Genomic DNA, 57,671 nt, shown 5'->3' with positions numbered 1-57,671 from the left:
GTGGACCGTGATCTTCGTATCGTCTGGATGAACGAACGTTATGCGCGGCGCTTTGGCTTACCCAGTGCGGAGTCGGCGATTGGACAGGTATGCGAGCATGTCATACCAGGTAGCCTCTTGCGGGAGGTGGTCAATACAGGCCAGCCCATTCTGCTGGATCTACTTGATACACCCAAAGGCCCGATGGTGGTCATGCGCTTGCCGATCCATGATGACGCCGGTCAGGTGATTGGCGCTATCGGCTTTGCCCTGTTTGATGAATTGCGTACGTTGGCTCCGCTCGTGACCCGCTTCCTGCGGATTCAGGAAGAGCTCGCTTCGACACGTCGCTCGTTACAAAACGCACGACAAGCCAAATACAGTTTTGCCCATTTTGTAGGGAGCGGTCCGGCTAGCCAGGAGGTGAAGCGGCGAGCGCGGCGAGCGGCTACGATGGAAACCTCCGTTTTGCTATTGGGTGAAACCGGTACGGGAAAAGAGCTCTTAGCCCACGCTATTCATGCGGCATCGCCCCGGGCCAACAAACCGTTCGTAAGTGTGAATGCGGCTGCCATTCCGGAAAACCTTTTGGAAGCTGAGTTTTTTGGTACAGCGCCAGGCGCCTTTACAGGAGCGGACCGTAAGGCGCGGCCAGGAAAATTACAGATTGCCCAAGGCGGCACGCTGTTTTTGGACGAAATCGGTGATATGCCGATGAGTCTGCAGGCCAAGCTCTTGAGGGTGTTACAAGAGAGGGAATTCGAACCGCTGGGCTCCAATGAGGTGCTGCGCTGTGACGTGCGCCTGATTGCGGCCACCTCGCGTGATCTGGATGCCTTGGTGATTGAGGGCGCCTTTCGAGCGGATCTGTATTACCGATTGAATGTCTTGCCTATAGCTGTCCCTCCATTGCGCGAGCGTTATGAAGATTTGCCTGCGCTGTGCGAAGCCATTCTGGATAGCTTACTGGCTGAAGGGCATGCGCCTCGGGAACTGGATGAGGACGCGCTGGCCTTGCTGGCTCGCTATGACTGGCCCGGTAACGTACGCGAGCTGCGCAATGTCCTGGAGCGTGCATCGCTGTTAAGTGACGAGACGGTGATGGGGGCAGTAAGCATCGGTTCAGCCTTAGGGAAGACCTTGCCGCCCAAGACCACCGAGCCTGCGCCCAGCGACTTCAATGTAGGCCCCTTCTCAGGTATGAGGTATGAGGAGGCTAAGCGAAAATTTGAGCAGGAGTTCATAGGTCGGACACTGGCGTCCTGCTCAGGCAAGGTTGACGAGGCAGCCCGATGCCTTGGGCTCGGCCGCTCGACGCTTTACAAGAAAATGGCCTCTTTGGGACTCTTGTCTTGAAATAGAGACTATTCTCAAAAGAGAGAAAGGGCATGACGATTTCTTCTCTATTAAGAGAATAAAGCAAGCCGGAATTATTATTTATTCAATAAATACAAGGCATTAGCTTCTGGCATGGATATCGCTACTAGAGCTTTGCTGTCTCCACAGCTACAACAATAACGAGCCGCTGCGTTCGGTGCTGACCGGCCAGTGAGGAGAAAACATGAGCGTATTGATTGCTCTAGCGGCGCTGGGCCTGCTGATGCTGGCTGCGTATCGTGGTTATAGCGTCATCCTGTTCGCACCGATTGCAGCCCTTGGGGCTGTGCTACTGACTGACCCTTCTGCCGTGGCACCTGCGTTTACCGGTGTGTTCATGGATAAGATGGTTGGCTTCATCAAGCTGTACTTTCCGGTCTTTCTGCTGGGCGCAGTGTTTGGCAAGTTGATCGAGCTTTCCGGCTTTTCCCGCTCCATTGTGGCTGCTGCGATTCGTTTGCTAGGTACACGTCAGGCGATGTTGGTGATCGTGCTGGTCTGCGCCTTACTGACTTACGGTGGTGTCTCGCTGTTCGTTGTAGTGTTTGCGGTTTATCCCTTTGCGGCAGAAATGTTTCGCCAGAGCAATATTCCCAAGCGGCTAATTCCTGCAACGATCGCTCTGGGGGCGTTCTCTTTCACCATGGACGCCATGCCAGGCACTCCGCAGATCCAGAACATCATCCCTAGCACGTTTTTCAATACAACAGCCTGGGCTGCACCCTGGCTGGGGTTGATTGGCTCGTTGTTCATTATAGCGGTCGGGTTGGCCTATTTGGGCTGGCAGCGTCGTAAAGCGATGCAGCGGGGAGAGGGTTACGGTACAGAGCTGCGCAATGAGCCGGAGACGCCAGACAACATCCATTTGCCTAACCCGCTTCTGGCGCTGTCACCACTTATCCTTGTTGGCGTAATGAATCTGTTGTTTACCCATTGGATTCCTCAGTGGTATGGCAAGACCCATACCCTGGCACTCCCGGGCATGGCGGCGCCCGTGACCAGTGAAGTCAGCAAGCTGACGGCAATCTGGGCGGTCGAGGCGGCACTGTTGATTGGCATTCTGCTGGTGCTTGTAGCCGCGTTTGGAACAATTCGCACCCGCTTGGCCGAGGGCACTAAGACTGCTGTGAGTGGTGCGTTGCTAGCCGCCATGAATACCGCATCGGAATATGGCTTTGGGGCTGTGATTGCATCGCTGCCAGGCTTTCTGGTGCTGGCAGATGCCCTCAAGACCATTCCTAATCCACTTATCAACGAAGCCATTACCGTAACGCTTCTCGCCGGTATTACCGGCTCAGCTTCCGGCGGTATGAGCATTGCGTTGGCTGCCATGTCGGACAGCTTTATTGCCGCCGCCAATGCCGCACAAATTCCTTTGGAGGTGCTGCATCGGGTTGCTGCCATGGCCAGCGGCGGCATGGATACCTTGCCGCACAACGGTGCAGTGATCACGTTGCTGGCGGTGACCGGGCTGACGCACCGCGAGGCCTATAAAGACGTATTCGGTATCACGCTGATCAAGACGCTGGCGGTGTTCGTGGTCATCGGCGTGTTCTATGCCACCGGCATCGTGTAGAGGAGAACGTTATGGACTTGAAAGGCAAGACGGCCCTGGTAACCGGTTCAACCAGCGGCATCGGTCTGGGTATCGCTACCCGGCTGGCCGAGGCAGGCGCCAATCTGATTCTCAATGGTTTTGGTGATAGCGAGGCGGCTAAAGCCGAAGTAGGCCGTTTTGGTGGGCAGGTGGGCTACCACAGCGCGGACTTGTCCAGGCCCGAAGAGATTGCCGACCTTTTCACCTATGCTGAACGTGACTTTGGGGGCGTGGACATTCTTGTCAACAATGCCGGTATTCAGCATGTTGCACCGGTAGAAGCGTTTCCGGTCGAGAAGTGGGACGCGATTATCGCAATCAATCTGTCCTCGGTATTTCACGCCACCCGCCTGGCGCTGCCTGGTATGAAACAGAGGGGCTGGGGGCGGATCGTCAACATTGCTTCCGTCCATGGGTTGGTGGGTTCGGCGCAGAAATCGGCCTATGTGGCTGCCAAGCATGGCGTCGTCGGGCTGACCAAGGTCGTTGCGTTGGAAACGGCAGATTGCAATGTGACCTGTAATGCGTTGTGCCCAGGTTGGGTACTGACGCCTCTGGTGCAGCAGCAGATTGATGCTCGTGCTGCGGTGGATGGTGATACGGAGCGGGCACGGCGGGAGCTTCTGGAAGAGAAGCAGCCCTCGTTGGAGTTTGTTACGCCTGCTCAGTTGGGGGAGCTGACGCTCTTTCTTTGCAGTGACGCGGCCGCACAGGTGCGTGGCGCAGCGTGGAATGTCGATGGGGGCTGGTTAGCCCGTTAACAACAATAACGACACGAGGTAAACCATGAACAAGCTTTATCCCAGTGCCGCCCATGCCTTGGAAGGGGCGGTGGAAGACGGTATGACCCTGGCAGTCGGCGGTTTTGGCCTATGTGGCATCCCCGAGGCCCTTATCCTGGCGCTGCGCGAGACTGGCAAGCGAGAGCTGACCGTGATCAGCAATAACGCGGGTGTGGACGGCTTTGGCCTCGGTGTCTTGCTCGAAACCCGGCAGATCAAAAAGATGGTCTCTTCCTATGTAGGCGAGAACAAAGAATTTGAGCGGCAATACCTTTCTGGTGAGCTGGAGCTTGAGTTTACGCCTCAAGGCACCCTGGCGGAAAAGCTGCGTGCAGGTGGCTCTGGCATCCCGGCTTTCTTCACGCGTACCGGCTACGGCACATTGGTGGCCGAAGGCAAGGAGACCCGCGAGTTCGATGGCGAACACTACGTGATGGAGCGCTCTCTAGTGGCTGATGTAGCACTGGTCAAGGCAATCAAGGCCGACAGGGCTGGCAATCTGGTCTTTAACAAGACTGCACGTAACTTCAACCCTCTGGCAGCAATGGCGGGCAAGCTGTGTATTGCCGAGGTAGAAGAGCTGGTTGAAACAGGTGAGCTAGACCCTGATGAGGTCCATCTGCCGGGAATCTTTGTACAACGCATTGTTGTGAATGCCAGCCCCGAAAAGCGCATCGAGAAACGCACCCTGTCGGAGGGCAACTAACATGGCCTGGACTCGTGAACAGATGGCACAGCGTGCTGCCAAGGAACTGCAGGACGGCTTCTATGTAAACCTGGGCATCGGCTTGCCAACATTGGTAGCCAATTACATTCCTGAAGGCATGGACGTCTGGCTGCAATCTGAGAACGGCCTCCTGGGGATTGGTCCTTTTCCTACAGAAGCGACCATCGACCCGGACCTGATCAATGCGGGCAAGCAGACTGTAACGGCTTTACCGGGCAGCAGTTACTTCGACAGTGCTTTGAGTTTTGCCATGATCCGGGGAGGGCATATCAACCTTGCCATCTTGGGCGCTATGCAGGTATCGGAAAAGGGTGACCTCGCCAACTGGATGATTCCCGGCAAGATGGTAAAAGGCATGGGCGGGGCGATGGATCTTGTTGCGGGGGTAAAGCGCGTGGTGGTGCTGATGGAGCATACCGCCAAGGGTGCCCACAAGATTCTGCCAGTCTGTGACTTGCCATTGACCGGAGTAGGAGTAGTCAACCGCATCATCACCGATCTGGGTGTGCTCGACGTGACCAATGAGGGCCTTAAGCTGGTCGAGTTGGCCGAAGGGGTTACCTTTGAGGCGCTGCAGCAAGCTACCGGTTGTTCGGTATTGGCATGAGTAAGTTATAGAGGCTTAGCGACTCAAGGCACTGCGCTTTATTGCCCCCCGGGAAGCAGTCAAGCGCAACCCAATGGCATTGCGTCCTTGCTTGGGACATGTCGCACGTTACCTCATTTCAGGAGAATAGTAATGCGAGACGTCGTTATCGTGGCCGCTACGCGGACGGCCATTGGCAGCTTTCAGGGGGCGCTGGCGAATGTGCCAGCAGTGGACCTGGGTGCTGCGGTCATTAAAACGGTACTGGAGAAAACAGGCATAGCCCCCGAGCAAGTTGATGAAGTCATCATGGGTCATGTACTGACGGCAGGGCTTGGTCAGAATACTGCACGGCAAGCCTCTATCAAGGCAGGGCTGCCACCTACAGTACCAGCGATGGCGCTAAACAAGGTGTGTGGTTCAGGCCTCAAGGCGCTTCACCTGGCTACTCAGGCTATTCGCTGCGGTGATGCTGACATCATCGTAGCAGGCGGCATGGAAAGCATGAGCCTTGCCCCTTATATTCTGCCCAAGGCCCGTACTGGCTTGCGGATGGGCAATGCTGAGCTGGTCGACTCGATGATTCAGGACGGCCTATGGGATGCCTTCAACGATTACCACATGGGCATTACTGCTGAGAATCTGGTCGAGAAGTACGGCATTAGCCGCCAGGCCCAGGACGAATACGCCGCCGCATCACAGCAGAAGGCGTTGGCCGCTATTGAAGCAGGCCGTTTCAAGGATCAGATTACGCCCATCATAATCCCCCAGCGCAAGGGTGATCCGGTGGTGTTCGATACCGACGAGCAACCGCGCGCCGGTACAACAGCCGAAGCGCTAGCCAAGCTCAAACCGGCCTTCAAGCCCGATGGCACCGTCACGGCGGGCAATGCCTCCAGCATCAATGATGGAGCCGCTGCGCTCATCCTGATGAGTGCGGAAAAGGCGAGCGAACTAGGTCTGCCGGTGCTTGCCCGAATCAAGGCATATGCCAATGCGGGCGTTGATCCTTCCATTATGGGCATCGGGCCCGTGTCAGCGACGCGCCGCTGTCTGGAGAAGGCGGGATGGGACCTTGGTGAGCTGGACCTGATTGAAGCCAACGAAGCCTTTGCTGCTCAGGCATTGTCGGTGGGGCAGGAGCTAGGTTGGGATTGGGACAGAGTCAACGTTAATGGTGGCGCTATTGCGTTAGGTCACCCCATTGGCGCATCCGGTGGGAGGGTGGTGATCAACCTCCTGTACGAGATGATTCGCCGTGACGTGCACAAGGGGCTGGCTACGCTGTGCATCGGCGGCGGGCAGGGTGTCGCACTGGCAATCGAGCGCTAAGTCTGTGGGCTACACGCCTTGTAATGTTACGGGCGTGTAGTGGGTGAATTTTCTGCACTTATGTGGTCGTTATGAAAAGATCCTCTGCGACAACGGGAGCCATAACGATGCCTGGTTTAACCATGCTGAAAACATGTATTTTGGGTGGGCTGATAGCAACTGCAGCAGGCGTAATGGCTGCTGAGTCAGATAATCCCCTGGCACAGGAGCGTTGGAAAACGCGACCTCTTGTAGTGATAGCTACGTCAGCTGGCGACCCGGTGTTCAAGCAATTAACATCATCTCTTGAAGAACCGCGCAACCGTGAGGCATTTATCGAACGAGATATGGTGCTCTATACCGTAATCGGTGACCGCGGTCAGCGTAACGGGGTGCCGCTCAGCCAGGACCAAACCCAGGCGCTGATCAGTGCCCTTGATGAGCGACCAGATGGTGAGACCACCGTTATTCTGGTCGGTAAAGATGGCGGGAAGAAAATCGTACAGCAAGGCCAGATTGATCCAGCCGCTATTTTTGCCACCATCGACAAGATGCCGATGCGCCAGCGCTAGCCCTGGGCGGCGTAGTCATAAGAGCCGCCTTTTTCCAAGGCGCGCTGATACGCCGGGCGAGCATGGATACGCTCTAGGAAAGCCTTGAGCTTGGGGCGATTCTGCGTCAGTCCGGCACGGCAGGCAGCGGCTTCTAGTGGAAAGCTCATCTGGATGTCGGCAGCCGTAAATGTATCGCCTGCGAACCATTCATGCGTGCTCAGCTCATTTTCCAGATAGTCAAAATGCAGAGTCAGTTGTGGCTGAATGAAAACGCGTGTGACTTGACCACTGATAGCTCGCGCAATAGGGCGGGCAAAAAAAGGCATCGGCCCGGTGCGCACGCGGTCAAACACCAGCTTGAGAAGCAGGGGCGGCATGGCGGAGCCTTCTGCATAATGCAACCAATAGGTATAACGCGCGCGCTCGGCTGAATCGACCGGTGGAATAAGTTGCTGACCATAGCGGCTGGCCAGATAGTCAATGATGGCGCCGGACTCGGCCAGGGTCATCGAGCCTTCAGTAATGATGGGCGATTTACCCAGCGGGTGGACTTCCCGCAACTCCTTGGGAGCCAGCAGCGTTTGTGGGTCTCGTTCGTAATGCTTGATTTCATACTCAAGCCCCAACTCTTCAAGCAGCCAGAGGACACGTTGCGAGCGAGAATTGTTGAGGTGATGAACCGTGATCATGAGTGCTCCCTAGGCTGAGTCTATTCATAGCCTAGCGTAAAGTGCGTCTTGCCAAGTAACAGGTCTGACCAAATAAAAAGGCGCCGTGTAACGGGCGCCTTTTTGAACAGCGAAAACTCAGCGACGCTTCAGCCAGGCCGCATAGGGCGGTGGCAGCAGGTCTTGCGGATTTTCGCGCCCCAGCTCAATGGCGGCATGGTAGGGCCAGAAGGGGTCGCCCAGAACGGCTTTGCCCAGCATGATGAGGTCGGTCTGGCCGCTTTCGATCAGCTCGTTGGCATCCTTGGGTTCGCGAATGGACCAGCTGATGGAGGTAAGCACATCCACCGCGTCAGTGATTTGCTTTGCCTTTTCGCCCATAAAGCCAGGCTGGCCCCATGGGACATTGGAGACATCAGGGGTGTTGAAGCCCATGCTGACGTCGATCAGGTCCATACCGCCTTCCTTGAAGCGGCGAACCAGTTCGATGGACTCTTCCATACCTTGATCGCCCTCGACAAAGTCGGTCACGCCCAGGCGTACGATCAACGGCAGGTTCTGTGGCCATACCTCGCGAACGGCATGGAAGGTTTCCAGCAGGAAGCGTGCACGGCCTTCAAAATCGCCGCCGTATTCATCGGTACGCTTGTTGGCCAGCGGCGAGAAGAAGCTCTGCGCCAGGTAACCATGGGCAAAGTGCAGCTCAAGCAGCTCAAAGCCAGCAGCCAGGGCACGTTTGGCGGCCGCTACGAAATCAGCTGTAACGCGATGGATGTCAGCGACAGTCATCTGCTTGGGTGCGCGGGGCAGGTGAGCGCCAAAGGCATTGTCGGACGGGCCAATTGTTTCCCACGCCATAGGGTGATCCTCAGGCAGATGGTCGTCACCTTCCCAAGGGCGATTGGCACTGGCTTTACGGCCAGCGTGGGCGATTTGGATACCAGCTACGGAGCCGGTGGATTTGATGAAGTTGACGATAGGCTTGTAGGCTTCGGCCTGTTCGTCATTCCAGATACCAAGGTCAGCAGGAGTAATGCGACCTTCAGGGGAGACCGCACTGGCTTCTACCACGATCAGGCCTGCACCACCTGCAGCCCGTGAGGCATAGTTCTGGAAGTGCCATTCATTAGGCATGCCGTCCTTTGCCATGTACTGGCACATGGGGGAAACGGCAATACGGTTGCGCAGGGTAACGTCTTTGATTTTCAGTTCACTAAACAGATCAGCCATTGGGCATGTTCTCCAAGAGTAGGTAGCATCTGGTAGTTAGAGGCTTACCGATATATTGTGTTCAATATAATTGTGTGAAATGTAATTAAGCAAGAGGCTCAGCGTCGCAGGATGTTCGCTTTGGTCTCGACGAGGTCGCCATGTCTGATTCGATAAAAGAGACGCCAAATCGCTCCGTGTGCGAGCTTTCACTCGACGAACAGCTGTGTTTTCCGCTCTATGCAGCGGCTAACGCCACCATTCGTGCCTATCGGCCGTTGCTTGAGCCGTTGGGGCTTACCTATCCACAGTATTTGGTCATGCTTGTGCTCTGGGAACGTGACGGGCTCAAGGTCACTGAAATCGGCAGACGCCTGCATCTGGATACCGGAACCCTCACACCGTTGGTCAAGCGCCTTGAGGCAGCGGGTCTCGTTCAGCGCTCCCGGCTGGCTGAGGATGAACGCTGTGTTGCCGTCACGTTGACGCCGGAAGGACGAGCCCTACAGGAAGCAGCACGCGGCATTCCAGGCACCATGAAGCAGGCGCTTCCCCTTGAGGGCGATACGGTGGCTGCACTGAAGGCCGGTCTTTCCCGCCTGATCGAAGTCAGCGAGGCATTGAACGGGCGTGACTAGATATCGGTTGAATCTATGGGGCGCCATGCTTTCTTAGTGTTTTGAATGGAACATTCAATAACGTACGGGCGATGGCAATGGTAAACACCTGGCTCAAGCGTGGCCGGTTCTGATTATTCCATTCACACTTGGAAGACCACTGTAGAAATAGCAGGTTAAGGATTTTTGAATGCGCGTGTTCAGGACGCTGGGGTTGCTGGGTCTGATGTCATTGCTGGCTGCCTGTGCGACCCCTTTCGGACCACCGACGACGCTGGATGGCAAGCTCAGGCGACTTGGTTATAGCCAGGGCGAGCCCATTCGCACGATTTTAGGGTTCGACTTGTCTGGCTGGAATTATCTGGACCGCAGCCACATTGCGCTGGGCACAGGATTGGGCCGTGCCTATCTTGTTGAATTCGCGCAACCTTGCCGTAACTTGCAGGAAGGTAACCGTATCGGCTACAGCTCAAGAGCAGCTGGTCTTCGATCGGGTGATCTGATCATCTCCAATGCACCGGCTGGGGACGCGGAACGATGCACGATCGGGGAACTGTACAAACTAACCCCTCTGGACCGCTAAATGACGGGCTCCAGGGAGCACTATTCTGAATATCCGCTCTGCCTATTTTTCTTTTGAGGAGTTCCCGCGTGAAGCGCCTGATTCCGCTTGCTGCCTTTTTGCTGTTCCCCTTGCTGGCACACGCCGAGACTGTCAATTGCCGTGTCGTAGGCGTTCATGATGGCGATACGCTGACCTGCCTGACGTCTCAGAAAAAACAACTCAAGGTTCGTCTTGCGGAAATTGATACTCCTGAGTCCAAGCAGCCTTATGGCACTCGGGCTCAACAGGCTCTCTCCGGTATGGTCTTTGGCAAGGATGTACGACTTGAGGTGCAGGATACCGACCGCTACGGCCGTAAGGTGGCTCGGGTTTACCAGGATAAAACGGATGTGAACGCCGAACAGGTCAAGTCCGGCTCGGCCTGGGTATATCGGCAGTATCTGAAGGACAAGTCACTTCTGGCTCTTGAGGCTGACGCCAAGGCTGCCAAGCGTGGCCTCTGGGCGCTGCCGGAGTCGGAGCGCATGCCGCCGTGGGAGTGGCGTAAGGCAGACCGCGACAAGCGGCAGGATAAGCGAGAAGCGTCAGCTACCTACACACCGCCTGCTAAATCGAAGGAGGAGGGTAGCGAGTTCAACTGCTCTACGCTCAAGCGGTGCAATGCCATGTCCAGTTGCGCCGAGGCGAAATACCAACTGCAACAGTGCGGAAATACCAAGATCGATGGTAATCGCGACGGTATCCCCTGTGAGGCGCTCTGCAAGCAGTAGAGCTGTTTTGCCCGTAAGCCATTCATCGGCTTACGGATCTTTTACGCGCCTCAGTCAAGGCGTGTAGGCGTTGATAAAAATGGCAGGGTCAACTCGGGCATCATTCAGGCTGACATTCCAATGCATGTGCGGTCCAGTCGCCCGCCCCGTCGAACCCACAAAACCTACTACGCCGCCACGCGGTACATCCTGCCCCAGCTTTACGTTCACTTTGGACATATGGCAGAACATGCTGATAAAGCCCTGGCCGTGGTCCACAAACACCGTGCGACCATTAAAGAAGTAGTCTCCGATCAGGATGACCTTGCCTGCCGCTGGCGCCTTGATGGGTGTGCCCGCCGGAACGGCAAAATCCAAGCCTGAATGTGGGTTGCGCTCTTGTCCGTTGAAAAATCGGCGAAGCCCGAAGGGGCTGGAAAGGCGGCCATCAACAGGACGATCCAGCAGCAGATTACTTGGTGTGCCTGGGGAAAAGACCCGGTAGGCCTTGGTCTGCTCGGCCAGTTCCTGTTCTATGCGCTTAAGATCCGCCGGATTGGGATTCACCTGTCGGTCATTCTTCAATGTAATGTGCTGCTCTTTATAATGGCGACTCTGTACGGTAAAGGCCTCCGTGCGGCTACCGTTGACCATTAGTGTCTGCTGACCTGGCTTGGCAGTGAGTGGAATACCAACAATGGCGATCCAACGCTGGCCCTCTTCATGAATAACCATGACCGGCTTGCCCTGGTAAGTCGCTTTGGGAGCAGTCGGACCGTTGCCTAATGAAACAACGGCCACACCGCCTGGGACGGGTTTATCCAGCAGGCGAGTGATGAAACCTTCGGCGTGGGCGGATAGGGTAAAGCACAGGGACGCGAGCAGAAGCAGAAAACGAGGCATAGGAAAACAATCAAGGCGATGTGATTCAGTCATCCTCGTTCATGTCTTGGCTTCTGGCAAATCTCTCGTGGCTGAACCCCGGCAAGTTCACATAGGTCCTTGCATGAGGACATCAAGGAGAATGCCATGAAGCTCTATTATTATGAACACTGCCCTTTCAGCACCAAGGTCCGTATGGCGCTGGGCCTGAAGCATATCGATGCGGAGCTTCAGGTGCTGCTGTATGACGATGTAGCGACACCTGAGCAATTGGTAGGCAAAAAGACCGTTCCGATTCTGGTCAAGGACGACGGGACTGCCATGACGGAAAGCCTGAAGATCGTCCATTACCTTGATCATCTCGATGGGATGCCACTGATCGAGGAGGTTCACTCGCACGCTGTTACAGCCTGGATCGAGTCCGCATTGCCATCGTTTCAGCAACTGGGTTACCCACGCTGGGCACAGATCGGCCTCAAGGAAATGGCTTCACGTGAGGCACATGCCTTATTTGTCCAGAAGAAAAGCCAGATCATTGGCAACTTCGATACAGCATTGTCAAACGCCCAGCAGGCTATTGAGGACACTAACCATCGCCTGACGCTACTGGTTGAGATGTATGGTCTTGATCCGGCCCGCCCGCAACTCCTGCTGGATGACATCAACCTGTTTCCAATCCTGCGGGGCTTAAGCGCCACGGCCGGATTGGAATGGCCCGCCTCCGTGCGGCGCTATGTCGACGAGCTGAGTGAGCGGGTTCAGGTACAAACCTTTTTCAGTCGTGCCTGCTGAGATCAGTCCAGCAGGGAGAGGGTGGTCGGTTCCAGGTGATTGTCTTCCACCCTGACATCCAGCTCACCCTCAGCCAGGCGGGCTTTCAGGCGCTGGCCGTTACGCGTTTGCGTGGCGGACCGGATAGCGTGACCATGCTCGTCAAGCAGGATGCTGTAGCCGCGGCCTAGTGTGGCAAGAGGGCTGACAATGTGGAGCGTCTGGACCTGAGAGGCCAGACGCTGGCGGCGCTCCTTGAGCTGACGCTCCATGGTGCGCGGAAGCTGTTGTGCCAGTTGATCCAGCCGCTGACGCAGCAGTGCCAGTTGACGGCCCGGATGCTGGCCTGCCAGTCGGGTTTCGACATGGGCAAGGCGATCCCGGCGTCGGTTCATATCAATCACAAACGCACGGCGCAGGCGCATATCCAGGTCATCGATACGTTGCGCCTGTTGGCGCAGCCGCTCGCCAGGGTGCTTGAGCCGACGAGTAAAGTTTTCAAGGCGTAGCTGTTCACGACTGAGCCGTTCGCCCATACGGACGACCAGTCGTCGATAGAGAGCGTCCAGGCGATTTTTTAGGTCCCCGGTGTGAGGAGCCAGAAGTTCGGCTGCAGCTGAAGGGGTAGGGGCTCGTACATCGGCCACAAAATCTGCAATCGACACATCCGTCTCATGCCCGACGGCACTCACGATAGGCGTTTGAACGGCTGCAACGGCGCGGGCAACCAGCTCTTCGTTAAAGCACCATAGATCCTCAAGGGAGCCACCGCCTCGGGCCAGGATGATCGCATCGAAACCCTGCGTGTCTGCCGTTTGCAACGCTCGAACGATCTGTCCGGTGGCCTCACGCCCTTGTACTGCCGTAGGTATCAGGACCAGCTCGACCTGTGGCGCACGGCGCTTGAATACGCTGACGATATCGCGGATGACCGCTCCAGTCGGAGAGGTCACGATCCCGATACGGCACGGATGGCCCGGTAAGGATTTTTTTCGCTCTTGCGCGAATAAGCCTTCATCCAGCAGTTTCTGCTTCAATGCTTCAAAGGCTTGTCTCAGCAGACCATCACCCGCCGGTTCCAAGGTTTCCAGAATCAGCTGATAGTCACCGCGGCCCTCGAACAAGGAGACCTTGCCGCGGACTTTCACGGCCATGCCATCCTTGAGCAGATTTCTAACGCGCACGGCATTTTGCCGGAAGAGGGCGCAACGTACCTGGGCGTCCTTATCCTTGAGCGTAAAGTAGATATGACCGGACGCAGGGCGGGCGAGGTTGGAGATTTCCCCCTCCACCCATACCTGCGAAAAGACGTCTTCCAGCAGGACGCGGGCTCGCCCGTTGAGCTGGCTGACGGTTAGGACCTCACGATCAAGGCCAAGACGTTGAAAAGGATCATTAAGCATGGCGGGCATCATAAGCCCGCCGTCGACCGGATGCTAGCGACCCAGTACGTCAGGGTTTGCCAGATTTTCCGGCTCGCCCGCAAAGAAGGTGATCAGATTGGCAAACGCCTCGCCAAAGTAGAGCTCGTAGCTGTGCTTCTCCACATAGCCCAAGTGAGGGGTGCACAGGATGTTGGGGTGGGCGAGTAGGGGATGACCCGCCGGCAAGGGTTCCTCTTCATATACGTCTACTGCCGCATACCCAGGTCGGCCGGCTTCAACGGCCTCAAGCAGTGCACCAGGTTCGATCAGGCCGGCCCGTGCGGCATTTACCAGCAGCGCTGACTTCTTCATTCGTGCTAAATCTTCGCGGCGAACGATGTGGCGGGTCTTGTCTGAAAATCGTAAGTTCAGGCTCAGTACATCTGACTCAGCAAAGAAGGCTTCCTGGCTGTCTGCCGTACGATGGCCGTCAGCCAGCGCCGCCTGTCGTGATGCTTCGCTGCCCCAGACCAGTACAGGCATGCCAAAAGCCTGACCATACCGGGCGAGTAACTTGCCAATTTTTCCATAGCCCCAAATACCAAGAATCTGGCCATTCAGGCGCTCGCCCAGGTTGACCTGCCAGTCGCCTGCATAAAAGGCATCCATCGCAGGCTTGAGCTTACGGCGCGCCATAAGAATGAGCGCCCAGGTCAATTCCGCAGCAGCAATGGGCGAGCCTGTACCTTCCACTACGGCAATTCCCCGATGGGTGCAGGCAGCAACATCCAGGTGGCTGGTCGCTTTACCCGTCTGGCTGATCAATTTGAGGCGGGGAAGGTGGGACAGAAGCGCATCGTCGATACGTGTTCGCTCACGGGTCAGCACCAGTGCATCGGCTTCCCGAAAGCGCTCTACCAAGACAGCAGGGTCTCGCTCGGCATCGTGATAGACCGTAACGGTGTGGCCGGCGCGTTCGAGAAGGGCATAGCAGTCCAGCGTTTCAACAACGTGTTGATAGTCGTCCGGGATGACGATGTGCATGGCGGCGCTCCGTTGTGTTCTTGTGCGGACAGTTGAGCATAAGAACACGGAGCCGCCTAGATGGGGCGGCCCAGGCAGGCGGATGGCCCTGGGTCGTCAAAAGGTCACGCTGGCACTCAGGCGTGCTGTGCGGGGCTCACCAACATTAACCTGTAGCGCACTGCCTGTGCTGGAAGGGTAGTAATGTTTATCGAACAGGTTATCCACATTGAGCTGCAACTTGGCTTTATAGCCATGTACGGGCAGATCCCAGCGAAGGAAAGCATCGGCTACGGTATAACTGCTCATGTAAAAGCTGTTCTCGTCATCGCCTGCACGTTTACCCACATAGCGTGCACCTGCACCGGTATGCCAGTCACCCAGGTCAGGCTGCACCTGCAAATGATGGGTGAGATACAGGCTGGCCGTATGTTCAGGTGCTTGATTAAGGCGGTTGCCTTCCCAGGCAGGATTACTGTTGTTTTCCAGAATGCGGGTGCGGGTATAGGCATAGGTGCCGATGATGTTCCAGCGCTCGGACAGGCGTCCGGTTAGATCCAATTCAAGCCCGCGGGCGCTTACTTTGCCCGCGCTACCTATCGATTGACCATTGACCGTGCGGGTACTGACCACATTGTCTTTTTCAATGTCGAAAACGGCTGCATTCAGGTTCAGACCCGGCGCCAGAGTGTACTTGGCGCCCAGTTCGTAGCTGCGTCCTTTTTCCGGGTCGAATGTCTGATTGAGATCGTCTACCGTAGTATTGGGGGCAAAGGAACGGCTGTAGTTTCCGTAAAGCGACAGGGCATCTGTTGCCTGAAAAACCAAGCCAATAAACGGGATAACTACCTGATCGTCCCGGTCCAGGCTGGTTTTTCGGTTTGCTCCCAAGCCTTGGGCGGCATATTGCTCAAATTGCTGATAGCGACCGCCCAGAACCAGAATCCAGCGATCATCCAGATGCCAGTTATCCTTGAAATAAAGTGAGGTGGACTCAAGTTCATTGCGGGCATTGCTTTGTGTAGGGCTGACCTGGCTAGGCTCGGCAAGCGTGCCGTAGGCAGGCGAGTAGATATTGATGTCACGGCGGGAGCCAGTGCTATTGCGGTAGGTCTTGCCCCTGTACTGATCATTCATTTCATGATCGATACCGATCAATAAATCATGTCGCTGGCCCAGGAAGTCCTGCTTTCCAATAAAGTCCCAGCTGGTGTAGGTGGTCTCGTAATCATAATGACCGCCATTGGCTGTTCGCAGAAGTTCGCCACTGGGCGTAACTGAGACTGGCTGAGCGATGGCGAGGCTATAGCGGTCGTTATTCCAACCGTAGGTCAGACGCGTCTTCCACTCGTCGCTAAGCTGATACTCGAATCGAGACGTTGCAGTCTCACTGATACCGGTCGTGTTGGCCCATTTCTCGTCCAGACGCTTGTCGTAGCTGATACTGGCCGGATGGCCATCAACAAACACCGTGCCGCGGTCAAGCGGGCTCGTATAGTCGTTGTATTCATAGGCCAGCGTCACGCTGGCGCGTTCACCAGTCCAGCGCAGCGAGGGCGCGATAAGAGTGTGCTGATCAACGCCATAGTTACGCCAGTAGTCCTCACTCTGACGCTCGGCGATCAGACGATACGCAAAGCCGGTGTCGCCCAGCGGGCCGGTAGTATCAACACCCAGGCTACCACCGCCCTCACTATAGGCCGAGCCGCTAAGGGTAGTGCTTTGGATATACTGAGGCTGCTTGCTCATTACATTAATAAGCCCGCCGGGCTCCAGTGCCCCGTAAAGCAGAGATGCTGGGCCCTTTAGAACCTCTACCCGCTCACTGGTAGGGCCAAAGTTGCGAGAAAGATTTGAGCGTACGCCGTCACGCAAGATAGAGCCGTCAGCATTCGTTCCAAAGCCTCGCTTGACCAGTGAGTCCTTAGTGTTGCCTAGAGTATTGCCCTGGCTTACGCCACTCACGAACTTCATCGCCTCTTCAAGGGAATGAACATCATAATCCTGAATAACTTCAGGCGTTACGACTGCAACTGACTGCGCCTCCTCCTTGACCGGAACATCGGTTTTGCTGGCCGTGCCTGCTCGTAAAGCCGTATAGCCGTCGTCTGCCTCAGGCGCATCAGCCTGAATTTCCATTGTAGACAGGTCGACTCGCGCTTCTGCCAGGGCGGGTAACGTATTCGTGGTGATACAGCCAGCCAGTAGAGACAACAAGAAAGGCTTTTGTCGGGCAAGGCCGAGCGCGCGTGGATAGGGTTTCAAAATGGATGCTCGTAATTCGTTAATGATAATTATTCTAATTTGATATTATTTCTCATGTAAACGAAGCGGCAATTTTTATGCCTACGTTGAGGCTTTCCCTTGGGACAGGTATAATGTCGCGCTTCTTATTTTTCCCGCCCGGGAGCCCCTGCCATGCTGCGCATCAGCCAAGAAGCCCTGACGTTCGACGACGTTCTCCTGATTCCCGGTTATTCCGATGTCTTGCCAAAAGACGTCAGTCTGAAGACGCGCCTTACGCGCGGTATCGAGTTGAACATTCCATTGGTATCCGCTGCGATGGATACCGTGACCGAGTCCCGCCTTGCCATTGCCATGGCTCAAGAAGGCGGTATCGGGATCATTCACAAGAACATGACGATCGAGCAGCAAGCTGCTGAAGTCCGCAAGGTCAAGCGCTTTGAAGCCGGTGTTGTAAAGGACCCGATCACGATCGATGCCAGCGCAACGGTCCGTGACCTGTTTGACCTGACGCGTCAGCACAACATTTCAGGTGTGCCGGTCCTGGCCAACGGTGATCTGGTTGGTATCGTGACTTCTCGTGATGTACGTTTTGAAAACCGCCTCGACATTCCGGTGCGCGATGTGATGACGCCTAAAGAGCGTCTCGTTACCGTTCGCGAAGGTGCTGACAAGCAGGAAGTGCGCGAGCTCTTGCACAAGCACCGCTTGGAGAAGGTCCTGATTGTTGATGAGGCTTTCAACCTGAAGGGCATGATGACCGTTAAGGACATCGAAAAGGCTAAGGCCTACCCGAGCGCCAGCAAGGACGAAGCAGGCAGCCTTCGTGTAGGCGCCGCCGTAGGTACCGGTGCCGAGACCCCTGAGCGCGTTGCAGCGCTGGTGGCTGCAGGCGTTGACGTTATTGTTGTCGACACCGCTCACGGTCACTCCAAGGGTGTGATCGAGCGCGTACGCTGGGTCAAGGAAACCTACCCGCAGGTTCAGGTCATCGGTGGCAACATCGCCACGGGTGAAGCCGCCAAGGCACTGGCCGATGCGGGCGCCGATGCCGTCAAGGTCGGTATTGGCCCGGGCTCTATCTGCACAACGCGTATCGTTGCTGGTGTAGGTGTTCCCCAAATCTCCGCCATTGCCAACGTTGCCGCCGCCCTGGAAGGGACGGGTGTTCCGCTGATCGCTGACGGTGGTATCCGTTTCTCCGGTGACCTGTCCAAGGCCATCGTGGCAGGTGGTTACTGTGTCATGATGGGCTCGATGTTTGCCGGTACTGAAGAAGCACCGGGCGAGGTCGAGTTGTTCCAGGGCCGTTCCTACAAGTCCTACCGCGGTATGGGATCGCTGGGCGCAATGTCACAGAGCCAAGGCTCTAGCGACCGCTACTTCCAGGATTCTGCTTCCGGTGCTGAAAAGCTGGTGCCGGAAGGTATCGAAGGTCGTGTACCGTACAAGGGTCCATTAACCGCTATCATTCATCAATTGATGGGTGGCCTGCGCGCCTCCATGGGTTACACCGGCTGTGCCACGATCGAAGAGATGCGCACCAAGCCTCAATTCGTTCGCATTACTGGCGCCGGCATGGCGGAATCCCATGTGCACGATGTGCAAATTACGAAAGAAGCGCCCAACTACCGCGTAGGCTGATTGCTACGACGATAGGTTCGCTGGTGTTTTATGTTGAGATTCGGGGCTGTCATGGACGGCCCCGAATCGTCTGTTCTTACCGCTCATGAGAAATGGCCATGTCCCAAGACATCCACGCTCACCGTATTCTGATTCTCGATTTCGGTTCCCAATACACCCAGTTGATCGCACGCCGTGTGCGTGAGTTGGGCGTTTATTGCGAACTCCATCCCTTCGACATGGATGACGCCGACATCCGTGCCTTCGCCCCTCGCGGCATCATCCTGGCTGGTGGACCAGAATCGGTACACGAAGCCAATAGCCCCCGTGCACCCAAGGCCGTTTTTGAGCTGGGCGTTCCGCTGCTGGGCATTTGTTATGGCATGCAGACCATGGCCGAACAGCTGGGCGGCAGGGTCGAAGGCTCCAACGTGCGCGAGTTTGGCTATGCCAAGGTTGATGTCGTTGGCAAGAGCCGCTTGCTCGACGGTATCGAAGACCATATCGATGACGACGGTGTCCTCGGTCTGGATGTCTGGATGAGCCACGGCGATAAGGTTTCCAACCTGCCGGAAGGCTTCCATATTGTTGCCAGCACCCCAAGCTGCGCCATTGCGGCTATGGGTGATGAAAAGCGCGGCTGGTACGGCGTGCAGTTCCACCCGGAGGTTACTCATACCAAGCAGGGTGGCCGTATCCTGTCGCGTTTCCTGTTGGATATCTGTCAGTGCAAGGCACTGTGGACGCCCTCCAATATCGTTGAAGATGCTATCGCACAGGTACGTGCACAGGTGGGTAGCGCCAACGTGCTACTGGGCCTGTCCGGTGGTGTGGATTCTTCCGTTGTCGCGGCGCTGCTGCACAAGGCTATCGGCGATCAGCTGACCTGCGTATTCGTTGATAACGGTCTGCTGCGCCTGCACGAAGGGGATCAGGTCATGGCCATGTTTGCTGAGAACATGGGTGTGAAGGTCATTCGTGCCGACGCCGAAAATCGCTTCCTGACCAATCTGGAAGGCGAAGCCGACCCGGAGAAGAAGCGCAAGATCATTGGCCGCACCTTTATCGACATATTCGATGCCGAAGCCAGCAAGCTGCCAAACATCAAGTTTCTGGCACAAGGCACTATCTACCCGGATGTGATTGAGTCTGCTGGAGCCAAGACAGGCAAGGCGCATGTGATCAAGTCGCACCACAACGTAGGCGGTCTGCCTGAGGAAATGAACCTCAAGCTGATTGAGCCGCTGCGTGAGCTGTTCAAGGACGAGGTCCGCAAGATTGGTCTGGAGCTGGGCCTGCCCTATGACATGGTGTACCGCCATCCTTTCCCGGGCCCGGGTCTGGGCGTACGTATCCTGGGTGAAGTGAAAAAAGAATACGCCGACCTGCTGCGTCGTGCAGATGACATTTTCATCACCGAACTGCGCAAGGCCGACTGGTACCACAAAGTCAGCCAGGCATTCGTAGTGTTCCAGCCGGTCAAGTCGGTGGGTGTAGTAGGCGATGGCCGCCGTTACGCCTGGGTCGTAGCCTTGCGTGCTGTGGAAACGGTCGACTTCATGACGGCGCGTTGGGCACACTTGCCTTATGAGCTCTTGGAAAAGGTCTCCAACCGCATCATCAACGAGATCGATGGCATTTCTCGTGTGACCTACGACGTGTCGAGCAAGCCGCCGGCAACGATCGAGTGGGAATGATCTGATGCGTTAAGCACAAAGGCCGCCTTTATGGGCGGCCTTTGTGTTTTTAGGCTAACTACTTCAGTCCTGCCGCTGATCACTAGGGAGGACCCACCAAAATGCTTGGGCATTCTTCTAGTAACGTGTACTCACTCTGACTCCAGGGCCGGAAGAACACGACGACGGGCTATCCATTACGCTGTTTGGGCAGTAGGTGGGAAGGGCCGTTAGATGTCGCTGCTCATCATGGCGTCGGTGGTCAGTTCAGAGGTAGTGCATTTAACGGCAGGCCACGGCGCTGAAGATTGTCCATCAGCGAACGAATGCCAAATGTCCATGGAGCAGCCAGGTCGCTGGTGGTAACCCGGTTACTCAGCGTACCCAGGCGTGACGTGCTGATCGTGACCACATCGCCCAGCTTGTGAGTAAAGCCACCGCCGGGTTGATCACGGTCCTGACGTGGGGCGAATAGGGTACCGAGAAACAGGACAAACCCATCAGGATACTGGTGGTTGGCATTGAGCGTCTGCGCGACCAGATCGAGTGGGTCTCGGCTGATCTGGCGCATGGAGCTGTGGCCTTCCAGTAGATAGCCGTCTTCGCCGTGGATATGCAGGTCGACCTCTGCCGAGCGCACATCGTCGATGCCATAACTTTCATCGAAAAGACGAATGAAGGGTCCGATAGCCGTTGAGGCATTATTGTCCTTGGCTTTGGACAGGAGTAGGGCGCTGCGACCTTCGAAATCCCTGAGGTTTACATCATTCCCCAGTGTTGCACCCTGGACTTTGCCCGTGCTGGAAACCACCAGCACAATTTCCGGCTCTGGGTTATTCCATGTGGACTTGGGATGAATGCCAATCGCTGAGCCGTAGCCTACCGCTGAAAGAGGTTGCGCTTTGGTGAATACTTCAGCGTCAGGCCCTATGCCAACCTCCAGATACTGAGACCATAAGCCCTGTTCGATGAGTACCTGACGCAGGGACTCCGCCTGATCCGATCCTGGCACGATATCAGAAAGGTCAACGCCGATGCGCTCAGTCAATGAGGCGCGGATGTCAGCCGCCTTGCCTGGGTCGCCCTTGGCCTGTTCTTCGACCACGCGCTCCAGCAGGCTGGCTGCAAAGGTGACACCGGCGGCCTTGATGGCTTGTAGATCGATTGGAGCAAGCAGCCACGGCTTGTTCTCGTCTCGCTGTGAGCAATCGCTATTGTTGAGCAGACCGTGAAGGTCTATCAGTGGCGCTGGCAATGGCAGCTGGTGAATATAGTCAGCGGGGTCCTCTAGCTCCATCAGTGCGGATACGGTTGAAACAGAGGTGCTGATGTCATATACCGCCTGACCTTTGACCAATACCACAGCGGGACCGGCGACAGGGGCGGGTAGCCAGACGCGACCAATCCAAGTGCCATCTGCCATGTCCTCAGGCGTTTGATAGGCCGCCGTCAGAGCTTGTGAGGGCGCGTAGGATGACATGTAATTCTCCTTCTCAGTGAGAGTGGCGAGGGGGACCATTTTCGGTGATCACCCGCATATACAAGGTGGCCGGTTCCAGGCAGCCGCCAGTCGATAACTGTCCTACCAACTTGCGGTAGAGTTCTTGCCAGGGTGTCTGGGAGGGTGGAATGCTGGGCAAGGCTTCACTACGCCGACGCTCCAGCTCATCCTCGTCAATCAGCAACTCGACCCGTCGTGCATTGAGATCGACCCTCATGCGATCTCCTGTCCTGAGCAGGGCAAGTCCGCCGCCTATGGCTGCTTCAGGAGACATATTGAGAATAGACGGGCTGGCTGAGGTGCCGCTCTGGCGCCCATCACCCATGCAGGGCAGTGAGTCGATGCCGCGGCGGATCAGCTCGGAGGGTGGTGCCATGTTGACCACCTCGGCGCTGCCGGGGTATCCCACCGTGCCGCAACCGCGAATAACCAGAATGCAGTGCTCATCGATTTCCAGGCTGGGATCGTTGATACGGGCGTGATAATCCTCGGGGCCTTCAAAGACGATCGCGCGCGTTTCGAAGGTGTTCTCCTTCCCTGGCTCTGCCAGATAGGTCTGACGAAACGCTTCTCCGATGACCGAGACCTTCATGATGGCGCTGTCGAAGAAGTTGCCGCTCAGTACGATAAATCCCGCGCGGTGCTTGAGGGGCGATTCACAGGGGCGGATTACGTCGTTGTCCAACGTCTGATGCTGAGTGATGATCTCGCCAATGGTTTGGCCGGAGACGGTGCTGCAGTGCCGATGGATCAGACCGGCCTTATCCAATTCGTGAAGCACAGCCGGTACGCCGCCGGCGCGGTGGAAGCTTTCCCCCAGGTATTCACCTGCCGGCATGCAATTGACTAGCAGCGGGACGTCTTCACCCAGGCGCTGCCAATCTTCCAGGCTCAGATCGATGCCCATGTGGCGGGCAATGGCGATCAGATGAGGAGGGCAGTTACTGGAAGCGCCTAGCGCTGAGGCCAGCACAATGGCGTTTTCAAAGGCCTCATGCGTCATGATCTGTGACGGACGAATGTCTTCTTTCACCATGTCGACAATGCGCTTGCCGGTGACATAGGCCATCTGGCCACGCTCGCGGTAAGCAGCCGGAATACTGGCGCATCCGGGCAGTGACATACCGAGCGCCTCGGCTAGCGAGTTCATGGAAAGGGCTGTTCCCATGGTGTTGCAATGACCAATCGAAGGCGAGGCCGCCGTAGTCATTTCCATGAAGCCTTCGTAATCGATTGCCCCGGCAGACAGCAGATTGCGCGCATGCCAAAGCACCGTCCCGGAGCCGATACGCTTGCCTTTGTGCCAGCCGTCTAGCATGGGGCCACCAGACAGGACGATGGCAGGAAGATCTGTAGTAGCCGCTGCCATCAGGCAGGCTGGTGTGGTTTTGTCGCAGCCTGTAGTCAGCACTACGCCGTCAAGCGGGTAGCCATGCAGGATTTCTACGAGCCCAAGATAGGCCAGGTTGCGGTCCAGCGCAGCAGTGGGCCGCCGGCTCTGCTCGGCGAGCGGGTGCACTGGAAACTCCATCGGGATTCCACCAGCATCGCGAATACCGGCTTTGACTCGCTGAGCCAACTCCAGGTGGTGTCGATTGCAGGGAGCCAAATCGCTACCGGTCTGGGCAATGCCAATGATAGGCCGTCCCGACTGTAACTCGTCGCGGGTTAACCCGTAATTCATATAGCGCTCGACATAGAGCGCTGTCATGTCGGCATGGGCAGGGTCATCGAACCATTGCTGGCTACGTAGTCGGCGTTGCGTGGGATCACTCATGCTTTTTGTTCTTTAAGTTGTGGTGGAAGGGCATTGAGCGTTCTGGCGACAAGGCCAGTAATTGGCGCGAAAAAAGGGGGGTAATGCTTGAGGGTAAGGGCATGACTTGTTCACCGCTATTGTTTTTATCAAGCGAATGTTAGCGCCTACATTTCGATGTTAGCGCCTACATTTTGTTTGTAAAGACCTCTTTTGACGTTAAAATCAGCTGTGCTTATAACGGTATGGATGATGAGAAACCGTAAACCGGCTCGCAGGCGAGTCACGATGCAGGACATAGCAGACCACGTCGGCGTCAGTTCGATTACCGTTTCCCGGGCGCTTAAAACGCCAGAAAAAGTAGCTGTATCGGTTCGTGACAGAATCCTTGAAGCCTGTGGCCAGCTGGGTTACGTACCTAATCAGGCTGCGATGGCACTGGCTTCAGCGCGCTCCCAGAACATTGTTGTACTTATTCCTTCACTCACCAACAGTGTGTTCGTTGATATTCTGGTTGGTATCAAGGAGCGGCTCGATCGGCATGGCTACAACCTGCTTATTGGCATAACCGGCTATTCGCTTGAGCAGGAAGAACATCTGCTACGGACCTATCTGCAGCATTCTCCGGATGGCGTCATCCTGACAGGAATCGACCATACGCCCGGTCTTTGGGCGCTACTGGAGCAGCAGCAGATTCCCACGGTTCATACCATCGAGACCCTGGAAAGGAGTGATTGCTGGAGCGTAGGGTTTTCCCAATTTGCTGCAGGTTATAGTGCAGCTCAGCATTTGATTGAATGTGGTTATCGGTGTATCGGCATTATTGGCGCGCAGGGTGACCCACGTACGCTACGGCGCCGGGATGGGTGCCGGCAGGCGCTCAAGGAGGCGGGACTTTACGATCCGCAGCGGGAGTTATTTGTTACCAGCAACTCATCCCTGGCCTTGGGGGCAGAGCTGTTCGAGCAGATTTATCATGACCAGCCCGACTGTGAGGCATTGTTCTTTTGCAACGATGACCTGGCACAGGGCGCCGTTTTCAAATGCGGCCGCCTGGGTATTGCCGTTCCTGAGCGCATGGCCATCATGGGTTTTCATGATCTGAACGGCTCTGCCTGGACCTCCCCGCCGCTCACGACCGTTGCAACACCGCGCTATCGAATCGGTTGTGAAGCGGCAGAGCTACTTGTCGCCCATCTCGCTGGGCAGGACAAGCCGGAACGTCATGTAGATCTAGGGTTTGAGATTGTGCTGCGCGAGACCACGCGCCTTGACCCTATCGAGCCGTAAGCATGCCTTCCGTAAGTCTGAAAGGGCGCTTTGCTACATGCTTAATTGAGAGTGCTTCTTATCTTTAGGTGAAATCGGGTGTATCGTGCGCACCTTCATTTTCCCCGAGGGACTGCACTTCATGTCTTTCACGCGACGCCAGGTACTCGGCGGTCTGACCGGTCTGGCTGTGGTAGGGGTAGGCGCTGGTGGCGCCCGCTGGTGGTTAGGACGGCCACAGATTGCCAAAGAATATGACTACGAGCTGATAGCTGCGCCGCTGGATGTTGAGCTGGTGCCGGGCCATGTTACGCCAGCCCTGGCCTATGGCGGTCAGTTTCCGGGCAGAGAGATCCGGGCGCGGCAGGGGGAATGGCTGCGTGTCCGGTTTACCAATCACCTTGATCAGCCCACCACGATTCATTGGCATGGCATCCGTTTACCCATCGAGATGGATGGCGTGCCCTATATCTCGCAGGCACCCGTGTTGCCAGGTGAGAGCTTTATTTATCAGTTCAAGACGCCTGATGCTGGCACCTACTGGTATCACCCGCATATCGCCAGTAGTGAACAATTAGGAAAAGGCCTGGAAGGACCGCTTATTGTCGAAGAGCGTGAGCCGACCGGCTTTGAACATGACCTGACGCTGTGCCTCAAGAACTGGCATATAGATAGTCAGGGTGCCTTTACGGCGTTCAGCATTCCCCGGGAGGCGGCCCGTGTAGGTACACTCGGGCGGCTGACGACGGTAAACGGCAAGCATGCTCCTACAATCGATCTGCCTGCAGGTGCAGTGGTGCGTTTGCGGATTCTGAACGTGGATAACACAGCGACCTACCGGTTAAACCTGTCAGGGGGCGAAGCGCGTATTTATGCGCTAGATGGGCATCCCATCGAGCCTCGTGTATTTGGCGATGAGTATCTGCTTGGCCCTGGTATGCGTATCGATCTGGCCTACAAGGTACCTGCTGTAGGAACCCAGGTTTCTCTGCGTAATGGTCCGCTGCGGTTGGCTACGCTAGGGGCCACCGATCAAGGCGCTCAGTCTGGAACGTGGCCGCAGCCGTTACCGCCCAACCCGGTCAGCGAGCCGGATGTTGAACATGCAGAGACCGTAAGCTTTCGCTTTGAGTGGGTGGCTACCTTGGCCAGCGATCCAGCGTACTGCGGCAAGGCCATGTACTGGCAAATCAATGGTCAGGCAGGGGGTGAGCACAAAGAGGGTGATCAGCATCCTGCTTTGGCCAGGCTCAAGCTGGGGCAAAGTTACATCCTTGAGTTCCGCAACATGGCCCAGTATCTCCATCCGGTGCATCTGCATGGGCTGACCTTCAAAGTCTTAAGCTCGGACCGGCATCCCGTGACGCCGTATTACACTGATACGTATCTGCTCGGCAAGAACGAAACGGCGCGGGTGGCGCTGGTGGCTGATAATCCGGGACAATGGATGCTTCACTGCCATGTGATCGATCACATGGAAACCGGCCTCATGGGTACCATTGAGGTCAGCTGACGTTTGAGCCTGTTATGAACCGTATACGCCGCTTTCCTCCCATTATCGATCGTAGCCAGGACGAGCTGTTCATGCGGGAGGCTCTGGCGTTGGCTGCCGAAGGGGCCTTGCTGGGCGAGGTCCCTGTTGGGGCGGTATTGGTTCATGAGGGCAGGGTCATTGGGCGAGGCTTCAATCAGCCCATTACAGGGCATGACCCTAGCGCTCATGCAGAGATGCAGGCCATTCGTGCCGCCGCCCTGGCACTGGGGAATTACCGCCTTCCGGAAACAACGCTCTATGTCACTCTGGAGCCATGCAGCATGTGCTCAGGGCTTCTGGTACATGCCCGTGTCCAGCGGCTGGTTTATGGTGCACGTGAGCCACGGGCGGGTGTAGTAGAAAGCCGAGGGCAGTTTTTCAAGCAGGAATTTCTGAACCATCGCGTTACGGTCGAGGGTGGTCTTCTGGCCGAAGAGTGTGGCGCTTTGTTGACTGAGTTCTTCAGGGCACGTCGGAGCAAATCCTAAGGCGCACTGGCCTTTTTCTTTCTGGCCGGCTTTGCTTCCTCGCCAATCAAGCTCAGATCCCACTTGCCCAGGCTTTCCTTCAAACCGAGTGCTACCGTAAGCCGGTCAGCATCGAATGGTGCATGAACATTGGCATCGTTATCGAAGTAGCAATACACATCTCTGGCTCCCTGCGGCGGTAACCTGTGTGCCTCATCGATCAGTTGTGCATCTTCCGGCTCCCGGCCCTGTGCCCATGCTTGAATGCGAGACGTCCAGTGGTGCAGGATTTCATCCGAGTAACGGCTGGAATAGAGCTGCTCGTGACCATGTAGCCGAATGTAGAGAAAGTCTGCCGTGACATCCTCACGGTACAACCACTTACCGGCCGTATCAGCAACCACCAGTGCTACGTTGTAGCGGCGGAGCAGCTCGATAAAGACGGGATCGATAAAACTTTCATGTCTGATCTCCACCGCATGGCGCAAAGGGCGATTAGCGTCGATGGTCAGGCTGCATCGTCCCTCCATACGCTCCTCGCACTGCAAGGCCTGTGCCTGTGCTGTTTGCGTATCTTGAGGTAGAAGCTTTAGAAACGCCTCGAAGGGCTCAGGCTCGAACTTCAAATTAGCTGGAAACTGCCAGAGGATCGGGCCCAGCTTTTCCTTGAGTTCAAAGATGCCAGAGGCCAGAAAGTTGGCCATTGCCTTCTCAATCCCCTTCAGCCGCAAGATATGGGTGATATAGCGCGGGCCTTTAACGCTGAAAAGAAAGTCTTCCCCAGTCTCGGCATACCAGTTGGCGTAACTCTGTGGACGCTGAAGCGAATAAAAAGAGCCGTTGATTTCGATCGTGGACAGGGCACGCGAGGCGAAGCGCAGCTCTTTATTTTGCGTCAGTCCCTGCGGGTAGAACACACCACGCCAAGGCACGTAGCGCCAGCCGGAAATACCGATACGGATTTGCGCAGCCATAGAGAACTCCTCAACTCATCTCTTCTTCGGACTACGCGTAGGGGGAAGGGGTTCGGCTAGGATTCGGCAAGTGCCCGCATGCGCTCGACTACGGCGCGTAGGCCGTTGCCGCGAGAGGCAGAGAGTTGTCGTTCCAGCCCTAGTTGGCCCAGCCAGTCATGAATATCCAGCACGGCCAATTCCTCTCGGGCCAGGCCATTGGCTCGGGCCAAGAGTACAGCCAGCAGGCCGCGTAGAATGCGAGAGTCGCTGCCCGCCCGAAAGAAATGCCGTTCTCCCTCCTGCTTGTGAGTTACCCAGACTTGGCTTTCACATCCATGAACTCGATCTTCGTCCCGGCGGGTTTCCACATCAGGCAAACGAGTTGCCCACTGTAATAAGAGACGTGAACGGGCTTCCCATCCATTGGCGGAAGAAAAGGCATCCAGCGCAGTCTGCGCCTCAGCCGTCAAAACGGTCATCGTAGTAACTCCAGCGCATTGTCCAGCGCCATGAAGAAGCGCTCCAGATCTGTCGAGTCACTATACAGACCAAGCGAAATACGCAGCGAGCCTGCCTCGCCCAAGCGCTTGAACAGCGGCATGGCGCAATGATTGCCCGCCCGCACGGCAATACCTTGCTCGCCTAGCATATGAGAAAGATCAGCTACGTGTATGCCATCAACTACTACGCTAGCCAACGCAATCTGAGGTTCACCCAGTACACGTACGCCATCACGCGCTGCAAGGCCCGCCTGTAGCTTCACGCAGAGTGCTTGCTCATGGCCAAAAATGGATGACTCGTCCTGCGCGCTCAACCAGTCCAAGGCAGCGCCTAAGCCAATGGCTGCACCGACAGGAGGGGTGCCTGCCTCAAAGCCCATTGGGGCGGCATGAAATTCAGCCTGCTGGTAGTCAGCATTACGTACCATCTCGCCACCAAACTGCCAGGGTGCAAGGGCTGCCAATGCATCGGCATGTCCCCAGAGTATGCCTATAGCCTCCGGCGCGTAGAGCTTATGACCGGAAAAGACATAGAAATCTGCACCTAGGTCCTTGGGGTTGTGACGGCCATGCACCACGCCTTGAGCACCATCCACCACAAACCAGGCGTCCTGATCGTGTGCAAGACGAGACAGTTCAGCCAGCGGCTGCCAGGTTCCCAATACGTTCGATAGCTGACTGATAGCAACCAGACGAGTACATGGGCCTATCAGTTCGCTGGCGCTGTTAAGGTCGACTTGGCCTGAAGGTGTGAGCGGTAATACAACCAGCTTCAAGTCTCGGCGCTTGGCCAGCTGCTGCCAGGGCAAGAGGTTGGCATGGTGCTCCAGCGCACTGATCGCAATCTCATCGCCCGGCTTGAAGTGATGTTCAAGCCCATAGGCCAGTAGGTTGAGCCCCTCTGTTGTGCCACGGGTAAAGACGATCTCTTTTGAGCTAGAGGCGCCCAGCCAGTGGCCGACTTTATCCCGGACCGCCTCGTATGCCTGGGTCGCTCGCTCACCAGGGCGGTGCTGGGCGCGATGAACGTTCGCGGCGCCGCGCGCATAGTACGCAGTGATTGCGTCCAGCACAGCCTTGGGCTTCTGGGCCGTGGCAGCGGTATCCAGATAAGTGATGCCGTCTTCATCGAAAGCTGAAAAGGCCGGAAAATCGGCGCGCCAGGGAGAGGGCAATGTCATGGCTTCGTCTATTGGGAGTAGATGAAAAAAAGCCGCCCGGCCGTAAGCCGGCGGACGGCCTCCTTACTGGTCTGGACCCGGTACAGAGGCACCGGGTTCCATAACTCAGTTATGCGCGTGCAGGGCTTCGTTCAGCTCGATCGCGCTCTTGTTGGTTTTGCATTCAACCGCTCCTGTCTGGGAGTTGCGGCGGAACAGCAGATCATTCTGGCCTGCCAGATCGCGTGCCTTGACCACTTTTACCTGCTGGTTCTGATCATCTAGCACAACAACTTTTGTGCCTGCGGTTACGTATAGGCCAGATTCCACCGTGCAGCGATCGCCCAGTGGAATACCGATGCCAGCATTCGCACCAAGCAGGCAACCTTCGCCAACACTGATCACAATGTTACCGCCGCCTGAAAGCGTGCCCATGGTGGAGCAGCCGCCGCCCAAGTCAGAGCCTTTGCCTACAAACACGCCTGCCGAGACGCGGCCTTCGATCATGTTCGGGCCCGCTGTGCCTGCATTGAAGTTTACAAAGCCTTCATGCATGACCGTCGTACCTTCACCAATATAAGCACCCAGACGAACACGGGCGGTATCGGCAATGCGCACGCCGCTTGGCACGACGTAATCAGTCATCTTCGGGAATTTATCGACGGAGAAGACTTCCAGCAGTTTGCCTCGCAGGCGGGCCTCCAGCTGCTCGGAGGGCAGCTCTGCCAAGTCGATGGCGCCTTGGTTAGTCCAGGCGACGTTTGGCAGCAGGGCAAAGATACCGCTCAGGTTGACCCCGTGCGGCTTGACCAGGCGATGCGACAACAGATGCAGCTTCAGGTACGCCTCGGGTGTTGAGGAAGGCGCAGCGTCTTCTGCCAGAACAGTGGCTACCAGAGGCTTGGCGCTTTCGGCCAAACGAGTCAGCAGTGCAATCTGAACCTGGGCGTTTTCTATGCCGCGCAGAGCATCGGCCAGTGAGCGTGCCTGGGAGGGCGTAAACGCAATGGCCTGGTTGCCGCCTGCGTAATTGAGAACCGGTGTGATGGCAGCGATCAGCTCCGCCGAGGGGTTCAGCAAGGGCTGTGCATAGAAGACTTCCAGCCAGGCGCCATCGCGGTTTTGCGTGCCGACGCCAAAGGCCAGGCTGAACACATTCTGAGACATGAATCTTTCCTTCTAAACAAATAAGGTCAGGCCGGACGCCGGCTGAGAAGCAATCCCACGCCGGCAGTGCCCAAGAGGGCGGCACAACCACGGTTGAACAGACGCTTGGCGCGCTCACCAGCCAATAGACGGCCGAGACGCACGCCGGCGAAGGCATAAATCGCAATGGCAAAGCATTCCATGATCAGAAACGCTGCGCCAAGTTGAGTAAATTGTGGCCCAAGCGGCTCACCCGGGGCTACAAACTGAGGAAGAAATGCTGTGAATAACAAAATAGCCTTGGGGTTGCCTGCGGCTACCAGAAACTCCTGGCGCATCAGCTTCCAGAGGCTGGTCTTGGTGACCTCGCCTGCGGGTAGATTCTCTGCTATGGGGGTGGCCGTCCATAGGCGAATGGCAATCCATATCAAGTAGGCCGCGCCCATAAGCTTGATCGCGGTAAACAGCCAGACCGAGGTCAATAGCACGAGTGCCAAGCCTGAACCCGCCAATGCAATCATTACGGCAAAGGCAACAAGGCGTCCCACTGTGCCCAGGCAGGCGGCTGTGAAGCCGAAGCGGACAGCATTATTGACGGACAGCAGATTATTCGGCCCAGGCGCCATATTCAGTGCAAAACAGGAAGGTATGAATAATGCCCAGGCAATCGACATGTCAGCGCTCCAGCTCAGCCGAGTACAGTTCCGGCTTGAAGCCTAGTACGCGATGCTTGCCCAGGTCCAGTACAGGACGCTTGATCATGGAGGGCTGCGCCAGCATAAGTTCAATAGCACGTGCTTCATCGAGGTCTGTCTTTTGCTCGTCAGACAGTTTCCTGAATGTGGTGCCCGCGCGGTTAAGCACCTTTTCCCAGCCAAGTTCCTGACACCAGGCAGTAAGGGTGTCCCGGTCAATGCCACTGACTTTGTAATCGTGAAAGTGATAAGCCACGCCATGGTCGTCTAGCCATGTGCGTGCTTTTTTCATGGTGTCGCAGGCCTTTATGCCATACAGACTTAACGCGCCGTTCGTGTCGGGCATTCTTGGCCTCCCAACCCTGTAAAGTAATCGCCAAATAGGAATGTCAGAGTATGCCATGTAGAGGTGGACTGTGCGCTTTATCGAGGCTATCGATGCCTCAGAACGCCAAGGTATTGCCTAAGCTCTATATCGCACTCTATACGACAGGAATATGAAGAAATGGCGATCGACCTGAACCACAGACCAAGACTGAGTGATATGCGCCGACTCGCTCCTCAGGAGGCAGCGCCTGCCCTAGATTTCGAAGCCCGCCAGCAGGGTCCCCGTATCACGGATGCCGAGTCTCTGGCTGGACGGCCAGGGTATGCTGCTGATTTTCTCGGGGAACTCAACGTCCCCTGGCCTACGTTGATCGGTGAGCGCGCAAAAGATGTCTTGCCTGTTTCAGGCTCCGCTGAAAACCGACTCGATTACATGCATTTCTCCATCACCATGTCCGTCTCGCGTCGCCTTGCGCTTTGCGTAGGTGTAAATATCGATGGCGCCAGATCCGTTTCGGTCGAGCGGGGCAAGGATCGCTGGTCCTACGATGGACGCATCCCGCTAGAGGCTCAGATTGGCGAGGACTTGTATGCCGATAATCCGCTCGACCGTGGACATCTGGTCCGCCGCGAGGATCCAAACTGGGGCGACGAGGCCGAAATAGCCAACCGTGATACGTTCCACTTCACCAATTGCTCGCCACAGATGGCAGGCTTCAATCAGAAAAACTGGCTGGACTTGGAAAACTATCTCTTGGACAACACACGTCGTTGGAAGGAGCGGGCTACGGTATTTACCGGACCAGTCTTCCGGGACGATGATCGTCTCTATCGAGGTGTGCTGATTCCGTCGGCCTTTTGGAAAGTGGTTGCGTTTCTGTCTGATGACGGTAAGCCCTCTGCGACGGCTTACATGATTGACCAGTCTAGCGAGCTAGGCCGACTGGAAGCTGCCTTCGGACGCTTCCGTACCTATCAGCGCAGTGTTCGGCGTATTGAGGAGCTAACAGGTATCCGCTTTGGTGATCTGTCCCACTACGACGGCTTTTCCAATGAGGAGGCATTGACGGGTACACGGATCGAGGCCGAGCTTCATACGCTAGCCGACATACGGATTTGATGGCACAGGGCCTTGCTGGACAAGGCCTTTACCCTGTGAAGCATGATTGTTTTCGGGCAAGCGGACACAAGGTAAGGAACTCACCCGCCATGCAGGGGCCAAATTGTACAACCTGTACAACTATTAACTGCCAGATGTGCTGACGTATGCAGACAACTACACGAGCCACGACGAGCCGACAGGCTGTGTTAACGCCGTACGCCCTTGAGCCATCCCGTCACCTTTATTTCTCCCTGCTTGAACAAAAGCCTACTGCAGAAGCGCTCGAAAAGGCGCGGCAATACCTTGATGAGCAGCTAAGCGCTACTGCACACATGCAATCCGACCTGCCGGAGGATCCGCAGGAGCTGGAGCGCTGGGTACTACACAGTACGGAGCGGGTAGGACAGGAGTACCGTGCGTATCTCAAGGCACGCAAGGCCGGCGCCCCTCGTCGCTATTTCACAAGCAAGTCCCATGCGTTGTACTTTCTCAGGGGCGTTGCTCCAACCAAACTGGTAGATGGTGCCTGGCTGTATGGCATTCTGCAGCGTTGGAATGACGCCCGTTTCACTGCGCCTATTCAGATCTATCTGGAAGAGTTGGGCGAGGGACTGCCGGATAAGAACCATGTGGTTCTGTACAAAAAACTCTTGGCCAGCAATGGGTGTGAGGACTGGGATCGCTTAAGCGACGATCATTATGTACAGGGTGCAATCCAGCTGGCGCTGGCCTATGAGGCCGAACATTTCCTGCCAGAGATTATTGGATTCAACCTGGGTTATGAGCAGCTTCCTCTCCATTTGCTCATTACCTCTTATGAGCTGAATGAACTCGGAATTGATCCCTACTATTTTACATTGCACGTCACGGTCGATAACGCCGGCACGGGCCATGCCAAAAAAGCGTTGCAGGCGGTTCATGACGCCATGCCAGTAGAAGACCGCGAGACGTTTTACCGACGCGTTATTCAAGGTTATTTGCTCAATAACCTGGGTGCAGGGACAACATCGGTGATTGGCTCGTTCGACCTTGAGCAGGAAGTCATCTCACTGTTGGCTGAAAAAAGCACCGTCGGCAAGTACGTGCATTCCGATTATTGCCGGATTGGTGGTCGTAATGTCAGTGAGTGGCTGGCAGATCCCGAGCAGATACCTGCTTTTCTCGAAGCCATGGAGGCCCAGGGTTGGATCAGGCGCCATGAGGATCCGCAAAACAGCCGTTTCTGGAAGCTTATACAAGGTGAGCGCGCTGAAATGTTCGGCGTATTTACAGCCTATGAACAACAGCTCATCCACGATTGGATTGCAGGCGACCTAGTGCATACCGGCGCCAAGGTTGCGGCTACTAAGGATCAAGCAGGGCAGGATCGTGTGGCTATTCTGCCCAAGCGTGAACTGAGCTTTCGGGCCAAGCAGCGTCAACAGGAGGCCCTGTGCCAGGGTCCGGCTGATGATCCTCAGGCCGTTGCATTAAATGCTTCGACTGCAGAGGTAAGCGACTTTGACAGCGAAACCGCTGCACTTGAACAGCGGCTGGCTTGTCAGCCTACACGTGAGGCAGGCATGGCGCTTCTTATCGAGATGATGTCACCCGCCAATCACCACACGGCCTCTGGCCTATTGGCTACCCGACTCTTCAACAAGCTTTTCAATTGACCATACAAGGACAGGGCCCTATGGGCCCTGTCCTGTTTCTAAAGGATCAAATTGCGTGACGGATACACAGATGCACGAACAGCCTGCAACGTCCAAACACTCCATGGAACCCTTCCGCCTGTTGATCGAAGCGCTACGCAATGCGGATTACCACTTTATTACGGTAACGCCAGCCTCACATGCCCGTGTTAATAGCCGGCCAGGCAACGAGTGGGCTCAGGATCTGCAAGGCATTTTTGGCTGGAGTCGGCCCTTCAAAAGGAATGTCATCTCATCCGAGCTTTTTGAAGCCATGCAGGCAGCTGATATTTTAGAGTCCTATCAAGACGGCTGGCGTAGTCGGATTCGTGTATCAACATTGGGCGACCAGTTGTTCATTCACTCCGCTTATCCTACGGACGAGGCGGATGCTGTTTTCTTTGGTCCAGACACTTACCGCTACGCCAACGCTATCGAAGCTCAGTTGCGTTTCGAGACCGGGCAACTCCGCCGGGCTGTCGACATCGGCAGTGGCGCAGGCCCTGGGGCGATACTTGTGGCACTGGCAAGACCGGATGCTGAGGTCTTGGCTGTTGATATCAATAATCGTGCGCTTCGCTTTACCCAGATTAATGCAGAAATGGCCGAGGCGACCAATGTAGTCACTCAGCACAGCAACCTGTTGAACGAGGTTGAAGGGGAGTTCGATCTCATTGTTTCCAACCCACCCTATCTCGTAGACCCTACAGAGCGTGCTTATCGCCACGGTGGTGGGCCGCTCGGGGCTGGACTCTCCTTATCCATCCTGGATGCTGCGCTAGAACGGCTGGCGCCTGCAGGTACCTTGCTGCTGTATACCGGAGTAGCCATGGTGGATAGCAGGGACCCATTTCTAGAGGCTGTCCAGGCCCGGTTAGCTGGGACTGATATGATCTGGCGTTACCGCGAAATGGATCCGGATGTCTTTGGTGAAGAGCTTGAGTCTGGTGTTTACGCCCAGACCGACCGAATCGCTGCCGTGACGCTTACGGTTACACGGCCTGCTTGAGAATGGCTTTCAGCGTGACGCCTTACCTGTTAAAGGCGTCCAGTTGGCGCTAGTACGACGTACTCGCAAGTCTTGGATGAGGATACAGTGATACCTCATGCTTACCGTCTGGATGCGGCTTAGCCGAACGCGTCTTTATGGGGCTTGTCGATAAGGGTCGTATGGTTCAGGCCGGGTGGACCGGCTCGATAGCCAGCGGAGAAAAGCGTTGACACTCGTTTATACCATTCTGATCATGCTGCTTGTAGTAGGCGCGACACGTCTCACTGCGCAGTTTCTTCCTGTGCCGCTTCCGTTGATACAGGTATTTGTTGGCGCGCTACTGGCTCTACCATCCCTGGGTTTGCATGTCGCGCTCGACCCTGAGCTGTTTATGCTGTTGTTTATTCCGCCGCTTTTATTCTCTGATGGCTGGCGGATGCCGAAGCGTGAACTCTGGCGGCTTCGGGCGCCTATTCTGACACTGGCCTTTGGTCTGGTATTTATTACTGTCCTTGCCGCTGGCGCCTTTATCCACTGGTTAGTGCCCGGTCTTTCCTGGCCAGTAGCCTTTGCCCTGGCGGCTGTACTGTCGCCAACCGATGCCGTTGCAGTGTCTGGAATTGCACGTGGCAAGTTGCCCAAGCGGCTGATGCATATCCTTCAGGGCGAGGCGCTTTTCAATGACGCGTCAGGCCTTGTCACCTTCCGTTTTGCTGTAGCCGCCGCCATGACAGGTGTGTTCTCTCTGGCAGATGCGAGCCTGACTTTTCTTATGGTCGCCATTGGTGGCCTTTTTACAGGCGCCGCTCTGAGTTGGCTGACAGGGCAAGCCCGTAACTGGCTGGTCGAGCACGGCTGGACGGACCCGGCGCCCTATGTCGTTTTCCTGCTTTTGCTCCCGTTTGCCGCTTACGTCATCGCTGAGCACTTGGGGTTTTCCGGTATCCTCTCCGCGGTCGCAGCCGGGCTTGTGCAAAGCCGTATCGACATGCTGCCTCGCCAGTCTCGCACCCGCTTGCTCAACCATAGTATCTGGTCAATGTTGGAGTTTACCTTCAATGGACTGGTCTTCCTGCTTCTAGGGCTACAACTGCCTGACATCATCGCTGCGGTGCTCAAACCGTCTGAACATGTTTATAAAACGCTAGGCTGGTTGATGGGGGAGGTGACCCTGATCTTCCTCGTGCTGATTGTGCTGCGCTATCTGGTTATGAATCTGTATTGGCGTATCTCGCGGCACCATGAGGCTATGCCTGGCAATGACTTTCAGCGTACAGCGATTATCGCGTCGATTGCGGGGGTGCGTGGCGCTGTGACATTGGCTGGTGTGTTGTCGCTTCCTATCGTTCTAGCCAATGGACAGCCCTTTCCTCAGAGGGACGTACTAATTTTCATTGCGGCGGGCGTTATCTTGCTTTCCCTGCTGGCCGCCAGCATAGGATTACCGCTTTTATTGCGTGGCCTAAGCGTAGGGACCAACGAGGCAGCAGACCGCGAGCGTAGGGAGATCCGACGTAATACTGCTGAAGCAGCCCTTCGAGCCCTGGAGACCGAGAGCATCGACGATGAAGACCCCCTGCGGGCTGGATTAAAGGCAGAAATCAAGACGCAACTCATGGCCGAGTTTCGCGAGCAGCTGGATATCTATCAGGACACGGAAGAGGTTCAGGCGCGTGCTCGAACCAGTCTTTTCATCGAAACACAGTTGAGGCTACTGGCTATTCGAGCCCAGCGTCGTGAGCTCTATCGTATGCGGTTATCAGGTGTGATCGATGATGAGATCGTCGCCGAAGTCCTGAGCGACTTGGACTTCAGCGAGGCGACATTGATGCGCAGTATTCCTGCGTCAACAACAGGATAAAAGCCGTTAACGGGTGCAGAATGCTCGAATACGCTCAGCTGCTTCAATGCACTTGTCCAGAGGGGCTACCAGTGCCATACGAACTCGATTGGCGCCAGGGTTAGCGCCGTCTACCGTACGGGAGAGGTAGGAGCCAGGCACAACGGTAACGTGTTCATTCGCATATAGTTCACGGGCAAAGGCCTGGTCATCTATGGGTGTTTTGGCCCATAGGTAAAAGCCACCATCTGGGCGCTCAACATCCAGCACGCCTTTCAATATCTCTAATACGGCATCAAATTTTTCCCGGTAAAGCACCCGGTTTTCACGTACGTGTGCTTCATCGCTCCAGGCTGCAATGCTGGCGCGCTGCACATGGATCGGCATGGCGCAGCCATGGTAAGTGCGATATAGCAGGAAGCGTTTGAGTATCTCGGCATCGCCTGCAACGAACCCTGAGCGTAGGCCCGGCAGATTCGAACGCTTGGACAGGCTATGGAACACTACACAACGGCTGAAATCACGGCGGCCTAATTCGGCACAGGCAGTCAAAAGTCCGGCCGGTGGATTTTCTTCATCAAAATACAGTTCGCTGTAGCATTCATCCGCTGCAATCACAAAATCATGGCGGTCGGCCAGCTCAATCAGGCGCTTCAGTGTCTCGATCGGCAGTAATGCCCCGGTTGGATTGCCGGGAGAGCACAGAAACAATAGCTGGCAGCGATCCCATATCTCAGCCGGAACGGCGTCAAAGTCAGGGTTGAAGCCTTTTTCCGGCAGGCAGGGTAGGTAATGAGGCTCTGCGCCAGCTAGCAGTGTTGCGCCTTCATAAATCTGATAAAAAGGATTTGGACTGACTACCAGCGCGCCTTCCTGACGGTTCACTACCGTCTGCGTAAAAGAGAAAAGCGCCTCGCGAGTGCCTGTGACCGGTAATGCATGGTGGGCAGCGTCCATCCAGCCTGACGGTACCCGAAAACGCTGCTCGCACCACGTCACAATCGCTTCGCGCAAGGCTGGCAGTCCGGCTGTCGTTGGGTAAACGGCCAATTGATCCAAATGCTCGGTTAGCACTTTTGCAACGAATGCTGGCGATGGATGCTTGGGCTCACCAATAGATAGCGCGATGGCTTTCTTGTCCGGGGGTGTCTGGACGCCTGCCAGCAGCGCGCGCAGTTTTTCGAAAGGGTAGGGCTGGAGCAGGTTCAAGGCATCATTCATATCAGGTCTCGCGAGTACAGCCTGGCCTTAGGCTGGGTTGTCCATTAGATGCTGATGCGTAGCAACGGCGTTTCGGAGCCATTGGCCTCGCTTAGGTTTTTAATCAGCGCTTGTTGAAGTTGCTCGCACAGCTTCGGATCCGACAAGGGCTGCCCGTACGCATCCGTAACATAGAATACGTCTTCGACACGCTCGCCCAATGTGGCAATTTTGGCATTCTGAACCGACAGGTCGAAGTCCAGGAATATGCCTCCCACGCGTGCCAGTAAGCCCGGGCGGTCAGGCGCAGTTAACTCAATCAGGCTCACAGCCCGCTGAGCATCTGTATAGATATTCACCTGAGGGGCGAAGGCAAAGTGCTTGAGCTGACGCGGTACACGTCGGTTGATGATGTTTGGATATTCCTCCGGCGTTTTCAGTGCCTGGATCAAGTCACTACGGATCTGCTGAATACGGGCTGGATTGTTGCCAATAGAACCGCCATCAGCATCAAGCACAACATAAGTATCCAGGGTGAACTGGCTGGTAGATGTAATAATGCGTGCATCCTGAATGCTCAGGTTAAGCTGGTCCATGGCGGCTACGGTCACCGCAAAGAAGTCGTGCTGGTCTTGCGCATAAATAAAGATCTGGGTTCCACCCTCGAATTCACGTTGGGTGGTCTCCTTGATCAAGATCAGCGGATTACCGTTATTGGGATGGCTTAGAATAGCTTCAGTATGCCAAGCCACATCACTAGCGGTATGGCGCAGGAAATAATCATCGCCCAGTTGCCCCCACAAGTGCTCAGCATCATCTTGGTCGATACCGTTACGCACCAGGATATCAATAGCTGAACTCTGGGTCTGACGAATTTGCTCTTCGCGCTCTACCGGGTTTTCAAGGCCTCGGCGCAAGGCACGCTTGGTTTCTGTATAGAGCTGGCGCAAAAGGCTGGCTCGCCACGAATTCCAGAGGTTGGGATTGGTTGCGTTGATATCTGCAACGGTCAGTGCATAGAGATAATCCAGATGAACCTGATCGCCTACGGTCTGGGCGAAGTCATGAATTACCAGTGGGTCGGATAAGTCCTTGCGCTGCGCCGTGGTTGACATGGCCAAGTGATTGCGCACTAGCCAGCAGATCAGGTTGCTGTCCCATTCAGGCAATTGGTGGCGACGGCAGAACGCTTCAGCGTCCACAGCGCCCAGTTCCGAATGATCACCGCCACGACCTTTGCCGATGTCATGGTATAGACCGGCAAGATAAATCAGCTCAGGCTTGGGCAGCTTGTTCATGACCCGGGTGGCTAGAGGGTATTTCTCTGTCATCTCGGGCCGGTTCAGCTTGCGCAAATGCTTAATCAGGTTGAGCGTATGTGCATCGACCGTATAGATGTGGAATAGGTCGTGCTGCATCTGGCCAATGATTTGTCCGAACTCCGGCAAGTACAGGCCAAGAATGCCATAACGGTTCATGCGACGAAGGTTGCGATGAATGCCTTCGCGGCCTTTGAACAGCTCGATAAACAAGCTTGTGTTGCGGATATCATGGCGGAATTCGTCGTTGATCAAATGGCGATGATCGCGAAGTAACCGAATTGTGCCAGCGCAAACCCCTTTAATCTCGGGGTGCTGTGCCATCAGCACAAAGATTTCCAGCAGCGCAAACGGGGTGCGCTTAAATACTTCCGGATGGCTAACCTCGATATAACCGTCCCGTAGCTGAAAGCGGCTATTGAGCGGCTGAGTAGGTTCGCTTTCATCGTCTCGCAGGATCGCCTCTTCAAAATGCTGCATGACCACATCATTAAGCTGGGCAATATCCATCACAACGCGGTAGTACTTCTGCATAAAGCGCTCAACCGCCAACTTCGCATCACTATCTTCATACCCCAGGAGGCCAGCGATACGGCGCTGATGGTCAAACAAGAGGCGGTCCTCAGGTCTGCCTGCCAGCATATGCAGAGCGTAGCGCACCTTCCATAGGAACTCCTGACTGGAGGCCAGCAGCGAGCATTCGCTTTCGGTCAGAAAGCCCTGGCCAACCAGTGCGTGTAAATTCAGCGTCCCGAAATGTCGACGTGCGACCCACAGCAAGGCTTGTATGTCGCGCAAGCCGCCCGGTGAGCCTTTTACGTTGGGCTCAAGGTTGTATTCTGTATCGTTATATTTGGCATGCCGTGCTTTCTGTTCGTCCCGCTTTGCCAGGAAGAAATCCCGGCTGGGCCACATCCGTTTGGGGCTGGTTACATCGAGCATTCTCAGGCGAAGGCCTTCAGGGCCTGCAACCGTACGGCACTCCATCAGGTTAGTAATAACGGTCAGGTCTGCTCTGGCTTCATCTGCACACTCCTGAACCGAGCGCACGCTTTGGCCTACGGCAAGACCAATATCCCAAAGCAGTGTCAAAAAGCCCTCAATGGATTCTCGGTGCGCTTCCTGATCTTCCGAGCCCAATAGAATGAGCAGATCAATGTCTGATTGAGGATGCAGCTCGCCGCGGCCATAACCACCCACGGCGAGTAAGGCAATTTCTGCATTGCCCCAGTTCAATCGTTGCCAGGCTTCACACAATATCTGGTCAACAAACCAGGCTCGATCCTCGACCAGGCGCCGCGTACTGCGTCCGGCTGAAAATCGCTCGTCCAATACCTCATTTGCCTTGCGGATCGCCTTTTTAAATGCAGCGATTGGGCTGGTCTTTAACGCGAGTTCAGCCTGGAACTGTCCACGGTCGAACAGTTCGGGATCTACCTGGGGCATGCCCGTATTACCTCATGCGGGGGTGCGGGGAATGGTTTCGTCTTTACGCAGCGTCAGAATTTCATACCCATCAGCAGTAACCAGTACAGTGTGTTCCCACTGAGCAGAAAGCTTGCGGTCCTTGGTAATGGCCGTCCAGCCGTCGCCAAGTACCTTTGTTTCGGGGCGACCCTGATTGATCATCGGCTCAATGGTGAAAATCATGCCTTCCTTGATCTCAAGGCCTGTTCCGGCGCGACCGTAGTGAACAACCTGTGGTTCTTCATGGAAGCCCTTGCCGATGCCATGTCCGCAGAAGTCACGAACTACGGAAAAACCTTGTTTTTCAGCATACTTTTGAATGATTTCCCCAATATCGCCCAAGTGAGCGCCAGGGCGAACAACAGAAATACCTTTATACAGGCATTCCTGCGTTACCTCGCAAAGCCTCTTTGCCCATTCGGCCACTTCACCCACGCAGTACATCTTGCTGGTGTCGCCATGGTAGCCATCCTTGATGATCGTGATATCCACATTAAGGATGTCACCTTTTTTTAACGGTTTGTCGTTAGGTATGCCGTGGCAGACGACATGATTGATCGAGGTGCAAATGGACTTGGGGTAACCCTTGTAGTTGAGCGGAGCTGGAATGGCCTGTTGCACATTAACAATATAATCGTGGCAGAGCTGATTTAGCTCTTCTGTCGTAATACCCGGCTTGACATGCTCATCCAGCATTTCAAGTACGTCCGCCGCCAGTTGGCCGGCAATACGCATTTTTTCGATGTCTTCGGCAGTCTTGATGATAACGGTCATTAGAATCTCTAGCGCTGCGCAGGCAGCATGTATATGGACTAAAGTAAAAGGGTTGGACGGGATTCTAACAAACCTGTTCTTCGCTACCATCCTCACTGCAGTAGTCTGTCATGGTTTAAATCGGCTAGCTTCTGTGGTATAAAGCGCGGCGCTTTTCGGGCAATGCCCTAAAACGCCTAAACCCCACACACGTATCGGCACGATGGCCTGGGTGCTCCGCAAGGAGTTGGTCATTGGGATGCGTGGAGGCCCAACCCGACTTATTGAGGAAATATCAATGTCCCAAGTCAACATGCGCGACATGCTGAAGGCCGGTGTGCACTTCGGCCACCAGACCCGTTACTGGAACCCGAAAATGGGTAAGTACATTTTCGGCGCGCGTAACAAGATTCACATTATCAACCTCGAAAAAACACTGCCGATGTTCAATGAAGCGCTGAGCTTTGTTGAGCGCCTGGCTTCTGGCAAGAACAAGATCCTGTTCGTAGGCACCAAGCGTTCCGCTGGCAAGATCGTTCGTGAAGAAGCCGCTCGTTGCAATATGCCTTTCGTAGACCACCGCTGGTTAGGCGGTATGCTGACGAACTATAAAACAATTCGTCAGTCCATCAAGCGTCTGCGTGAGCTTGAAATTCAGGCTGAAGACGGTACCTTCACCAAGCTGACCAAGAAAGAAGCGCTGATGCGTACTCGCGATCTCGAGAAGCTCGAGCGCAGCCTGGGCGGTATCAAGGAGATGGGCGGTCTGCCGGACGCTTTGTTCGTAGTTGACGTTGATCACGAGCGTATCGCGATCACTGAAGCGAACAAGCTAGGTATCCCGGTTATCGGTATTGTTGATACCAACAGCAGCCCTGAAGGTGTTGATTACATCATTCCAGGTAACGACGACGCCTTCCGCGCTGTTCAGCTGTACCTGAGTGCCGCGGCTGATGCCGTACTGCGCGGTAAGCAGAGCACAGGTGCAACACCTGAAGAGTTCGTTGAAGAAGCAGCGAGCGAAGCTGCTGAAGGCTGATTGGCCCTGTCGTAAAGACTTGGACATTCAGTGAGCAGGAAGGGGGCTAGGCCCCCTTTTTGCCACTCAGAGAATTACTGCCCTAGGGCATTGGTTTAGACACTGATTCAAGAGGATTCGAGCATGGCAGAGATTACTGCGGCCCTGGTCAAAGAACTGCGTGAGCGTACCGGCCTTGGCATGATGGATTGCAAGAAGGCGTTGACCGCTGCTGGCGGCGACATCGAGAAAGCCATCGACGATATGCGTGCAGCTGGCGCCATCAAAGCGGCCAAGAAAGCTGGCAACATCGCTGCTGAAGGTGCGATTGCTGTCAAGGTTTCCGACGATAACAAGGCTGCTCTGATCATCGAGGTCAACTCTCAGACTGACTTCCTGGCTCTGCAGGATGACTTCAAGGCTTTTGTTGCTGATAGCCTTAACAAAGCTTTCGATCAGAAGCTGACTGATGCTGCCCCGCTGGTGGAGTCCCAGGAAGAAGCGCGTCTGGCGCTGGTTTCCAAGACGGGTGAAAATGTCACTATCCGTCGCTTGACTCGTGTGGAAGGTGACGTGATAAGCGCCTACTTGCACGGTCATCGTATCGGTGTTGTCGTTGCTCTGAACGGTGGCACACCTGATCTGGCCCGCGACATCGCGATGCATATTGCTGCAAGCAATCCGCAGTTCCTGAATCCTTCCCAGGTTTCCGAAGAAGCGATTGCTAAGGAAAAAGAAATCTTCCTGGCCCTGAATGCCGAAAAGATTGCTGGTAAGCCGGAAAATATTGTTGAAAACATGGTCAAAGGCCGTATCAACAAGTTCCTGGCTGAGGCAAGCCTGGTTGAGCAGCCCTTCGTGAAGGATCCTGAAGTCAAGGTCGGCGATCTGGCTAAAAAGGCTGGCGCTGAAATCGTTTCCTTCGTCCGCTACGAAGTGGGTGAGGGTATCGAGAAGGCTGAAGTGGACTTCGCAGCTGAGGTGGCCGCTCAGGTCGCAGCTAGCAAGTAATAAGACGCTATCGATGCTGAAGAAGAGGCTGCCCGCCAACGCGTGCGGCCTCTTTTTTCAAGCAGCAAGGGCGTGAGTTTTCTTTTTATTTGGTAACGATCCCACTATCGATGCGTCAACGCTGACGTTCCGGCTCAGTAATGGGAAAATGATTTGTTTTTTCTTATTTCAAATCGTCGCAGGAGAGATTGAATGGCTCAGCAGATGAGTGGTCGCCAACCTCGTTATAAACGTATTCTGCTTAAACTCAGCGGCGAAGCCCTTATGGGGTCCGAAGATTTCGGCATTGATCCAAAAGTGCTTGATCGTATGTCCTTGGAAATCGGTCAGCTTGTTGGTATTGGTGTTCAGGTCGGTTTGGTTATTGGCGGTGGCAACCTGTTCCGCGGAGCTGCGCTGTCAGCTGCCGGTATGGATCGTGTAACCGGTGACCATATGGGTATGTTGGCTACCGTCATGAATGCACTGGCTATGCGCGACTCCCTGGAGCGTTCCAATATTCCGGCAACTGTCATGTCGGCCATATCTATGGTAGGTGTGACCGACCAGTATGATCGCCGTAAGGCAATGCGTCAGTTGCAGAACGGTGAGGTTGTTATCTTCTCGGCAGGTACAGGCAACCCCTTCTTTACTACGGACTCAGCTGCTTGCCTGCGTGCTATCGAGGTTGAGGCTGACTTGGTGCTTAAGGCAACCAAAGTTGATGGTGTGTACACTGCAGATCCTTTCAAGGATCCGAATGCGGAAAGGTTCGACCGCTTAACGTATGACGAAGTGCTCGACCGTAAACTAGGTGTGATGGACCTGACAGCAATCTGTCTGTGTCGTGATCATAAGATGCCGCTTCGGGTATTCAATATGAATAAATCCGGCGCTCTACTAAATATTGTAGTGGGCGGCGTAGAAGGTACTTTGATCGAAGAGGGCACAGTATGATCAATGAAATCAAGCAAGAAGCTCAAGGCCGTATGACCAAGACAATCGAAGCGCTTGGTCACGCTTTCGCCAAGATCCGTACTGGACGCGCCCATCCAAGCATTCTAGATGGAGTCATGGTGTCCTATTACGGTAGCGATACCCCTTTGCGGCAGGTGGCTAACGTTACGGTAGAGGATTCCCGTACTTTGGCGCTAACGGTGTTTGACAGAAGCATGATCCAGGCCGTCGAGAAAGCCATCATGACGTCTGATCTGGGTTTGAATCCTGCTACAGCTGGAACCACTATCCGAGTTCCAATGCCTGCGCTTACCGAGGAAACCCGCAAGGGGTTTACCAAGCAGGCTCGCCAGGAGGCTGAGCAGGCTCGTGTCTCCGTACGTAACATACGTCGTGATGCACTGGCTCAGCTCAAGGATCTGCTTAAGGAGAAGGAAATCAGCGAAGACGAAGAGCGTCGTGCGCAGGATGAGATCCAGAAGTTGACCGATAAATATGTCGCTGAGGTCGATAAGGCCTTGGAGGCTAAGGAAACTGATTTGATGGCCGTTTGACGGCAGGGATGCAAGATGGGCAATAGCGACCCTGGTTCTGTAGTACCGCGTCATGTCGCCATTATCATGGATGGTAATAACCGCTGGGCTCGCCGGCGGTTACTGCCTGGAGTGGCAGGACATAGAGCTGGTGTCGACGCTGTTCGTGCAGCTATAGAAGTCTGTGCGGACGCTGGTGTCGAAGTACTTACCCTATTTGCGTTTTCCAGTGAAAACTGGCGACGTCCGACTGATGAAGTCAGTGCACTGATGGAGCTGTTTCTATCGGCGCTTCGACGTGAGGCTAAAAAGCTCGATCAAAATGGAATACGCCTTCGTATTATTGGGGATCGTTCCAAGTTTCATCCTGAATTACAGCGTGAAATGGAGCAGGCTGAAGCATTGACTGTTGGTCATAATCGGTTAGTGCTCCAGGTAGCAGCCAATTATGGTGGTCAATGGGATATCACCCAAGCTGCCCAGCGGCTGGCGCAGGCAGTGAAGGATGGGGCGCTTGAGCCTGAGCGAATTACGCCTGAATTACTTCAAAACTGCCTGACAACAGCAGGCATGCCTTTACCTGATCTATGTATTCGTACAGGTGGAGAACACCGTATTAGCAACTTCCTACTGTGGCAGTTAGCGTATGCGGAGCTATATTTTTCCGATTTGTTTTGGCCGGACTTCAAGCATGAGGCTATGCGTAAGGCCTTGGCTGACTATGCAACACGCCAGCGACGTTTTGGAAAAACCAGTGAACAGATTGAAGCAGAAGTGAGAGCATCATGCTAAAGCAAAGAGTCCTGACCGCTCTGGTGTTGCTACCCATAGCGATTGGGGGCTTCTTTTTGCTGGAAGGTGCGGCTTTCGCCACCTTTATTGGGGTGGTGGTGTCGCTAGGCGCCTGGGAATGGGCTCGGCTCTCTGGGCTCGTCTCTCAAGCGTCTCGCATAGGCTATGCTGCTGTTATCGCTCTCATGCTGCTCATCTGTTGGCAGCTGCCTCAATTAGCCTTTGCCATTCTCCCAGTTGCAGTGGCGTGGTGGATTTTTGCTGCTGTGCTTGTCATGACGTATCCAGAAAGTGCTAATTACTGGAGAGCTAACTGGCGACGTCTTTTAATAGGTATAGCTATCTTGGTTCCTGCTTGGCAGGGATTGATGCTCCTAAAGCAGTGGCCACTTAACAACTGGCTTATCCTTGCTGTCATGCTACTGGTATGGGTCGCTGACATCGGCGCTTATTTTTCTGGCAAGGCATTTGGTAAGCGCAAGCTTGCCCCCAAAGTAAGTCCAGGAAAAAGCTGGGAAGGCATGATTGGCGGCATGATAGCTAGTCTTGTGCTGACGCTGGGTGTAGGTCTCTATCGGGGTTGGGATGCCAATACACTGATCAAAGCTTTGATCGGTGCCTCACTGGTTGTCCTTATTTCGGTTGTAGGTGATCTTACGGAAAGCATGTTCAAGCGACAGGTAGGACTTAAAGACAGCAGTCAGCTTCTGCCTGGACACGGTGGTATCATGGATCGTATTGATAGTCTGACTGCAGCAGTGCCGCTTTACGCAGCGCTTCTCTGGTGGTCGGGCTGGGGTGTTATGTGACTAGTCCTCAAACCATCACTGTACTAGGTGCTACCGGTTCGATAGGCCTTAGTACCCTGGATGTCATTGCGCGTCACTCTGACCGTTATAAAGTGTTCGCCCTGACTGGCTATACCAGGCTCAATGAGCTTGAGGCACTTTGTATTATCCATAAGCCTCGTTTTGCTGTTGTGCCAACAGAAGCGAACGCTGAGGCTTTGGATCATAAGCTTAAGGCTGCTGGACTCTCGACGCAGATACTGGTTGGTGAGGCGGGTTTGGACGAGGTATCTGCTCATCCTGATGTTGATGCTGTCATGGCTGCGATTGTCGGTGCGGCCGGGCTTAAGCCTACCCTTGCAGCAGTTAGAGCCGGAAAGAAAGTTCTCCTTGCAAATAAGGAAGCGCTTGTTATGAGCGGCTCCTTATTTATGCAGGCTGTGATTAAGTATGGCGCGAAGCTGCTCCCAATCGATAGCGAGCATAATGCTATTTTTCAATGCCTGCCTACAGGATATGAGGAAGGCTTGAGCTCAAAGGGTGTACGGCGAGTCTTGCTAACGGCCTCAGGAGGCCCTTTTCGCGAAACGCCTTTAGACGCTCTGCGAGACGTTACGCCGGATCAGGCATGTGCTCATCCTAATTGGTCAATGGGGCGTAAGATTTCAGTAGATTCCGCTACCATGATGAACAAAGGGTTAGAGTTCATCGAAGCATGCTGGTTATTTAATGCAAAACCAGAGCAGGTTGAGATTGTTGTCCATCCTCAAAGTGTCATTCATTCGCTAGTGGATTATGTTGACGGTTCGGTCCTTGCGCAATTGGGTAACCCTGATATGCGTACTCCAATTGCCCATGCCCTGGCGTGGCCTGAGCGAATAGAATCTGGGGTTAACCCTTTGGATTTATTTGCAGTGGCGCGTCTTGATTTTCAAAAGCCTGATGAGCAGCGCTTCCCCTGTCTGAGACTTGCGCGAGAGGCGATTAGCGTGGGAGGCACAGCGCCTGCTGTCTTAAATGCTGCAAACGAAGTAGCCGTAGAGGCTTTTCTAGGTGGCAGAGCACGTTTCGATGAAATACCTCAAATTATTGAGGCTGTGCTACAGCAGGAAACGGTATCTGCCGTAACTGATCTCGAATGTGTGATGCAAGCGGATCGCCACGCCAGGGGCTTAGCCAGTGCCTGGCTTGAGCGCCACGGTCGCTAAGCGCGGAGGAACGCCATGAGTGCACTGTATATGATTCTTGGAACCCTGGTTGCACTAGGGGTGCTGGTCACTTTCCATGAGTTTGGGCACTTTTGGGTCGCTCGTCGATGTGGCGTCAAAGTACTGCGTTTTTCGGTTGGCTTCGGCAAAGCTCTATTTCGCTGGCATGACAGGCATGGAACGGAATTTGTCGTGGCGGCAATACCGCTTGGCGGTTATGTGAAAATGTTGGATGAGCGAGAAGGGGAGGTCCCTGCTGAGCAGCTCAATCAGACGTTCAATCGAAAATCCGTTTATCAGCGCATTGCTATCGTAGCAGCAGGGCCGATAGCAAATTTCTTGCTGGCTATTGCATTCTTCTGGGCCCTGGCCATGCTTGGGACTCAGCAGGTTAAGCCTGTTGTCGGAAAGGTTGATGAGGGAAGCCTCGCTGCGCAGGCAGGACTGCAATCGAATGATGAGATCATCTCGATTGACGGGAAAGCCGTATCAGGCTGGGGCGAGGTAAATCTCAAGTTAGTCCGTCGCCTCGGTGAGACAGGCACCCTGATCGTTGAAACACGTAAGCCTGATAATAGTCTGCCAGAGGCTCATTCTATTCGGCTTGAAGGGTGGCTCAAGGATTCCGATAGTCCAGATCCCATCGGATCTTTAGGGATTCACCCATGGCGTCCTTCACTAGCGCCTGTTGTGGCTGAACTGGACCCTGAAGGGCCGGCATCCAAGGCGGGTCTTGAGTCAGGTGATCGTATTGTATCGGTTGATGGTTCGTCTGTTAGCGACTGGCAACAGGTTGTTGACTATGTACGCGCCCATCCGAATCAAACAGTAAATCTTGTATTCAATCGTTCCGGAATTGAGCGCTCCGTCCCAGTTATGCTTTCTAGTCGGGGCGATACGAAGAACACATCTGGCTACTTGGGTGCTGGAGTCAAGGGCGTAGAGTGGCCTTCTGAAATGCTTCGGGAAGTTAGCTATGGCCCAGTTGCAGCAGTAGGTCAAGGGCTTGTACGCACTTGGACCATGAGTTTGCTTACCTTGGATTCGCTCAAGAAAATGTTGCTTGGGGAACTCTCGGTAAAAAACTTGAGTGGGCCGATAACCATTGCTAAAGTGGCGGGCGCTTCTGCCCAGTCAGGTATCAGTGACTTTTTAAACTTCCTGGCCTATCTGAGCATAAGCCTTGGGGTTTTAAACCTACTTCCTGTTCCGGTGCTTGATGGTGGGCATTTGTTGTTCTACTTCGTCGAGTGGGCAAGAGGGAAACCTGTATCCGAGCGCATTCAGGCGTGGGGCATGCAGATTGGTATAAGCCTTATTGTTGGTGTCATGTTACTGGCGCTGGTCAACGACCTGGGACGCTTGTAACTCGCCGCTGAACGCTTAGTCTGCTGTATATAAGCAGCAGATTATTTATTTGTCAGTTGGAATAAAAAAGGGACTCATGAAACGCTTGCTGCTACCTGCGGTAATAGCCGCGCTGATGATCGGCGAGGTTCACGCCGAGTCCTTCACCATCTCCGATATTCGTGTAAACGGCTTGCAGAGAGTTTCTGCTGGAAGCGTTTTCGGTGCTTTGCCTCTTAATGTGGGCGATGCGGTAGATGATCGTCGCCTTTCTGATGCGACTCGCTCCTTGTTCCGTACGGGTTTTTTCCAGGATATTCAGCTAGGGCGTGAAGGTAACGTTCTGGTGGTGAGCGTGGTTGAGCGCCCCTCGATTTCAAGCATCACTATTGAGGGCAATAAGGCGATCTCAGAAGATGACCTTAAAAAAGGTCTTCAGCAGTCGGGCCTGGCTGAAGGTGAAATTTTCCAGCAAGCAACGCTGGAAGGTGTGCGTAATGAGCTGCTTCGTCAGTATGTTGCTCAGGGTCGTTATTCTGCCAACATTGAAACCGAGGTTATTCCTCAGCCACGCAACCGTGTTCAGTTGAAGATCAAAATCAACGAAGGTGAAGTGGCAACGATTTCTCAGGTCAATATCGTCGGAAATCACGTGTTTCCAGAGCAGGATCTGATTGATCTGTTTGAGTTGAAGAAGAGCCATTTGCTTTCCTTCTTCAAAAATGACGACAAATATTCTCGTGAAAAGCTATCTGGTGATCTTGAGCGTTTGCGCTCTTATTACCTTGATCGCGGTTATATCAACATGGATATCACCTCGACCCAGGTATCGATTACACCGGATAAAAAACACGTCTATATTACGGTTAACGTTAACGAAGGTGAGAAGTACACCGTTCGTGACGTAAAGCTTTCAGGTGACCTGAAGGTGCCGGAAGACGAAATCCGGAAGCTGATGTTGGTACAATCAGGCCAAGTGTTTTCGCGGAAGGTAATGACCGGTACATCAGACCTGATCACCCGTCGTTTGGGTAATGAAGGTTACACATTCGCTAATGTGAATGGTGTGCCAGAGCCTCATGAAGACGATCACACGGTTTCCCTGACCTTTGTGATTGATCCCGGCAAGCGTGCCTATGTGAATCGCATTAATTTCCGTGGCAACACCAAAACTGAAGACGAAGTTCTTCGTCGGGAAATGCGCCAGATGGAAGGCGGCTGGGCATCTACTTATTTGATTGATCAGTCCAAAACTCGCTTGGAGCGTTTGGGCTATTTCAAAGAGGTCAATGTCGAGACTCCGCAGGTTCCTGGTACTGATGATCAGGTCGACGTAAATTATTCTGTAGAAGAACAACCGTCCGGCTCGATTACAGCCAGTGTCGGTTTTGCGCAAAGTGCAGGCTTGATCCTGGGCGGCTCTATTAGCCAGAGCAACTTTTTGGGTACCGGTAACCGGGTAAGCGTAGGGTTAACGCGAAGCCAGTACCAGACTCGCTATAACTTCAGCTTTACTGATCCTTACTGGACCGATGATGGCGTAAGTCTGGGCTACAACGCGTTTTATCGTTCAACCAACTACGATGATTTGGATGTTGATGTTTCCAGCTACTCCATCAATAGCCTTGGCTTTGGGGTAAATTTTGGTTATCCGATTAGTGAAACTTCCCGTTTGAATTTTGGGCTCGGTGTCCAGCGTGATGAGCTTGATCCGAACAAGTACACCGTAGATGAGGTGTACAAGTTCATCCAGCAGGAAGGCGATACCTTTACTAACTTCAAGGCATCTATTGGCTGGTCGGAGTCGACTCTCAACAAAGGCGTCATGGCGACTCGTGGTCATTCCCAGAGCCTGTCTGCAGAAGTCACTATTCCTGGTAGTGATCTGAGTTATTACAAGATCGACTATCGTGGACAGATTTTTGCTGGGCTTACCCAAAATACTGCTCTTCGTTTCCATACCGAGCTCGGTTACGGTGATGGCTATGGTTCAACCAGTGGCTTACCATTCTATGAAAACTATTATGCTGGCGGGTTTAACTCTGTTCGTGGCTTTGAAGATAGTAGTCTAGGGCCTAGAAGTACTCCTGCCGGTGCTGGCGTCCAGAAGGCAAGATATGCGGCTTTAGGACAAGAAGTTGACCCAGACCAAGACGCTGAGCCTTTTGGTGGTAATGTTCTGATTACTGGTGGCGCTGAATATTTGTTTCCCTTGCCCTTCGTTAAGGATCAACGTCAGCTGCGAACAGTGCTGTTCTGGGATGTGGGTAGTGTCTTTGACACCAAGTGTCGTTTGGTTGATAAGGACAGCGCCAGTTGCAATAAGGTCAGCTTCTCCAATATGGCAAGCTCTGTTGGCGTTGGCTTGACTTGGGTAACTGCATTAGGTCCGTTAAGCTTCAGCCTGGGCATGCCAGTCAAGAAGCCAAATAACGCCGATACTCAAGTGTTCCAGTTCTCGCTGGGCCAGACGTTCTAATTGATCCAACTCTATATAGCGTTTAAACGCAGGAGTGCATTGTGCGTAAGTTCTTCCGTTTCGCCTTGATCGCCGCCGCTGTTGTTGCTACCCCGGCTTTTGCCGAGATGAAAATTGCGGTGCTCAATTACCAGATGGCACTCCTGGAGTCGGATGCAGCAAAAAAATATGCTGTAGACGCTGAAAAGAAGTTTGGTCCTCAGCTTAACAAGCTTAAATCCCTGGAAAGCGATGCGAAGAATATTCAAAGTCGTCTTGCTGCTGGTGGTGACAAGCTAAAGGACTCCGAGCGTGATCGTCTTGAGTCGGACTTCAAGCAGAAGGCTCGTGACTTCCAGTTTCAGTCAAAAGAGCTGAACGAGTCCAAAGCAGCTGCTGATCGAGATATGTTGAAGCAGCTCAAGCCAAAACTTGATAAGGCTGTCGAAGAAGTCTTGAAAAAGGGCAACTATGACATCGTTATTGAGCGTGGCGCTGTAGTCGATGCCAAACCTCAGTACGACATTACACGTGACGTGATCGAGCGGATGAATCAGAACCGCTAATGATAACCTCTACAACGTTTACTCTAAGGCAGCTGGCAGAGCGCCTTGGAGCCGAGCTCCGGGGAAACCCGGAGCTTCTTATTTCTGGTCTTGCTACATTGCAGGATGCTGAGCCTGAGCAATTAAGTTTTCTTGCTAATGCTCAGTACAGGAAATACCTGGCTGATACCAAAGCAGGCGCGGTGATCTTGCATCCGACTGAGGCTGAAGGGTTCGCGGGCAATTGTTTGATAATTGCTAATCCCTATCTGGCCTATGCTCAGCTCTCCCATTTATTCGATCGTAAGCCTCTGCCTAAGCCAGGTATTCATCCCTCTGCTTTGGTTGCAGAAGATGCCTTTGTTGACCCTACAGCAAGTATCGGCGCGTATGCTGTTATTGAGTCAGGTGCATCAATAGGCGCAGGTACTGCCATTGGAGCGTACTGCTTTATCGGTGCTCGTAGCCAGATCGGTGAGGATGGATGGCTTGCTCCCCGAGTTACGCTGTATCACGACGTGCGTATTGGGAGGCGAGTGGTTATCCAGTCTGGTGCCGTTATTGGTGGGGAAGGGTTCGGTTTCGCGAACCATCAGGGGCAATGGAAAAAAATTGCTCAGCTGGGTGGTGTCAGTATTGGCGATGATGTTGAGATTGGTGCCAATACCACCATTGATCGAGGCGCGTTAGCGGACACCGTTATCAGTAATGGCGTCAAACTCGATAACCAGATAATGATTGCTCACAATGTACACATTGGAGAGCACACGGCCATGGCGGCCTGTGTGGGGATCTCGGGTAGTACCAAGATCGGGCGCCATTGCACGATTGCCGGCGGTGTCGGCATGGTTGGACATATTGAGGTCTGCGATAACGTTTTCGTTACTGGCATGACCATGGTTACCCGCTCGATTACTGAGCCAGGCGCTTATTCCTCCGGTACGGCAATGCAACCTGCAGCTGAATGGAGAAAGAGTGCGGCTCGTATCCGTCACCTGGATGATATGGCTCGGCGTCTGCAGCTTCTCGAAAAAACAGTGGCTGCCGTGACCTTACAGGATGACGCTGCTTCTGATGCAGAGTAACGCATCAGGCGTTTCCTTTTTTTTGAACAGGCCTCTCCAGATATGATGGACATTAACGAGATTCGCGAATACTTGCCTCACCGCTACCCGTTCCTACTAGTGGACCGGGTGGTGGAATTGGATATTGAAGGCAAGCGTATTCGTGCCTATAAGAATGTCAGCATCAACGAACCCTTTTTTAACGGCCATTTCCCTCAGCATCCTATTATGCCGGGCGTTTTGATCATTGAAGCAATGGCGCAGGCCGCAGGCATTCTTGGTTTTAAGATGATGAATTCCTCTCCTGCAGAGGGAACCCTATATTATTTTGTTGGCTCCGATAATATGCGATTCCGTCAGCCTGTTCTGCCGGGGGATCAATTGCAGCTGGAAGCTAGGTTCATCAGTTGCAAGCGGGGCATTTGGAAGTTCGAATGCCAGGCAACGGTTGACGAGAAAGCGGTATGCTCTGCTGAAATCATCTGTGCGGAACGCAAATTATGAGTTTGATCGACCCTAGGGCGATCATTGAGCCAGGTGCCAAACTGGCTGACGACGTCAAGGTTGGACCTTGGTCCATCGTAGGCGCCGATGTTGAAATTGGTGAAGGTACGGTCATTGGGCCGCACGTTGTGCTGCATGGGCCAACGGTCATCGGTAAACATAATCGTATTTACCAGTTTTCCACGATTGGTGAGGATACGCCTGACCTCAAATACAAGGGCGAACCTACGCGCCTTGTTATTGGTGATCATAACGTCATTCGTGAGGGTGTTACGATCCACCGAGGTACCGTTCAGGATCGTAGCGAAACGACTATTGGCGACCATAATTTGCTAATGGCCTATGTCCATATTGGACATGACAGCATAATTGGCAACAATTGTATCCTGGTCAACAACACGGCGTTGGCAGGGCATGTTCATGTCGATGACTGGGCTATTTTGTCCGGTTATACCTTAGTACATCAGTTCTGCCGTATCGGTGCACATAGCTTTTCCGGCATGGGTACTGCTATTGGTAAAGATGTACCGGCTTACGTGACCGTCTTTGGCAATCCGGCTGAAGCACGTAGCATGAACTTTGAGGGCTTGCGTCGCCGTGGCTTCTCCAGCGAAGCGATTCATGCGCTTCGCCGCGCCTATAAGGTTGTTTATCGTCAAGGGTTGACGGTTGACGAGGCGTTAAAGGAACTGGAGCAGGTTGCTCTCGAATTTCCTGAGGTTGCGGTCTTTCGAGACTCCATTGTCAGTTCCACGCGTGGAATAACACGCTAATCCTTTCAAGGCCGCAACGCGGCCTTCAATTTATAGTGGCTTATATTGGCCCTATTAAAAGAGCCGGGTATGTCTGCCTTGAATCAACCCTTGCGAATTGCGCTTGTTGCCGGTGAGGCATCAGGGGATCTCCTGGGCGCAGGCCTTATGACGGCGCTTAAGGCACGCCATCCAGCTATCGAATTCATCGGTGTTGGTGGTCCGCGTATGGAAGCGGAGGGCATGATTTCGGCCTTCCCCATGGAGCGGCTCTCTGTCATGGGGCTTGTAGAGGTATTAGGTCGGCTTCGAGAGCTTTTACAGCGTCGAAAAGAGCTTATTCAGACACTTATTCAAGCCCGGCCCGACGTTTTTATTGGCATTGACGCACCGGACTTCGTGCTTGAGGTAGAGCAACAGCTCCGTAATGCAGGTATCCGGACCGTTCATTACGTCAGTCCTTCTGTCTGGGCATGGCGGCAAAAGCGTGTTCTGAAAATTCGTGAAGCCTGTGACCTTATGTTGACGCTATTTCCTTTCGAGGCGCGCTTCTATGAGGAAAAACAGGTTCCTGTGCGTTTTGTAGGCCACCCTCTGGCCGATACCATTCCGCTTGACCCTGATCGTACAGTTGCACGCGAAGCCTTGGGGTTATCGCTGGAAAGACCAGTTGTTGCCTTGCTACCTGGCAGTCGAGGGGGGGAGGTTTCCCGGTTGGGTGCTCTCTTTTTCGACGCTGCAGAGCGCCTGAGCGCATTAAGACCCGATATTCAATTCGTATTGCCTTGTGCCAATGAGCATCGGCGTGCACAAATCGAGTCCCTGCTTGAGGGCCGCTCGGTACGTGTGATGTTGACCCAAGGGCGCTCGCATGAAGTATTGGCCAGTTGTAATGCTGTGCTTATTGCCTCAGGAACTGCCACATTAGAGGCAATGTTATTCAAACGACCAATGGTGGTAGCCTATAAAGTTGCTCCGTTGACGTACTACATCCTGAAGCGAATGGTAAAGAGCCCTTATATCTCCTTGCCGAACTTGCTGGCAGGCAAACACCTTGTCCCTGAGTTGATTCAGGATGACGCTACGCCAGAAAAGCTAGTAAAAGCTATTTTGCCTCTTTTAGAGGACCCTTCTACACAAACAGAAGGGTTTGAGGCTATTCACCATATATTGCGGCAGGATGCATCGCGACAAGCAGCTGATGCAGTACTAGCACTCATTGGGATTGATTAATGCAATTGGGTCTGGATTTTTCACTGGTGCAGGAGTTGGTTGCAGGTGTTGATGAGGTAGGACGAGGCCCTTTATGTGGGCCGGTCGTTACTGCCGCTGTGATTCTTGATCCAGCACGTCCTATTCGAGGGCTCAACGATTCCAAGAGGCTCACCAAGGTGCGCCGAGAGGCCTTGTTTGAAGAGATTCATGAAAAAGCATTGGCGTGTTGCATTGCTCGTGCCGAGGTTAATGAAATCGACGAGATCAATATTCTTCATGCAACCATGTTGGCAATGAAAAGAGCCGTTGAAGGTTTGACTGTTTTGCCGAAGTTAGCGCTAATTGATGGCAATCGCTGTCCTGTATTGTCAGTACCAAGTTCGGCAGTGATTAAGGGTGACAGTCAGGTGCCTGCGATCGCAGCAGCTTCTATATTGGCCAAAGTCACTCGAGATCGGGAGATGGCAGAGATGGACCTGCTTTATCCAGGGTATGGTTTGGCGGGTCACAAGGGCTATCCTACGGCTGAACATCTCGAGGCGCTCAAGCGTCTTGGCCCAACGCCTATTCACCGGCGCTCTTTTGCACCTGTACGTGATGCCTTTGCTGCCCTTGAGGGCGGTGCTAAACACTTTTCAGGCGCTATAGCGATCTGATGGTCGATGCCTGCAGGTAAGGCAAGCCGACGGACGGCGATGCCTGTGTTTTCTGGGCTGAACGCTGCTTATTGTTCTGTTTGTCTGAGCATGCATATCTGCTCATTTCTATCAAGCTTCTAGCTTCTCCTCCCGGTCAGTACAATTCCGGTTTGTTTCTGCATGATTGTCGGGGTTCCCATGACCGTATCCTTTGTTCATTTGCGTTTGCATACTGAATATTCGCTGGTTGATGGTCTGGTCAGGGTAAAACCCTTGGTCAAGTCGGTAGCCAGTGCAGGTATGCCTGCTGTGGCCGTGACAGACCAGAGCAATTTATGCTCGCTTGTAAAGTTTTATAAGGCAGCTATGGGGGCGGGTATTAAGCCCATCTGTGGCGCCGATTTATGGCTGGCTAATCCTGATGAGGACGGGCCGCTTACCCGGCTAACCCTGTTAGTCATGAACAAGCAAGGCTATAGGAATCTGACGGAGCTGGTCTCTCGCGGCTACCAGGAAGGCCAGCACGAAGGGCAGATTATTATCCAGCGTGACTGGATTAAGGCTGCTGCCGATGGGTTGATTGCGCTTTCCGGCTCGAAAGAAGGCGAGGTAGGCCTGGCTTTGCTGGCAGGCGATGAGGTACGTGCCGAGCGACTGCTAAGTGAGTGGCTGGATGTCTTTGGCGATCGCTTTTACTTAGAGGTGCAGCGTACCCAGCGCGTTAATGATGAAGAGCATCTTCACGCGGCGGTCGCGCTGGCCGACCGTTGTAACGTTCCGCTTGTAGCAACCAATGATGTGCGCTTCATCAAGCAGGACGACTTCGAGGCCCATGAAACACGAGTCTGCATTGGTGAAGGTCGTGTACTGGATGACCCGTTGCGGCCCCGTACTTATAGCGA

53 protein-coding genes (2 of these 53 only partly in view) are annotated in these 57,671 nt (G+C 54.4%); 36 read left to right on the top strand and 17 right to left on the bottom strand.

What is annotated here, in order from left to right:
- The 7 genes from IEX86_RS01470 to IEX86_RS01440 all read left to right on the top strand — a co-directional run.
- Nucleotides 1–1,335 carry the 3' portion of a sigma-54 interaction domain-containing protein gene (locus IEX86_RS01470; protein WP_188864293.1) on the top strand. It extends 102 nt beyond the left edge of the window, so 1,335 of the gene's 1,437 nt are visible here — the last part of the coding sequence; its start codon lies beyond the left edge, outside the window; the stop codon is at nt 1,333–1,335.
- A 205-nt stretch (nt 1,336–1,540) separates the two neighbouring features.
- Entirely contained in the window at nt 1,541–2,932 is a 1,392-nt protein-coding gene (locus IEX86_RS01465; protein ID WP_188864292.1) for a GntP family permease, read from the top strand.
- A gap of 11 nt (nt 2,933–2,943) precedes the next feature.
- Nucleotides 2,944–3,714 carry a 3-hydroxybutyrate dehydrogenase gene (locus tag IEX86_RS01460; protein ID WP_188864291.1) on the top strand — a complete coding sequence of 257 codons (771 nt, stop codon included), beginning with the start codon at nt 2,944–2,946 and terminating at the stop codon, nt 3,712–3,714.
- A gap of 25 nt (nt 3,715–3,739) precedes the next feature.
- Nucleotides 3,740–4,441, top strand: coding sequence for a CoA transferase subunit A (locus IEX86_RS01455; RefSeq protein WP_188864290.1), 702 nt, complete (start codon nt 3,740–3,742; stop codon nt 4,439–4,441).
- 1 nt (nt 4,442) lies between these two features.
- Nucleotides 4,443–5,069, top strand: coding sequence for a CoA transferase subunit B (locus IEX86_RS01450; RefSeq protein ID WP_188864289.1), 627 nt, complete (start codon nt 4,443–4,445; stop codon nt 5,067–5,069).
- A 132-nt stretch (nt 5,070–5,201) separates the two neighbouring features.
- The gene (locus IEX86_RS01445) at nt 5,202–6,380 is read left to right on the top strand and encodes an acetyl-CoA C-acetyltransferase (protein WP_188864288.1); all 1,179 of its coding nucleotides are present in this window, start codon (nt 5,202–5,204) and stop codon (nt 6,378–6,380) included.
- A gap of 107 nt (nt 6,381–6,487) precedes the next feature.
- Nucleotides 6,488–6,931, top strand: coding sequence for a DUF4174 domain-containing protein (locus IEX86_RS01440; RefSeq protein ID WP_188864287.1), 444 nt, complete (start codon nt 6,488–6,490; stop codon nt 6,929–6,931).
- Here IEX86_RS01440 and IEX86_RS01435 read toward each other — a convergent pair.
- Complete coding sequence (locus IEX86_RS01435) at nt 6,928–7,602, bottom strand: glutathione S-transferase (RefSeq protein WP_188864286.1); 675 nt, start codon at nt 7,600–7,602, stop codon at nt 6,928–6,930. The two genes, IEX86_RS01440 and IEX86_RS01435, sit on opposite strands and share 4 nt — an antisense overlap.
- Nucleotides 7,603–7,719: 117 nt before the next feature.
- Nucleotides 7,720–8,811 carry an NADH:flavin oxidoreductase/NADH oxidase gene (locus IEX86_RS01430; protein WP_188864285.1) on the bottom strand — a complete coding sequence of 364 codons (1,092 nt, stop codon included), beginning with the start codon at nt 8,809–8,811 and terminating at the stop codon, nt 7,720–7,722.
- Nucleotides 8,812–8,951: 140 nt separating this feature from the next.
- Here IEX86_RS01430 and IEX86_RS01425 point away from each other — a divergent pair, with 140 nt between their 5' ends.
- The 3 genes from IEX86_RS01425 to IEX86_RS01415 all read left to right on the top strand — a co-directional run bounded on the left by IEX86_RS01425 (nt 8,952) and on the right by IEX86_RS01415 (nt 10,742).
- On the top strand, nt 8,952–9,428 hold the full coding sequence (locus tag IEX86_RS01425) for a MarR family winged helix-turn-helix transcriptional regulator (protein WP_188864284.1): 477 nt from the start codon (nt 8,952–8,954) through the stop codon (nt 9,426–9,428).
- A gap of 169 nt (nt 9,429–9,597) precedes the next feature.
- Nucleotides 9,598–9,990: a DUF6491 family protein gene (locus IEX86_RS01420; RefSeq protein WP_188864283.1), complete on the top strand. Its 393-nt coding sequence runs from the start codon at nt 9,598–9,600 to the stop codon at nt 9,988–9,990.
- A 68-nt stretch (nt 9,991–10,058) separates the two neighbouring features.
- Complete coding sequence (locus IEX86_RS01415) at nt 10,059–10,742, top strand: thermonuclease family protein (protein ID WP_188864282.1); 684 nt, start codon at nt 10,059–10,061, stop codon at nt 10,740–10,742.
- 54 nt (nt 10,743–10,796) lie between these two features.
- Here IEX86_RS01415 and IEX86_RS01410 read toward each other — a convergent pair whose 3' ends face one another.
- Nucleotides 10,797–11,624 carry a peptidoglycan DD-metalloendopeptidase family protein gene (locus IEX86_RS01410; protein WP_188864760.1) on the bottom strand — a complete coding sequence of 276 codons (828 nt, stop codon included), beginning with the start codon at nt 11,622–11,624 and terminating at the stop codon, nt 10,797–10,799.
- Between the two features lie 126 nt (nt 11,625–11,750).
- On the opposite strand from IEX86_RS01410, the gene grxB reads away from it, so the two are divergent.
- Entirely contained in the window at nt 11,751–12,395 is a 645-nt protein-coding gene (grxB, locus tag IEX86_RS01405) for a glutaredoxin 2 (RefSeq protein WP_188864281.1), read from the top strand.
- A 2-nt stretch (nt 12,396–12,397) separates the two neighbouring features.
- Here the strand turns inward: grxB and xseA are convergent, their stop codons facing one another.
- The 3 genes from xseA to IEX86_RS01390 form a co-directional block, all read right to left on the bottom strand.
- Complete coding sequence (xseA, locus tag IEX86_RS01400) at nt 12,398–13,777, bottom strand: exodeoxyribonuclease VII large subunit (RefSeq protein WP_188864280.1); 1,380 nt, start codon at nt 13,775–13,777, stop codon at nt 12,398–12,400.
- A 33-nt stretch (nt 13,778–13,810) separates the two neighbouring features.
- Nucleotides 13,811–14,782, bottom strand: coding sequence for a D-2-hydroxyacid dehydrogenase family protein (locus IEX86_RS01395; protein ID WP_188864279.1), 972 nt, complete (start codon nt 14,780–14,782; stop codon nt 13,811–13,813).
- 96 nt (nt 14,783–14,878) lie between these two features.
- On the bottom strand, nt 14,879–16,900 hold the full coding sequence (locus tag IEX86_RS01390; RefSeq protein ID WP_188864759.1) for a TonB-dependent siderophore receptor: 2,022 nt from the start codon (nt 16,898–16,900) through the stop codon (nt 14,879–14,881).
- A gap of 279 nt (nt 16,901–17,179) precedes the next feature.
- Between IEX86_RS01390 and guaB the strand changes: the two genes are divergently transcribed.
- Both guaB and guaA read left to right on the top strand, forming a co-directional pair.
- Nucleotides 17,180–18,649, top strand: coding sequence for an IMP dehydrogenase (gene guaB, locus IEX86_RS01385; protein ID WP_188864278.1), 1,470 nt, complete (start codon nt 17,180–17,182; stop codon nt 18,647–18,649).
- Between the two features lie 98 nt (nt 18,650–18,747).
- The gene (gene guaA, locus IEX86_RS01380) at nt 18,748–20,325 is read left to right on the top strand and encodes a glutamine-hydrolyzing GMP synthase (protein ID WP_188864277.1); all 1,578 of its coding nucleotides are present in this window, start codon (nt 18,748–18,750) and stop codon (nt 20,323–20,325) included.
- 241 nt (nt 20,326–20,566) lie between these two features.
- Here guaA and IEX86_RS01375 read toward each other — a convergent pair whose 3' ends face one another.
- Entirely contained in the window at nt 20,567–21,727 is a 1,161-nt protein-coding gene (locus IEX86_RS01375; RefSeq protein WP_229685239.1) for a fumarylacetoacetate hydrolase family protein, read from the bottom strand.
- Nucleotides 21,728–21,797: 70 nt separating this feature from the next.
- Nucleotides 21,798–23,582 (bottom strand): IlvD/Edd family dehydratase, encoded by a 1,785-nt coding sequence (locus IEX86_RS01370; protein ID WP_188864275.1) that lies wholly within the window; start codon nt 23,580–23,582, stop codon nt 21,798–21,800.
- Between the two features lie 228 nt (nt 23,583–23,810).
- On the opposite strand from IEX86_RS01370, the gene gntR reads away from it, so the two are divergent.
- The 3 genes from gntR to tadA all read left to right on the top strand — a co-directional run bounded on the left by gntR (nt 23,811) and on the right by tadA (nt 26,852).
- Nucleotides 23,811–24,851 (top strand): HTH-type transcriptional regulator GntR, encoded by a 1,041-nt coding sequence (gene gntR / locus IEX86_RS01365; protein WP_505909226.1) that lies wholly within the window; start codon nt 23,811–23,813, stop codon nt 24,849–24,851.
- A gap of 121 nt (nt 24,852–24,972) precedes the next feature.
- A complete protein-coding gene (locus IEX86_RS01360; RefSeq protein WP_188864273.1) occupies nt 24,973–26,343 on the top strand; it encodes a multicopper oxidase family protein in 1,371 nt (456 codons plus the stop codon).
- A 14-nt stretch (nt 26,344–26,357) separates the two neighbouring features.
- The gene (gene tadA, locus IEX86_RS01355; protein ID WP_188864272.1) at nt 26,358–26,852 is read left to right on the top strand and encodes a tRNA adenosine(34) deaminase TadA; all 495 of its coding nucleotides are present in this window, start codon (nt 26,358–26,360) and stop codon (nt 26,850–26,852) included.
- Here the strand turns inward: tadA and IEX86_RS01350 are convergent.
- The 6 genes from IEX86_RS01350 to IEX86_RS01325 form a co-directional block, all read right to left on the bottom strand.
- Nucleotides 26,849–27,805: a DUF72 domain-containing protein gene (locus IEX86_RS01350; protein WP_188864271.1), complete on the bottom strand. Its 957-nt coding sequence runs from the start codon at nt 27,803–27,805 to the stop codon at nt 26,849–26,851. The genes tadA and IEX86_RS01350 overlap by 4 nt on opposite strands.
- A gap of 56 nt (nt 27,806–27,861) precedes the next feature.
- Nucleotides 27,862–28,266, bottom strand: a complete 405-nt coding sequence (locus IEX86_RS01345) for a SufE family protein (protein ID WP_188864270.1) — start codon at nt 28,264–28,266, stop codon at nt 27,862–27,864.
- Nucleotides 28,263–29,468, bottom strand: coding sequence for an aminotransferase class V-fold PLP-dependent enzyme (locus IEX86_RS01340; RefSeq protein ID WP_188864269.1), 1,206 nt, complete (start codon nt 29,466–29,468; stop codon nt 28,263–28,265). The genes IEX86_RS01345 and IEX86_RS01340 overlap by 4 nt, the downstream gene beginning before the upstream one ends.
- 105 nt (nt 29,469–29,573) lie before the next feature.
- Complete coding sequence (dapD, locus tag IEX86_RS01335) at nt 29,574–30,614, bottom strand: 2,3,4,5-tetrahydropyridine-2,6-dicarboxylate N-succinyltransferase (RefSeq protein WP_188864268.1); 1,041 nt, start codon at nt 30,612–30,614, stop codon at nt 29,574–29,576.
- A gap of 26 nt (nt 30,615–30,640) precedes the next feature.
- A complete protein-coding gene (locus tag IEX86_RS01330) occupies nt 30,641–31,267 on the bottom strand; it encodes a LysE family translocator (protein WP_188864267.1) in 627 nt (208 codons plus the stop codon).
- 1 nt (nt 31,268) lies between these two features.
- The gene (locus IEX86_RS01325) at nt 31,269–31,634 is read right to left on the bottom strand and encodes an ArsC family reductase (protein ID WP_188864266.1); all 366 of its coding nucleotides are present in this window, start codon (nt 31,632–31,634) and stop codon (nt 31,269–31,271) included.
- Nucleotides 31,635–31,793: 159 nt separating this feature from the next.
- On the opposite strand from IEX86_RS01325, the gene IEX86_RS01320 reads away from it, so the two are divergent.
- From IEX86_RS01320 to IEX86_RS01305, 4 genes are all read left to right on the top strand, one after another.
- Nucleotides 31,794–32,735, top strand: a complete 942-nt coding sequence (locus IEX86_RS01320; RefSeq protein WP_188864265.1) for a DNA/RNA non-specific endonuclease — start codon at nt 31,794–31,796, stop codon at nt 32,733–32,735.
- A gap of 146 nt (nt 32,736–32,881) precedes the next feature.
- Nucleotides 32,882–34,372, top strand: a complete 1,491-nt coding sequence (locus IEX86_RS01315) for an iron-containing redox enzyme family protein (protein ID WP_188864264.1) — start codon at nt 32,882–32,884, stop codon at nt 34,370–34,372.
- A 70-nt stretch (nt 34,373–34,442) separates the two neighbouring features.
- A complete protein-coding gene (locus IEX86_RS01310) occupies nt 34,443–35,399 on the top strand; it encodes a methyltransferase (RefSeq protein WP_188864758.1) in 957 nt (318 codons plus the stop codon).
- Between the two features lie 208 nt (nt 35,400–35,607).
- Nucleotides 35,608–37,242 carry a Na+/H+ antiporter gene (locus tag IEX86_RS01305; RefSeq protein ID WP_188864263.1) on the top strand — a complete coding sequence of 545 codons (1,635 nt, stop codon included), beginning with the start codon at nt 35,608–35,610 and terminating at the stop codon, nt 37,240–37,242.
- A gap of 6 nt (nt 37,243–37,248) precedes the next feature.
- On the opposite strand, the gene dapC is transcribed toward IEX86_RS01305, so the two are convergent.
- Genes dapC through map form a run of 3 tightly spaced genes read right to left on the bottom strand, consistent with a single transcriptional unit; the run spans nt 37,249 to nt 41,981 of the window.
- On the bottom strand, nt 37,249–38,442 hold the full coding sequence (dapC, locus tag IEX86_RS01300) for a succinyldiaminopimelate transaminase (RefSeq protein ID WP_188864262.1): 1,194 nt from the start codon (nt 38,440–38,442) through the stop codon (nt 37,249–37,251).
- A gap of 44 nt (nt 38,443–38,486) precedes the next feature.
- Nucleotides 38,487–41,186, bottom strand: coding sequence for a [protein-PII] uridylyltransferase (locus IEX86_RS01295; RefSeq protein ID WP_188864261.1), 2,700 nt, complete (start codon nt 41,184–41,186; stop codon nt 38,487–38,489).
- Nucleotides 41,187–41,198: 12 nt separating this feature from the next.
- Nucleotides 41,199–41,981: a type I methionyl aminopeptidase gene (gene map, locus IEX86_RS01290; protein ID WP_188864260.1), complete on the bottom strand. Its 783-nt coding sequence runs from the start codon at nt 41,979–41,981 to the stop codon at nt 41,199–41,201.
- Between the two features lie 277 nt (nt 41,982–42,258).
- Here map and rpsB point away from each other — a divergent pair, with 277 nt between their 5' ends.
- From rpsB to dnaE, 16 genes are all read left to right on the top strand, one after another.
- Entirely contained in the window at nt 42,259–42,999 is a 741-nt protein-coding gene (rpsB, locus tag IEX86_RS01285) for a 30S ribosomal protein S2 (protein ID WP_188864259.1), read from the top strand.
- A gap of 123 nt (nt 43,000–43,122) precedes the next feature.
- Nucleotides 43,123–43,989, top strand: a complete 867-nt coding sequence (tsf, locus tag IEX86_RS01280) for a translation elongation factor Ts (protein ID WP_188864258.1) — start codon at nt 43,123–43,125, stop codon at nt 43,987–43,989.
- A 192-nt stretch (nt 43,990–44,181) separates the two neighbouring features.
- Complete coding sequence (pyrH, locus tag IEX86_RS01275) at nt 44,182–44,925, top strand: UMP kinase (protein ID WP_188864257.1); 744 nt, start codon at nt 44,182–44,184, stop codon at nt 44,923–44,925.
- Nucleotides 44,922–45,479 carry a ribosome recycling factor gene (gene frr / locus IEX86_RS01270; RefSeq protein ID WP_188864256.1) on the top strand — a complete coding sequence of 186 codons (558 nt, stop codon included), beginning with the start codon at nt 44,922–44,924 and terminating at the stop codon, nt 45,477–45,479. Before pyrH ends, frr begins: the two co-directional genes overlap by 4 nt.
- A gap of 15 nt (nt 45,480–45,494) precedes the next feature.
- A complete protein-coding gene (uppS, locus tag IEX86_RS01265; protein WP_188864255.1) occupies nt 45,495–46,250 on the top strand; it encodes a polyprenyl diphosphate synthase in 756 nt (251 codons plus the stop codon).
- Nucleotides 46,244–47,059 (top strand): phosphatidate cytidylyltransferase, encoded by an 816-nt coding sequence (locus tag IEX86_RS01260; RefSeq protein WP_188864254.1) that lies wholly within the window; start codon nt 46,244–46,246, stop codon nt 47,057–47,059. Before uppS ends, IEX86_RS01260 begins: the two co-directional genes overlap by 7 nt.
- Entirely contained in the window at nt 47,056–48,246 is a 1,191-nt protein-coding gene (gene ispC, locus IEX86_RS01255; RefSeq protein ID WP_188864253.1) for a 1-deoxy-D-xylulose-5-phosphate reductoisomerase, read from the top strand. Before IEX86_RS01260 ends, ispC begins: the two co-directional genes overlap by 4 nt.
- 15 nt (nt 48,247–48,261) lie before the next feature.
- Nucleotides 48,262–49,614: an RIP metalloprotease RseP gene (gene rseP, locus IEX86_RS01250; RefSeq protein WP_188864252.1), complete on the top strand. Its 1,353-nt coding sequence runs from the start codon at nt 48,262–48,264 to the stop codon at nt 49,612–49,614.
- A gap of 76 nt (nt 49,615–49,690) precedes the next feature.
- Nucleotides 49,691–52,072, top strand: coding sequence for an outer membrane protein assembly factor BamA (gene bamA, locus IEX86_RS01245; RefSeq protein WP_188864251.1), 2,382 nt, complete (start codon nt 49,691–49,693; stop codon nt 52,070–52,072).
- A gap of 41 nt (nt 52,073–52,113) precedes the next feature.
- Nucleotides 52,114–52,617 (top strand): OmpH/Skp family outer membrane protein, encoded by a 504-nt coding sequence (locus IEX86_RS01240; protein ID WP_188864250.1) that lies wholly within the window; start codon nt 52,114–52,116, stop codon nt 52,615–52,617.
- Nucleotides 52,617–53,681 carry a UDP-3-O-(3-hydroxymyristoyl)glucosamine N-acyltransferase gene (gene lpxD / locus IEX86_RS01235; protein WP_188864249.1) on the top strand — a complete coding sequence of 355 codons (1,065 nt, stop codon included), beginning with the start codon at nt 52,617–52,619 and terminating at the stop codon, nt 53,679–53,681. The genes IEX86_RS01240 and lpxD overlap by 1 nt, the downstream gene beginning before the upstream one ends.
- A gap of 42 nt (nt 53,682–53,723) precedes the next feature.
- Complete coding sequence (fabZ, locus tag IEX86_RS01230; protein WP_010797388.1) at nt 53,724–54,164, top strand: 3-hydroxyacyl-ACP dehydratase FabZ; 441 nt, start codon at nt 53,724–53,726, stop codon at nt 54,162–54,164.
- A complete protein-coding gene (gene lpxA, locus IEX86_RS01225; protein ID WP_188864248.1) occupies nt 54,161–54,937 on the top strand; it encodes an acyl-ACP--UDP-N-acetylglucosamine O-acyltransferase in 777 nt (258 codons plus the stop codon). The genes fabZ and lpxA overlap by 4 nt, the downstream gene beginning before the upstream one ends.
- Before the next feature lie 78 nt (nt 54,938–55,015).
- On the top strand, nt 55,016–56,149 hold the full coding sequence (gene lpxB, locus IEX86_RS01220; RefSeq protein ID WP_188864757.1) for a lipid-A-disaccharide synthase: 1,134 nt from the start codon (nt 55,016–55,018) through the stop codon (nt 56,147–56,149).
- The gene (rnhB, locus tag IEX86_RS01215; RefSeq protein WP_188864247.1) at nt 56,149–56,787 is read left to right on the top strand and encodes a ribonuclease HII; all 639 of its coding nucleotides are present in this window, start codon (nt 56,149–56,151) and stop codon (nt 56,785–56,787) included. Before lpxB ends, rnhB begins: the two co-directional genes overlap by 1 nt.
- Before the next feature lie 180 nt (nt 56,788–56,967).
- Nucleotides 56,968–57,671, top strand: the start of a protein-coding gene (gene dnaE / locus IEX86_RS01210; protein WP_188864246.1) for a DNA polymerase III subunit alpha. 2,815 nt of this gene lie beyond the right edge of the window; only the first 704 of its 3,519 coding nucleotides appear in the window; the start codon lies at nt 56,968–56,970; its stop codon lies off the right edge, out of view.

The sequence above is a fragment of the Pseudomonas asuensis genome (assembly GCF_014646755.1).
GTDB lineage: Bacteria > Pseudomonadota > Gammaproteobacteria > Pseudomonadales > Pseudomonadaceae > Chryseomonas > Chryseomonas asuensis.
Note: the sequence above shows the minus strand (reverse complement) of the source record. Positions and strands in the feature narration are given on the sequence as shown.

Coding starts and splice junctions, on each gene's coding strand:
- IEX86_RS01425 (WP_188864284.1), top strand. CDS start 8,952: ATGTCTGATTCGATAAAAGAGACGCCAAATCGCTCCGTGTGCGAGCTT.
- xseA (WP_188864280.1), bottom strand. CDS start 13,777: ATGCTTAATGATCCTTTTCAACGTCTTGGCCTTGATCGTGAGGTCCTA.
- rpsB (WP_188864259.1), top strand. CDS start 42,259: ATGTCCCAAGTCAACATGCGCGACATGCTGAAGGCCGGTGTGCACTTC.
- IEX86_RS01440 (WP_188864287.1), top strand. CDS start 6,488: ATGCCTGGTTTAACCATGCTGAAAACATGTATTTTGGGTGGGCTGATA.
- IEX86_RS01430 (WP_188864285.1), bottom strand. CDS start 8,811: ATGGCTGATCTGTTTAGTGAACTGAAAATCAAAGACGTTACCCTGCGC.
- IEX86_RS01345 (WP_188864270.1), bottom strand. CDS start 28,266: ATGACCGTTTTGACGGCTGAGGCGCAGACTGCGCTGGATGCCTTTTCT.
- guaB (WP_188864278.1), top strand. CDS start 17,180: ATGCTGCGCATCAGCCAAGAAGCCCTGACGTTCGACGACGTTCTCCTG.
- IEX86_RS01395 (WP_188864279.1), bottom strand. CDS start 14,782: ATGCACATCGTCATCCCGGACGACTATCAACACGTTGTTGAAACGCTG.
- IEX86_RS01260 (WP_188864254.1), top strand. CDS start 46,244: ATGCTAAAGCAAAGAGTCCTGACCGCTCTGGTGTTGCTACCCATAGCG.
- dapC (WP_188864262.1), bottom strand. CDS start 38,442: ATGAATGATGCCTTGAACCTGCTCCAGCCCTACCCTTTCGAAAAACTG.
- IEX86_RS01455 (WP_188864290.1), top strand. CDS start 3,740: ATGAACAAGCTTTATCCCAGTGCCGCCCATGCCTTGGAAGGGGCGGTG.
- IEX86_RS01360 (WP_188864273.1), top strand. CDS start 24,973: ATGTCTTTCACGCGACGCCAGGTACTCGGCGGTCTGACCGGTCTGGCT.
- IEX86_RS01460 (WP_188864291.1), top strand. CDS start 2,944: ATGGACTTGAAAGGCAAGACGGCCCTGGTAACCGGTTCAACCAGCGGC.
- IEX86_RS01320 (WP_188864265.1), top strand. CDS start 31,794: ATGGCGATCGACCTGAACCACAGACCAAGACTGAGTGATATGCGCCGA.
- rnhB (WP_188864247.1), top strand. CDS start 56,149: ATGCAATTGGGTCTGGATTTTTCACTGGTGCAGGAGTTGGTTGCAGGT.
- pyrH (WP_188864257.1), top strand. CDS start 44,182: ATGGCTCAGCAGATGAGTGGTCGCCAACCTCGTTATAAACGTATTCTG.
- map (WP_188864260.1), bottom strand. CDS start 41,981: ATGACCGTTATCATCAAGACTGCCGAAGACATCGAAAAAATGCGTATT.
- bamA (WP_188864251.1), top strand. CDS start 49,691: ATGAAACGCTTGCTGCTACCTGCGGTAATAGCCGCGCTGATGATCGGC.
- rseP (WP_188864252.1), top strand. CDS start 48,262: ATGAGTGCACTGTATATGATTCTTGGAACCCTGGTTGCACTAGGGGTG.
- IEX86_RS01370 (WP_188864275.1), bottom strand. CDS start 23,582: ATGAGTGATCCCACGCAACGCCGACTACGTAGCCAGCAATGGTTCGAT.
- guaA (WP_188864277.1), top strand. CDS start 18,748: ATGTCCCAAGACATCCACGCTCACCGTATTCTGATTCTCGATTTCGGT.
- IEX86_RS01375 (WP_229685239.1), bottom strand. CDS start 21,727: ATGGCAGATGGCACTTGGATTGGTCGCGTCTGGCTACCCGCCCCTGTC.
- IEX86_RS01310 (WP_188864758.1), top strand. CDS start 34,443: ATGCACGAACAGCCTGCAACGTCCAAACACTCCATGGAACCCTTCCGC.
- IEX86_RS01450 (WP_188864289.1), top strand. CDS start 4,443: ATGGCCTGGACTCGTGAACAGATGGCACAGCGTGCTGCCAAGGAACTG.
- gntR (WP_505909226.1), top strand. CDS start 23,811: ATGATGAGAAACCGTAAACCGGCTCGCAGGCGAGTCACGATGCAGGAC.
- IEX86_RS01315 (WP_188864264.1), top strand. CDS start 32,882: ATGCAGACAACTACACGAGCCACGACGAGCCGACAGGCTGTGTTAACG.
- IEX86_RS01325 (WP_188864266.1), bottom strand. CDS start 31,634: ATGCCCGACACGAACGGCGCGTTAAGTCTGTATGGCATAAAGGCCTGC.
- IEX86_RS01340 (WP_188864269.1), bottom strand. CDS start 29,468: ATGACATTGCCCTCTCCCTGGCGCGCCGATTTTCCGGCCTTTTCAGCT.
- IEX86_RS01295 (WP_188864261.1), bottom strand. CDS start 41,186: ATGCCCCAGGTAGATCCCGAACTGTTCGACCGTGGACAGTTCCAGGCT.
- IEX86_RS01420 (WP_188864283.1), top strand. CDS start 9,598: ATGCGCGTGTTCAGGACGCTGGGGTTGCTGGGTCTGATGTCATTGCTG.
- IEX86_RS01390 (WP_188864759.1), bottom strand. CDS start 16,900: ATGGAAATTCAGGCTGATGCGCCTGAGGCAGACGACGGCTATACGGCT.
- IEX86_RS01435 (WP_188864286.1), bottom strand. CDS start 7,602: ATGATCACGGTTCATCACCTCAACAATTCTCGCTCGCAACGTGTCCTC.
- IEX86_RS01350 (WP_188864271.1), bottom strand. CDS start 27,805: ATGGCTGCGCAAATCCGTATCGGTATTTCCGGCTGGCGCTACGTGCCT.
- uppS (WP_188864255.1), top strand. CDS start 45,495: ATGGGCAATAGCGACCCTGGTTCTGTAGTACCGCGTCATGTCGCCATT.
- IEX86_RS01330 (WP_188864267.1), bottom strand. CDS start 31,267: ATGTCGATTGCCTGGGCATTATTCATACCTTCCTGTTTTGCACTGAAT.
- IEX86_RS01445 (WP_188864288.1), top strand. CDS start 5,202: ATGCGAGACGTCGTTATCGTGGCCGCTACGCGGACGGCCATTGGCAGC.
- tadA (WP_188864272.1), top strand. CDS start 26,358: ATGAACCGTATACGCCGCTTTCCTCCCATTATCGATCGTAGCCAGGAC.
- frr (WP_188864256.1), top strand. CDS start 44,922: ATGATCAATGAAATCAAGCAAGAAGCTCAAGGCCGTATGACCAAGACA.
- lpxD (WP_188864249.1), top strand. CDS start 52,617: ATGATAACCTCTACAACGTTTACTCTAAGGCAGCTGGCAGAGCGCCTT.
- tsf (WP_188864258.1), top strand. CDS start 43,123: ATGGCAGAGATTACTGCGGCCCTGGTCAAAGAACTGCGTGAGCGTACC.
- IEX86_RS01465 (WP_188864292.1), top strand. CDS start 1,541: ATGAGCGTATTGATTGCTCTAGCGGCGCTGGGCCTGCTGATGCTGGCT.
- dapD (WP_188864268.1), bottom strand. CDS start 30,614: ATGTCTCAGAATGTGTTCAGCCTGGCCTTTGGCGTCGGCACGCAAAAC.
- IEX86_RS01410 (WP_188864760.1), bottom strand. CDS start 11,624: ATGCCTCGTTTTCTGCTTCTGCTCGCGTCCCTGTGCTTTACCCTATCC.
- grxB (WP_188864281.1), top strand. CDS start 11,751: ATGAAGCTCTATTATTATGAACACTGCCCTTTCAGCACCAAGGTCCGT.
- fabZ (WP_010797388.1), top strand. CDS start 53,724: ATGATGGACATTAACGAGATTCGCGAATACTTGCCTCACCGCTACCCG.
- lpxA (WP_188864248.1), top strand. CDS start 54,161: ATGAGTTTGATCGACCCTAGGGCGATCATTGAGCCAGGTGCCAAACTG.